Origin of the sequence: Psychromonas sp., from assembly GCF_041586535.1 — a bacterium.
Taxonomy (GTDB): Bacteria; Pseudomonadota; Gammaproteobacteria; order Enterobacterales; family Psychromonadaceae; genus Psychromonas.
On record NZ_JBFGZY010000007.1, the window covers coordinates 1 to 42,489 of the forward strand.

At 40.6% G+C, this 42,489-nt stretch carries 30 protein-coding genes and 1 tRNA gene; 12 read left to right on the forward strand and 19 right to left on the reverse strand.

Annotated elements, in window-relative coordinates:
• The first annotated feature begins 236 nt into the window (after nt 1–236).
• The 3 genes from ABZA00_RS01660 (at nt 237) to ABZA00_RS01670 (ending at nt 3,244) form a co-directional block, all read left to right on the forward strand.
• Entirely contained in the window at nt 237–929 is a 693-nt protein-coding gene (locus ABZA00_RS01660; protein WP_372880404.1) for a hypothetical protein, read from the forward strand.
• 549 nt (nt 930–1,478) lie between these two features.
• Complete coding sequence (locus tag ABZA00_RS01665; RefSeq protein WP_372880405.1) at nt 1,479–2,321, forward strand: SDR family oxidoreductase; 843 nt, start codon at nt 1,479–1,481, stop codon at nt 2,319–2,321.
• 188 nt (nt 2,322–2,509) lie between these two features.
• Entirely contained in the window at nt 2,510–3,244 is a 735-nt protein-coding gene (locus tag ABZA00_RS01670; protein ID WP_372880406.1) for a sulfite exporter TauE/SafE family protein, read from the forward strand.
• A 959-nt stretch (nt 3,245–4,203) separates the two neighbouring features.
• Here the strand turns inward: ABZA00_RS01670 and ABZA00_RS01675 are convergent.
• From ABZA00_RS01675 to ABZA00_RS01700, 6 genes are all read right to left on the reverse strand, one after another.
• A complete protein-coding gene (locus tag ABZA00_RS01675; RefSeq protein WP_372880407.1) occupies nt 4,204–5,463 on the reverse strand; it encodes a Glu/Leu/Phe/Val dehydrogenase in 1,260 nt (419 codons plus the stop codon).
• A 665-nt stretch (nt 5,464–6,128) separates the two neighbouring features.
• Entirely contained in the window at nt 6,129–7,304 is a 1,176-nt protein-coding gene (serC, locus tag ABZA00_RS01680; RefSeq protein WP_372880408.1) for a 3-phosphoserine/phosphohydroxythreonine transaminase, read from the reverse strand.
• A gap of 103 nt (nt 7,305–7,407) precedes the next feature.
• Nucleotides 7,408–7,896 carry a universal stress protein gene (locus ABZA00_RS01685; protein WP_372880409.1) on the reverse strand — a complete coding sequence of 163 codons (489 nt, stop codon included), beginning with the start codon at nt 7,894–7,896 and terminating at the stop codon, nt 7,408–7,410.
• A 67-nt stretch (nt 7,897–7,963) separates the two neighbouring features.
• Nucleotides 7,964–9,307, reverse strand: coding sequence for a TRAP transporter large permease (locus ABZA00_RS01690; protein WP_372880410.1), 1,344 nt, complete (start codon nt 9,305–9,307; stop codon nt 7,964–7,966).
• Nucleotides 9,304–9,900, reverse strand: a complete 597-nt coding sequence (locus ABZA00_RS01695) for a TRAP transporter small permease (RefSeq protein ID WP_372880411.1) — start codon at nt 9,898–9,900, stop codon at nt 9,304–9,306. The genes ABZA00_RS01690 and ABZA00_RS01695 overlap by 4 nt, the downstream gene beginning before the upstream one ends.
• A gap of 108 nt (nt 9,901–10,008) precedes the next feature.
• Nucleotides 10,009–11,010, reverse strand: coding sequence for a TRAP transporter substrate-binding protein (locus ABZA00_RS01700; RefSeq protein ID WP_372880412.1), 1,002 nt, complete (start codon nt 11,008–11,010; stop codon nt 10,009–10,011).
• A gap of 439 nt (nt 11,011–11,449) precedes the next feature.
• Here ABZA00_RS01700 and ABZA00_RS01705 point away from each other — a divergent pair, with 439 nt between their 5' ends.
• The gene (locus ABZA00_RS01705) at nt 11,450–12,949 is read left to right on the forward strand and encodes a PLP-dependent aminotransferase family protein (protein ID WP_372880413.1); all 1,500 of its coding nucleotides are present in this window, start codon (nt 11,450–11,452) and stop codon (nt 12,947–12,949) included.
• Nucleotides 12,950–13,061: 112 nt separating this feature from the next.
• Here ABZA00_RS01705 and ABZA00_RS01710 read toward each other — a convergent pair whose 3' ends face one another.
• Nucleotides 13,062–14,258, reverse strand: a complete 1,197-nt coding sequence (locus tag ABZA00_RS01710; RefSeq protein ID WP_372880414.1) for a DUF481 domain-containing protein — start codon at nt 14,256–14,258, stop codon at nt 13,062–13,064.
• Between the two features lie 1,584 nt (nt 14,259–15,842).
• Here ABZA00_RS01710 and ABZA00_RS01715 point away from each other — a divergent pair.
• The gene (locus ABZA00_RS01715; RefSeq protein ID WP_372880415.1) at nt 15,843–16,388 is read left to right on the forward strand and encodes a D-lyxose/D-mannose family sugar isomerase; all 546 of its coding nucleotides are present in this window, start codon (nt 15,843–15,845) and stop codon (nt 16,386–16,388) included.
• Nucleotides 16,389–16,710: 322 nt separating this feature from the next.
• Here ABZA00_RS01715 and ABZA00_RS01720 read toward each other — a convergent pair whose 3' ends face one another.
• From ABZA00_RS01720 to ABZA00_RS01740, 5 genes are read right to left on the reverse strand one after another with little or no spacing between them, the layout of a single operon-like run.
• Nucleotides 16,711–17,712, reverse strand: coding sequence for a substrate-binding domain-containing protein (locus tag ABZA00_RS01720; protein ID WP_372880416.1), 1,002 nt, complete (start codon nt 17,710–17,712; stop codon nt 16,711–16,713).
• A gap of 59 nt (nt 17,713–17,771) precedes the next feature.
• On the reverse strand, nt 17,772–18,809 hold the full coding sequence (locus ABZA00_RS01725) for an ABC transporter permease (RefSeq protein ID WP_372880417.1): 1,038 nt from the start codon (nt 18,807–18,809) through the stop codon (nt 17,772–17,774).
• A 9-nt stretch (nt 18,810–18,818) separates the two neighbouring features.
• Nucleotides 18,819–20,303: a sugar ABC transporter ATP-binding protein gene (locus tag ABZA00_RS01730; protein ID WP_372880418.1), complete on the reverse strand. Its 1,485-nt coding sequence runs from the start codon at nt 20,301–20,303 to the stop codon at nt 18,819–18,821.
• The gene (xylB, locus tag ABZA00_RS01735) at nt 20,303–21,799 is read right to left on the reverse strand and encodes a xylulokinase (RefSeq protein WP_372880419.1); all 1,497 of its coding nucleotides are present in this window, start codon (nt 21,797–21,799) and stop codon (nt 20,303–20,305) included. Before xylB ends, ABZA00_RS01730 begins: the two co-directional genes overlap by 1 nt.
• Before the next feature lie 3 nt (nt 21,800–21,802).
• Entirely contained in the window at nt 21,803–22,837 is a 1,035-nt protein-coding gene (locus tag ABZA00_RS01740) for an NAD(P)-dependent alcohol dehydrogenase (RefSeq protein WP_372880420.1), read from the reverse strand.
• Between the two features lie 321 nt (nt 22,838–23,158).
• Here ABZA00_RS01740 and ABZA00_RS01745 point away from each other — a divergent pair, with 321 nt between their 5' ends.
• Nucleotides 23,159–24,148, forward strand: a complete 990-nt coding sequence (locus ABZA00_RS01745) for a LacI family DNA-binding transcriptional regulator (RefSeq protein ID WP_372880421.1) — start codon at nt 23,159–23,161, stop codon at nt 24,146–24,148.
• 314 nt (nt 24,149–24,462) lie between these two features.
• On the opposite strand, the gene ABZA00_RS01750 is transcribed toward ABZA00_RS01745, so the two are convergent.
• The gene (locus ABZA00_RS01750; RefSeq protein WP_372880422.1) at nt 24,463–25,287 is read right to left on the reverse strand and encodes an integrase arm-type DNA-binding domain-containing protein; all 825 of its coding nucleotides are present in this window, start codon (nt 25,285–25,287) and stop codon (nt 24,463–24,465) included.
• Between the two features lie 163 nt (nt 25,288–25,450).
• Nucleotides 25,451–25,538: transfer RNA gene (locus ABZA00_RS01755), tRNA-Ser, on the reverse strand.
• Between the two features lie 660 nt (nt 25,539–26,198).
• Between ABZA00_RS01755 and ABZA00_RS01760 the strand changes: the two genes are divergently transcribed.
• Both ABZA00_RS01760 and pyk read left to right on the forward strand, forming a co-directional pair.
• Nucleotides 26,199–27,056, forward strand: coding sequence for a MurR/RpiR family transcriptional regulator (locus tag ABZA00_RS01760; protein ID WP_372880423.1), 858 nt, complete (start codon nt 26,199–26,201; stop codon nt 27,054–27,056).
• A 311-nt stretch (nt 27,057–27,367) separates the two neighbouring features.
• Complete coding sequence (gene pyk / locus ABZA00_RS01765; protein ID WP_372880424.1) at nt 27,368–28,798, forward strand: pyruvate kinase; 1,431 nt, start codon at nt 27,368–27,370, stop codon at nt 28,796–28,798.
• Between the two features lie 91 nt (nt 28,799–28,889).
• Here the strand turns inward: pyk and ABZA00_RS01770 are convergent, their stop codons facing one another.
• The 5 genes from ABZA00_RS01770 to malQ form a co-directional block, all read right to left on the reverse strand.
• Entirely contained in the window at nt 28,890–29,582 is a 693-nt protein-coding gene (locus ABZA00_RS01770) for a DUF4124 domain-containing protein (RefSeq protein ID WP_372880425.1), read from the reverse strand.
• A 72-nt stretch (nt 29,583–29,654) separates the two neighbouring features.
• Nucleotides 29,655–29,936: a YeaC family protein gene (locus ABZA00_RS01775; RefSeq protein WP_372880426.1), complete on the reverse strand. Its 282-nt coding sequence runs from the start codon at nt 29,934–29,936 to the stop codon at nt 29,655–29,657.
• Nucleotides 29,937–30,108: 172 nt separating this feature from the next.
• A complete protein-coding gene (gene glgX / locus ABZA00_RS01780) occupies nt 30,109–32,214 on the reverse strand; it encodes a glycogen debranching protein GlgX (protein ID WP_372880427.1) in 2,106 nt (701 codons plus the stop codon).
• Complete coding sequence (gene glgB / locus ABZA00_RS01785; RefSeq protein WP_372880428.1) at nt 32,215–34,518, reverse strand: 1,4-alpha-glucan branching protein GlgB; 2,304 nt, start codon at nt 34,516–34,518, stop codon at nt 32,215–32,217.
• 34 nt (nt 34,519–34,552) lie between these two features.
• A complete protein-coding gene (malQ, locus tag ABZA00_RS01790; RefSeq protein ID WP_372880429.1) occupies nt 34,553–36,751 on the reverse strand; it encodes a 4-alpha-glucanotransferase in 2,199 nt (732 codons plus the stop codon).
• Between the two features lie 307 nt (nt 36,752–37,058).
• Here malQ and ABZA00_RS01795 point away from each other — a divergent pair, with 307 nt between their 5' ends.
• The 4 genes from ABZA00_RS01795 (at nt 37,059) to ABZA00_RS01810 (ending at nt 42,323) form a co-directional block, all read left to right on the forward strand.
• A complete protein-coding gene (locus ABZA00_RS01795; protein WP_372880430.1) occupies nt 37,059–37,964 on the forward strand; it encodes a D-hexose-6-phosphate mutarotase in 906 nt (301 codons plus the stop codon).
• A gap of 345 nt (nt 37,965–38,309) precedes the next feature.
• On the forward strand, nt 38,310–39,302 hold the full coding sequence (gap, locus tag ABZA00_RS01800) for a type I glyceraldehyde-3-phosphate dehydrogenase (RefSeq protein WP_372880431.1): 993 nt from the start codon (nt 38,310–38,312) through the stop codon (nt 39,300–39,302).
• 733 nt (nt 39,303–40,035) lie between these two features.
• Nucleotides 40,036–41,463 (forward strand): exodeoxyribonuclease I, encoded by a 1,428-nt coding sequence (gene sbcB, locus ABZA00_RS01805; RefSeq protein ID WP_372880432.1) that lies wholly within the window; start codon nt 40,036–40,038, stop codon nt 41,461–41,463.
• A 293-nt stretch (nt 41,464–41,756) separates the two neighbouring features.
• Complete coding sequence (locus ABZA00_RS01810; protein WP_372880433.1) at nt 41,757–42,323, forward strand: hypothetical protein; 567 nt, start codon at nt 41,757–41,759, stop codon at nt 42,321–42,323.
• Nucleotides 42,324–42,489: the final 166 nt, after the last annotated feature.

The window sequence follows — 42,489 nt, forward strand, 5'->3', positions numbered from 1 at the left end:
AGTAGAAAGAGCCAACAAACGCTGCCCGAAGGGTTCGGCTAAAAGCGTTTTACTCTTTGTTGCGAGGTATTTACTTAGAATGACTAAGCTACACACCTCGCGTCGCGATTAAAACGCTTTTATCTCGAACAAAAATTAACCGCGAAAGATCAACAGTCCCTAATCACACAATATTCGCTGTTGAGTTGGTTAAGGCCGCTCCGCAGCATCAAGGTTAAAAGCGGAAGGACAACATTATGGTTACAAAAATCACTGGTAACATTGTTAGTTACAAAGTACAAAATAAAGAAGAGCAGGCTGCACAAGAGCAACAAAAAGCAATCGAATCAAGTGTTGAGCACATGCATGAACTGGTCGAGCGCCCGGAACATCTAATGGGTTCAACCTACAAACTAAAAACGCCGGAGCATATTTCTGAGCACTCCCTGTTTATCACCATCAATGACATCGTATTAAATCCGGGGACAGAGCATGAATTACGCCGCCCGTTTGAGATATTTATCAACTCAAAAAGCCTCGAGCATTACCAGTGGATTGTAGCATTGACCCGCATTATGTCTGCGGTGTTCCGTAAAGGCGGCGATGTGACTTTTCTTGTTGAAGAGCTGCGCTCTGTATTTGATCCAAAAGGTGGTTTTTGGGATCAGGGAAAATACGTACCGTCATTGATCGCCAGTATTGGTGATGTGATTGAACGTCACTTGATTCAGATTGGTTTATTGAAAGTCGATGGTTTGGATGAACATCAGCAAGCCCTGATCGATGCTAAAAAGAAAGAGCTGGCGGGGACAACTACGGCAGAGAGTGCCGGGCAAAGTGGTAGTTTTCCACCTTCAGCCCAACTGTGCAGAAAATGCAACCACAAAGCTGCCATTATGAAAGATGGATGTTTGACTTGTTTGAATTGTGGCGATAGTAAGTGCGGCTAACATTTTATCGGGGCATTGATAAATAAACCCCTGCCCCTCAAAAGGATGTGACACTGAGCATAATCTGATATCTCATTATGCTCAAATAGCAAACTCAGCATAATTTATTACCTCGCTTTCGACAATCTGCAACCCAACCTCATTGGATAGGTTTTCATATCCATTTTTCCTAAGCCTAAATAGCACTTCTTACTATAAGAAACATAATAGTGACACTTTCATTTCTTCTGTGCGTTCAGCATAAGCAGGCGATCACGCAGTAGAAAGCGCGGACAAATGCAGCCCTTCGGGTCCATCTAAAGGCGTCCTGTGTGGTGAGCTCCTGTTAGCCTGACTTTAAGCAATCTCATTACGATAATGCTGGATTACCTGAGTTTTAGCATGGACAACTCAAAACAACAACAAACCTGTAACACATTGATAACATTGCGGATATTACGGGTGACAAGCGGTAATGGTGGTGCCACAATTGCTGACAACTGGCTCTAACTTTATGCAGCCAATATTGCCATAGTATTTCGAATATTCTCCAATTAACAAGGGTATCATATGAGCAATTACGATTTTAATTTAAAGGACAAAGTCGCCATCATTACAGGCGGTGGCGGTGTGCTTACCGGTGTTTTTGCCAAAGCGTTATGTTCGCATGGAGCAAAAGTCGCACTATTTGATATTAACAAAGAAGCTGCTGATAACGTAGCTGCGCAACTGCAGTCCGCTGGAGGCACAGCAAAAGGATACCAGGCAGATGTGCTTTCAAAAGAGAGTTTAACAAACGCTTATGAGCAGGTAAAAAAAGACTTTGGTACCTGTGATATTCTCTTAAATGGTGCAGGTGTTCACCATCCTTTAGCAACAACCGGGCACGATCAGCTTACACAAGAAAATATGTCTGACGGTAGAAGTTTCTTTGATTTGGATCTCGATAAAGTAGAGTGGGTAAACCGTATCGACTTTATGGGAACTTTTATTCCAACTCAGGTTATTTGTAAAGACATGGTAGGTAAAAAAGGCTGTTCAGTTATTAACATATCATCCATGAATGCGATCAGCCCTACAACAACGGTTCCCATTTATTCTGCAGCAAAAGCTGGCGTGAGTAACTTTACAGCCTGGCTCTCTAACTATTTTGCGTTAGTGGATATTCGTGTAAATGCAATTGCACCTGGATTCTTTGTTACAAATCTAAATAAACATATCATGGAAAAAGAGGACGGATCATTAACAGCACGTTCTGAAAGAATTATTGCCGGTACACCAATGTCACGATTTGGCGATCCTGATGAATGTGCAGGTACACTGCTTTATTTAGTCGATCCTAAACTTTCAAGCTTTGTAACTGGGGCAGTAATACCAATTGATGGTGGTTTCAGCTCGTTCTGTGGCGTATAGATAACTCCTGTAATGTGTGAGCAAGGCGAGCTTCGTTTGCGCTTACACATAGATCATACCCTTTAAGCTTAGCTGACAGAATTGCGCTATTTTAGAGTCTCAGCAGAGTTGCCACTCTGCTGTACTGGTCTGTGAGCAGGTTATCTCTATTCTTTAATTTATACATTTCATTTTAATGGTTTACACTCATGTCGATGATTACGGTTGTTATAGCGACTATTATTGCTCTTGGTAGTTTCACTCAAGGGTTAACAGGTTTTGGACTTGCTCTGGTTTCGGTTCCCCTTTTATCCCTCGCAGTGGATGTCAAGATGGCGGTACCTATTGCCGGTATTTTTGGTTGGTTAATCACCTTTCCTGTTGTCTGGAAAATGCGAGAACATGTACAGTGGAAAGTCGCCTTCATTATGTTTATAGGCTCCTTGCCCGGTTCTTATGTCGGTGCGGATTTATTAAAGCGTTTACCTTCTGAAGTTATTCTTATAACGATGGGAATTGTGCTTATTATTTCCAGTTTATATTCTCTGCGGGCACATGCGACTTTATTTAAAAAACCATCTAACCCTATCAGCCTTCTTGTAGGTGCATTTTCTGGTGCCCTTGGTGCGAGCGTTGGGGAGTCAGGTCCACCGGCCATTGCTTATACTTCTATGCTTCCCTGGTCTTCACACCAGACAAAATCTACTATTGTCTTTTTCTTTATGCTGCAGATGATTGGGGCTATCGCCGGGTTTTGGTCTCAGGATCTATTAACTCCAGAGGTATTTCATTATGTGTATACTTCTATTCCGGGGTTTGTTATTGGTCTGGTAACCGGCTTAATTGCTTATTCGCAACTGCATAAGTACAATATTAACTATCACAAAATTATTCATTCCATACTGCTTTTCATCGGCGTATTTCTTATTGTAAAAAATATCTAAGCCTACTGTGTTGCGCCATTGTCACTTCCGGCAATGGCGCATAGCTGCCGTTTTACACAGCATATGATCTTACTGATTTAGCTTGTTTACATGACCTGATAATTGCTTGCGGCGCATAATGCCCCCTACAAATTAGTCCCGATAATAAAGCAGATTAGTATTACCCTGACTCATAGTAAGCACCTCCTCAAGTCAACCGTGCCATCATCGAAGTTAAGCTTCTTTTCAGGCGAAATGCTTTTAGTTCGTAGAATTTACCCGCGTGTTATTGGTGCATGGATTACCTGTAATATAACAGCTGCGTAATTGCTCACTCAGCATAAGGTACGTTTTATGCGTCGTGTAACTTCCTCCTCAAACCCACCCTGCCATCATCGGCATCGAGGTACTGTTCTGGGTGAATGCTTTAGTTGGTTGAAGATATCAGAGAGTTATTGGTGCATGAATGCACCCTACTTTATAAAACCTGCTTAATTGCTCACTCAGCGCAGGGGAGCTTTGTGCGGCATATGATCTTGCCGGTTAGCTTATACCAGTTCCACTAATTATCTATAAAACATCTGATTAATGGATTTGCTATTATTTTATGACGAGGCAGCTGGTTGCGGTGCATGACTTATACCAATTGGATTAATTAAATGATCTGTTTAGGCGTCAGGAAAAATGAATGAAAGCAAGGCATTGATTGCACTACTAGTTGTTCTAATTGCACAAAATTGTATGGAACAATTTTGCACAGCTTTAGCTGGCCACAAAGTGGTGAAGAACAGGACGTTCGGAATCAAATCAATAACAAAGACTAAAACGTAGTTTTATGTCTAGAGCACCATAATAGTTTAACAAGCATAAATGATCAGATAATTAGTCTGGTTGGTATTAGATCATTATACCCGGTTAACTGAATATGTACTCTCAAGTTTGAAAGTACATAATATCTGTTTTATCTGTTTTATCGGTTTTTACGGGAAGATGCCTTTAACATCCTGAGCATGTATCACTTTTCTAATGGCAACAATATACGCAGCCATTCGAAGACTACATGCGGACTTCTCACTCTCTGCTACCACATCAATAAATGCTTTTGACATTTGATTCTCAAGCATTTCATTAACTTTATCTTCATCCCATGTTAATACTTGAATGTTTTGCACCCATTCAAAATAGGACACGATAACACCACCACTGTTTGCAAGTATATCCGGAACAAGGGTTATACCGCGCGCTTCTAAAATCTTGTCCCCGGCTGTTGTTGTAGGCCCGTTAGCCCCTTCTACAATGTAAGAGCATTGTAATTTTTTAGCGACCTCTTCATTAATTTGATTTTCCAATGCAGCAGGAATAAGGATATCGCAATTACATTGCAATAGTTCTTCATTGGTTATATGGGTGATCCCCTGAGCATCGTAATGAACCAAAAGGCTTTGCGGATCTTTCAAGTAATCCATAATCGAAGGTATATCTAATCCATCTTCAGCATATATAGCAGCAGAAACATCGCTGATAGCAACTATTTTAGCGCCTTTTTCATGTAAGATTCGTGCGGCATTACCACCTACATTTCCCACCCCTTGAATCGCGACTTTTTGCCCCTCTGTGGCTTTATTATCTTTTTTAAGGATAAGTTCAGTACTGATCACAACGCCTCGTCCCGTTGCAGCCTCTCTGCCTTTGGAACCGCCTAACTCTAATGGTTTACCCGTTACAACCCCTGGACAAGGTTTGCCTTGCAGCATACTGTAGGTATCTAAAATCCAAGCCATTATTTTCGAGTTGGTATTTACATCTGGAGCCGGTATATCTTTATTAGTGCCAATAATTGGCTCTATTGCATAAGTATAACGACGGGTTAAGCGGCAAAGTTCAGCTTCAGATAACGTTCTTGGATCAACTTGAATTCCGCCTTTTGCACCACCATAAGCGATATCTACCACAGCACATTTTAAAGTCATCCAGGTAGCTAACGCCTTAACTTCATTTAAATCACAATCTTGGTGATACCTGATCCCGCCTTTAAAGGGGCCGCGAATATTCGAATGCTGCACCCTATAGCCCTCAAAAACCTGTACGCTTCCGTCATCCATTTTTACCGGCAGATAGACTGTTAGAGCGCGCTGAGGATTTTTGATAATCTCAAACATATGTTTGTTGATATTACCAATGTTCATTGCTTCACTTAGCACCTCAATCACATTTTCATAAGGGTCATATTTTTTTAACATTTTAAATCCTTTGTATAGAATGTAAATTACACTTGCTTTATTTAAAAAAGTAACTGGCTGTTCAATATGTGACAGGCAATATAAAGATCTACCTGTCCGTCCTAAAGAGTTTCATTACTGGGAAATAGACTTATCAGATTAGAAGAATCTCTTATCTTTTTTTTCGCTCAATTGCGCCTGCAAGACCCAAATGAGTGTTTTTTATTCTTTGAATTGCTCATTTAACCGTTTTGAACTTTTACACTCTTTTGCCAATTTTTAGCGGCTAAAAATACACAACTTATTATCAAAGAATAATTCATGAACCTCTCCCAAGTTAGCCCCAATTCATCTTTTTTTTAGTGCCAGGAAATCCAATATTAATGCACCAAAAAACAAAGGTAGCGTCTTGTTGAGAGGGGTTGATATTTGCTGGTCGTTTTCTACAAGTGATGCGTAAGATAATGATTTAATTGAAAGCAAAGAGAAATAGCGGTGGGCGATCGGTTTGATTACCTGGCATTGACATTACTTATTCAAAAGTAACTACAGCAGGAGACAAGGGAGCATTAACCTCAACAACCCTTTACCTTAATTTGACATTTTTTTGCAAATGTTATCCAATATTTTCGAGCAAATATTGGATAACTTTTCAGAGCCCCGGCAGCGGCGTGCCGGCTACCCTATTATGCGTTTTCGCTGGCGAAACGCTTCATAAAATCAGCAAGTGTGTTTGCTTCTTCTTCACTCACGCCGTTATACAGGCTAGCTCTTAGGTAGTCCCCAAAGCCGAAAGGTGTCAGCGTACGCAGACCAATCATCCCTTTCTCCCAGCTCTCAATCAAGAACTTGTTGGTCAGCGCTTCATCGCCACCTGCGACGTTGAACGGCACGTTCATCCGGCTGCGCAGCGTTTTATTGTCAATAGGGGTGCCATAGAAGCCATTAGAGCTGTCGATAACATCATAAATAGCCTGGGCTTTAGCAATAGAGCGCTTTTCACACTCGGCTACACCACCTTGTTGCTCAAGCCAGTCCATCAGAAAACCAACCACTTCAATATTGAAGGTTGCTGGCGTGTTCCACAGATTTCCGGCGTCACTGTTGGTTGTATAGTTAAACACACCCGGGCACAGAGGAGAGGCATTACCAAGCAGATCTTTACGCACGATGGTCATGGTTAATCCAGGGTGGCCGATATTCTTAGATGCGCAGGCGAAAAGGACGCCAACACCACAACCACGCCAGTCGATAGGCTTGGTCGAGAAATCAGAACTTGCATCAACCACTAACGGGATATGCTTACGTGACTCAGGAAGCTTTGGCAGGCGGTGCAGTTCAATACCATTGACCGTTTCATTAGAGCATAAATAGAGGTATTTACTATCAGGGTCGATATTTGCTTCGGTCAGCTCAGGAAAAGAGGTGTATTTACCCGTTTCAGGATCTTTGGCATCGATAGTCTGTACGCTACAGTATTTACTTGCTTCATCCCGGCCTCTTTCTGACCAGGTGCCGTTGACCACATAGGTCGCAATGTCCGACTGGTCGTGGCAAAGGTTTAGAGGTAAGGCAGCAAACTGCCCGTGCCCGCCACCATGGGTGAAAAGCACTTCGTACTCATCAGGTATCTGCATAACCTTACGCGTAGTGGCAACCGCATGGTCAAGGATTGTCTGAAACTCCGGCGCACGGTGTGATAATGCTAATGATGTAAGCCCTGGCGCGTTGAAAGCTGCTGTAATTCTTTCTTCGACAGCCTTGGGTAGCCCTGTGGGACCGGGACTGAAGTTGATAATTGCTTCTGCTGGTGCGGTAGAGCTAAGAGAGCCGACCAGGGCTGGGTGTATGTTTGTATTCATTTTATTGCTGCTCCAAACTATGCTTTATATGTAAAACCGGACCGATACCAGGCCCGTTAAATTAAGGGGTTAACTATGATTCTGCAGTATATTGAGTCGCTGACTATTTGTGCTTAAGAGGAACGACTAATACAGGAATGCGTGACCGCGCTAATACATTTCTGGCAACACTGCCTAAAAAGGTTTCAACAAACCCTTTTTCATGTGTCCCCATGACAATTAAATCTGCTTCCAGCTCTCTTGATGTCTTTAATATTGCTTCCGTTGGGAAAGACTCAATGATCTTGATTGATTTAACTTTTTCTCTAACGACCAGTTCTTCCGGCTGTACATTAGCCCAGAACTCATCCTGCATCTGTTCAAGCTTTTTTTGTGCCTGCCTTTTGCGTGCTTTTAACATTTCAGCCCGCTTACTATCATCCATCACATAGCTTTCCAGTGCCATTCTTGCATCGCTGGAAAGCTTTTCTACTACGTGTAGAATATGGATTTCAGCCCCGGTTTTTTGGGCTAGATAAGCAGCGTACTTAAAGTACTCTTCCGAGCTTTTTGACAAATCAGTACTAAATAGAATTTTCTTAAATTCAAACATAATAACTATCCTTCTGTATAATAATCTGCTTTATTTGACTAAAGCAGATTATTGAATAACTTAAAGCCTAATAGCCTAATAATTTAGGAAGTGTCAATGCTATCTGAGGTATGTATGCGATGATAATAACTGCGATAGTAGACACCATGGCAAAAGGTAATGCCTTAGCTGTTACTTCTTCTAAAGGTGTATCTGATATGCCGGAGGCGACAAATAAGTTTTCTCCTAGTGGCGGCGTTGAGAAACCAATTGACAGGCTACAAACCATCACGATACCAAAATGAACCGGATCAATTCCTAGCGTATAAGCAACGGGTAAAAGCACCGGGGTTAAAATCATAATCGCCGCCAGGGTTTCCATAAACATGCCGACAAACAGCAAGAAGGCGATGATTAATAACCAGATAAGGTATAGATTATCGGTCAGGCTTAACATGGATTCAGCAACGATTGCGGGAATTTGATTTTCTACCAAAATACGCCCGAATGCAGTTGCGGTAAAAAGAATCAGTAAAACACGACCTGACAACCAGGTTGTTGTTTCTAAAGAGTGTATTAAATCTCTTAACTTTAACTCTTTATGCACAAACACACCGATAAACAGGGTATAAAATATGGCAATAATTGCAGACTCGGTCGGTGTAAACAAACCAGAGTAAATACCGCCTAGTATCACCAGTGGCGCCAAAATTGACCAGATACCGGATTTAGCTGCCTGGCCGATTTGTGCGATTGACCATCCTTCACCGCTGCCTTTATAACCGTAACGTCGACATTGAACATAGTTTAAAGTCATCAAACCGATAGACATCACTAAGCCCGGTAAGAATCCGGCGATAAACATTTTTGGTATGGAAATACTTTGGAATTCACCATGTTTTGCGATTGCATCCATAGGAACTGCCAAGCCTAATGCCGATATACCAAAAATAACCATCGGAATTGAAGGAGGAATTACAATACCTAAACCACCGGATGAAGCGGTAACCGCTGAGGCGTAACCTTTATCGTAACCCCGGTTAACCATTGCCGGGATCATTAGCATGCCAACAGCTGCTGTTGTTGCCGGGCCAGATCCGGAAATTGCGCCGAAGAACATACAAGCTAAGATAGCCGCGGCAGACATACCACCTGTAACAGGGCCGGCAAAACTTTCAGCCAAGGTCACCAGTCGTTTGGATATTCCGGAGGCTTCCATTAATGCCCCTGCTAATATAAACGCAGGTAATGCCATCAGCGGAAATGACCCTACTGAGTTAAAGGCTATTTGTACAAATTTTATTGGGTTTTCATCTAAAAACAGGAAAGAGGCTAAAGCCGCAATACCTAATGACACCATTACTGGCGCACCAAGCAGTAATAAGGCTAAGAAAGAGCCAAATAACACCATGACTATGGATGCTTCACTCATTTGTTATTCTCCGTATCCTTTGTTTGTTTTTTTCCATCTGATTTATTCGTTTCTTGTTCTTCTTCGAATACATCGGTGTTCATCAATTCATTCATTTCTTGCGATTCAGGGTCAATCGTTTCGACTCCCTTAACAAACTTCAGATAATTAACTTGTATGATGCGAATAGTCATCAATGTAAAAGCAATTGGCAGAATCAAGTAAATGTACTTCATCGGAATACCCAGTGTTTGCGACTTCCAAAAAAGGTTCATCCGATTAAAGACAAAGTCATAACTGAGATATATAAAGTAACTGTTAAAAGCAACCCATAACAGATCAGATATAAATTCGAACAGTGTACATACCTTTGCAGGCAGCCATTTGTATTGAAACGTAACGCGGTTATGTGCGGATAGCTTTGCCGCATAACTAGAGCCTAGAAATACAAACCATACAAATAAATACACTGATAATTCTTCACTCCATGTGATGGAGTAACCTAAAATTTCTCGTGATAATATTTGTGCAAATAGAATAGTCACGAACGTTAGTAATAGCGCTCTACATAAATAACTTTCTAAATTATCAAATATTTTTAAAATTATTTTCATAATGTTTACTGTGCACCTTTAAGAGAGCAATACCTTGCTTTTTATACTTTTTTATGTAGCCGGCACTAAAAAAAAGGCTGAGTGGTAACACTCAGCCTGGCAATGATTTTAGATTTCATCTCTACCTAAAGTACGTAGTAATTCATTAATTTTGTCTTTACCACCAACTTGTTCGTAGAATTCAGGCCAAACACCCGCTTGTGCTTTTTTAACCCACTCAGCTTCATCTTCTAACTGATCGATTTGCACGCTATATTTTGCAACCAGCTCTTTTTTGATACCGTCTTCTTTCTCTTTAATCCAGGCAAGGCTGTGTGCAGTTGCTTCTTTACCTGCTTCCAGTATGGCTTTTTGTACATCTGCAGACTGATCCTGGAAAACAGATTCAGAGATGATAAGCGGCTCTAATTGAAACAAGTAATGCGTCTCTGTTAAATATTTCTGGATCTCAGCAAATTTCATTGAATGAATCGCTGCATATGGTGTTTCTTGTCCATCAACAACTTTCTGTTGCAGTGCGGTAAAGGTTTCAGACCAAGCGACAGGCGTTGGATTAATGCCTAGAGACTGATAAGTTTTAATAATCAGATCGCTTTTCGGTACGCGAATAAACAAACCTTCAAGATCTTTTAGGTTTTTAACCGGGCGTTTAGAGTTAGTTAACATTCTGAAACCAGAATAGCTCCAAGCGACAATACGAACATTAGCTTGTTTTAGCACTGTTTCAGTAAGATTTTTTTCAATATCGCTGTTGATGATAGTTTCAGCCTGGTCGATATTTTCAAAAATATATGGAAGTGAAAGGATCCCGATAGATGGGCTAAATGGTGCCAGGTTGTTACTACCGATGATCGACATATCTAACGTTCCCATGGAAACGTCATTTACCGTCGCCTGCTCGGAACCAAGCTGACCGTTAACAAAAATATTTGTTTTGTACTTACTGCCTGTTTTTTCAGCAAGTACATCTGAGAATTTAATAGCTAGTTCTTCTTGAGCACTGCCACCGCCATCGCCCACGGCTATTTTCCATGTTGCCGAAAAAGCGCTTGTTGATAACACCAGGCTGGTTGCCAGTGAAATCGCTTTAATAAATTTCGCTTTATGCATTTTTTCATTACCTCATTGATTATTACAAATTGTCCACATGGTTTAAATTGAATCCCTTCCAGAAAGATATTCAGTGTACGGGTAATCATATCGGCTATTCAGCATAATCCATACTAGTGAAAGTATTCGGCTTAAGAACCAGATTGTTGATATGACGTTACAGCCGTTATTGAAGCTACTTGCTTGCCTTATTTAAGCTACGTGCTTGTAAAAATAAGGAGTAGAGCCAATTTATTTAAATTGTAGTCCACCCTTAACTCTGTATTACAACCACCGAGTTCACAAAAAAACACATCACCTTAACGAAATTTACATGACCTGACTCGAAAATATAAAACATGGCCTACATTTTGCATTATAAATAATAATGATTTCCTGTTGCACAGCTCAAATCAATTAACAAGCAAAATTTAGTCCGAACTTTTCTACGGGAAACATAATGTCCGACCTTTTAATCAATATTGAATTGCATAACAACAGCAGTTACCAGCAGCAAATCCGCGAAAAGCTGGTACAGCTGATTAAGCAGGGCACCTTTGGAGACAAGCCTCTGCCCTCCGGGCGCAAGATGGCAGAGATTATTGGCGTATCAAGAAATACCATCGTATTAGTCTATGAAAGTTTAGTCGATGAGGGATACCTGGTTGCCCGCAAAAGAAGTGGTTTTTTTGTCCATCCGGATTTCCCCAAAGAATCCTGCCCTAGTTTAGTGCATTTTGATCCACCGGGATCTTCCCGTGAACCAAATTGGTGCAAACGGATGAAGCAAAAACCCAGTCAATTTACATCACTGAACAAAGATAAAAACTGGTTTAAATACCCCTACCCATTTATTTACGGGTATATCAATGTTGAAGAGTTTCCCCTTTATCAGTGGCGCGAATGCTCGCGCATAGCAGAGAGCCGCAGCAAACTGCATGAGTGGGTAGAAGGTTATATTGATATGGATGATCCGGAGTTGATCACTCAGATTCGTCAGCAGATTCTGCCTAAGCGCGGCATTGTTGCCCAGGCCGATGAAATCCTTATTACCCTTGGCACTCAGAACTCGCTATTTTTACTCGCCAGTTTATTAGGTGGTGAAAATGTCACCTTTGGCGTGGAAAACCCCGGCTATGGTGAATTTCGCAATATCATCTCCCTCACACAGAGCACGGTAAAACCGCTCGATATTGACTCACAAGGTGTAGTGTTAGGTGAGCAGCTTCAGCATTGCGACTATGTTTGCGTCACTCCCAGCCATCAATATCCAACCACAGTGACGATGACTATCGAAAGACGTAAAGCCTTACTTGAGCAGGCTGTCCGGGATAATTTTGTGTTGATTGAAGACGATTATGAAAGTGAAGTTAATTTTATTGAACAGCCGCTGCCTGCGCTTAAAAGCTTTGAACAACATGGCCGAGTGATCTATACCGGCAGTTTATCCAAGTCACTCACCCCGGGGATACGTATCGGTTATCTGGTGGCGAACAAAACACTGATCACGGAACTGCGAAAATTACGCCATCTGCATTACCGCTATCCGCCTTCAAATAACCAGCGTGTCACCGCTTTATTTATCAGTCAGGGTTATTACGACAGCCATGTGCGGCGTATACGTCGGGCCTATGAGAAGAAGTGGATGCTGATGCAGCAAGGCATTGAATCTTACCTGAAAGGCTGCGAGATCCACGCGACTGCAGGCAGTTTTTGTTTCTGGATAGGATTGCCAGATGGCATTACCAGCCATGCACTGGTCGAACTGGCTGCGCAACACGGGATATTAGTCGAGTCCGGCGATAGTCTTTTTATGCAGGAAAATGCGCCTAAAAATTATATTCGACTTGGATTTTCAGCTATTAACCACGATAAAATTCTACAGGGGTTGACTATTCTGGGAGGACTGATTGAACAACTGCGACTGCGTCAGTCCGGTTGCGATAACCCGCAAACATAAAAAAACCGAAGCGTTTAATAAAATAAAGACGCTTCGGGTTGTTGTCGCACCACCATCCTTTAATAAAAGGATGGCGTGCAACTGTAACTAATCTGTTACAGTTCAAGGAGTCCTATTTCAAGCGATATCTAATGCTCAGATTCAGATTCCTTTCCCATCCATCATTACGTAGCCCATTAATACTGTAGTTAACATTGTCCTCCAAGTCCACCAAGGTAGCCGTTAAACCTAAATTTAACTGATTAGTCAAGTAGTAGTAAAATCCTGAGCTGATCGTATGGGTGGTAATATCCTCAAAACCATCCGCGTCAGTTTCTAAATGAGTGAATGTCCAACCGTTTCGCCAGTCAATAAGATCGGTTAACTCATAGGTTAACGACATATCATTTTCGAAAAAATAGCTGTTGTCGCCATCATCTAAAGTTGCACCCACACTTGCTACGTTAGAGAACTGAGTCGAATTGCCAATCGGGTAATGATATTCAGCGATAGCTTCAAGTAGCGGTTTGCCATTTTCACCATCATAATTTGTAAAAAGAACCCCAACACCGGCACGTACTTCCCAGCCTTTTTTACGCGTTTGAATGGTCTCTCTATCCAATACATCGTATGCCTTTAAGATTGCCCCGGCTCCGAGGTCTCCGCCACCAGCTACCATACCGGAACCTTTCAGCGCATTTTCTATATCCGCAATCCAATACTGTTCGTAATCTTCCTGGCCATATCTTGTACTGTACTCAGCTTCTTTATCAATCACTACCGCGACTTCCTGATATACGGCATCAGACGGGTCACCGGTTAAACTGCCACGCAAACGTAACGCTTCAATGATGCGGATAGCACGCGCCATTGGCGTTACGTTAACAACACGGCCATAACCCAAACCAATAGTCACTTGTGTACGTGGATCCTCTTGTCCTTTTTTTAAACCCACTTCGGCTTTACCGTAATAAAAATTAAGGTTACGGTCCGGAGCAAAATATTTATCTGCACTGACTAAGCCTTCTGCCAGATAATAAGACTTGTCTTCATTACCCGCATCAGGACCACGATCACGTGAGGCCTCACCATCAAAGTTAATTGTTGTATCAAGATCGGAAGAGCTGAACACCTGTTCATAATCAAGAAATAAGTCAAGATTATAACTGGTTTGATCCTGATTACCGCTGTCGAGATTAAACAAACCCTCCACATAAGCGTCTTGATAAGCTGCTGTTGCTTCGTCGTAGTCACTAACCGCAGGCACGGCAAGTGCACTTCCGGTTACAGCCATCATCACAGAAGCTGCTACTATATTAAGTTTTGTCATAGCTTATTCCCCTCGTTATTTATTTTTATAGTTCTTTATTTAATTAATCGGCTTTTATTTCTATTTACAAAATGAACAACCTCATAAATAAAGATAAGCACTAATCAGTATTGCGCAAAGAAAATAAGTGACACAGATCACAGGTTTTAACCTTTTACCAGCAACCGCTTAAGACTCTTAGTACTAAAAGAAAGGAAATGCAATGCAATGCTAGCTCCGTACAGGGTTTGCCTGTTTCCAGAGCTTAGTAAATATCAATAATCCGGTCATTATTGGCTGCTTACCGGTAAAAAAATGAGTTATAACAATTAACGTCAATTTGTAATAATTGAAATATCCGCAGTGTTGAAATATACCCAAACAATGTGATAATGCTTCTCATTTGAAATGAACAAGCCTGTGAGAGCTATGCCAGAAGCTTGTTTTTGGTGCTCATATTTTGTACCTTAAAGTATAATGGGTATAGGAGATGGCAATCAGCTGAGGGCTGAAAAAACCTGACAATTTATATGTGATTACTTAGAATGATCACCTCTTTGTACCTTAGGTATTATTTGCCGATCACCTACTTCCAGGCTAGCCCATTTATCGCTAAAGAAATCACTGAGCTATTGATTGATTTGGCCCGCGAGCAAAAGTGCGCATTGCTAATCGTTAGCCACGATCTTGCTCTAAGCGAAAAGTGTTGAGATATTGTGATTCAGCTTGAGTGTTAACACTTTTTTTTATATACCCATGAGACCTCAAGATGCAAAGTCAGCAAGGTAAATTGTGCCGAGATGTTAGGCATAAAATTGAAGTCTAGTTATTCTACAGAGAGGTTTTATAACAACGCAGGTTGATACAATTTGCCTTGCCCTGCGGGGTGCGGGTTTCCAAGACAATAACCGAAGCTAAGAACTATTGTTGTAAAATGATTTTGGTTTGATATACAGCTTGCTGACATACACCAGTGGCAACCGCTAATTTTTATATTTGAATGATTTTCATCACCGCCATGAATGACGGTGTTTTTCATCTAAATGGATAAAAAATGAATTCATTCCAGGCGGAAGTTGCAGTAACTGGTTGTTCCCTTCACAAAACGTCTAACGCAGAAGTAGCTCATTTTAGCCAGTAAGATTGATCAGCTATTTAGTAGAATTGGTATTATTTAGTCATAATTGTAAGATCCTTTTTCACTGAGGAAAATCGTCTTACAAATTATCTTACATTTTTGCAAGATGCGAGCGGTACTACCCGAACTCTACGGACATAAAAAAACCCGAAATGCCTTTATTATTAAGCGTTTCGGGTTCTTCTCGTACCTGCTCGGTACTAAATGTGGCAGGGGTGGAGAGATTCGAACTCCCAACATACGGATATTGAATCCCAAAAACACAGTTACATCTGTCAGCCTAGAACACTTATCTCATTGTTTCAATTAAACTTGGTATTTATTGGTTGTCTTCGGTTTAGGCAGGTTTACGCCAAATTATTGCTCCATTTCTTCTTAACATCATCGATGATGTTAACTTGACTGCGCACAGTAACCATATGATAATTTAGGTTTTATAACTAAGTATGTACGTGGAGTGTGATGCTATGATTGATAATCTGAATTTGGTTACTGAGTTACTAGATCGTTCAGGTATATTTCTAAAGCTTGATGAAATCGCAAACTTGGAAATGACCGATTTTGGTTTGAATGATTTTGAGCGTATCGGTTTGACGATACATACATACGTCAACACTAATCGATGCTGCGCAAAAGAACTAATAATGCTTCCAAATCAACTTTGTCCAGAACATAAACATCCATCTATTGGGGGGATAGAAGGTAAGGAAGAAACATTTAGATGTAGATTTGGTAAAATTAGTATTTTTATTGATGGTGAAAGAACGACTAATCCATCTGTAGATTTTCCAAAAGAGGAAAAAAACTTTACCGTTTTTAATGAAATAGTATTAAATCCTGGTGATCAGTTAACTCTAGCACCAAATTCAAAACATTGGTTCAAAGCTCATAATGATGGAGCAGTGATATCAGAGTTTTCGACTAACTCTAATGACGATACCGACGTGTTCACCGATACAAGCATCAATCGAGCCAGCATGGTTCAAAAAGCTTCTGTAAATAAATATGTGTAACTATCATGAGTCATAAGTATTCAATCAGTCTGTATGGATATTACCATGATGCGGTTCGGTGGTTTTCGGCAGTTTTTAATTTTAATCGATTGCAGTCGCTCTGGTTCACTCAATAGACTATCTTTTTTTGAAGATTCATCTGACTTGGTATAATTACCATAAAAAAGTGCCAACCTTGATTGGCTTCATCCACAAATTAATCTAGCGTTTTCTCACGTAACTTGCCCTTAGCCATGCTTTACATACACAAATTCAATTACGGTATATTTAAAAGGCCAGAGCAATAAGCATCAGGCCTTTTAAATATCTTAAGACAAAAGCATTATTTACGGGTTTTCAACAGTCCCTCTACGTTTTGTTTATTTACGATTGTCCATGGGATGTCATAACGCTTAGATAGACCATTATTCCAATCTAACTGGCCTGCATATTGGTTCCAAATCGTAGATGATGGCTTATATTCAGTTCCAATAACGTGGCGTAAAGCAACATCAATAGAGCCCTGCATTTGACCATTTGCGTCTTGAAGAATAGATGCCATTTTATCATTTTTAACGGCATAAAGTGCGTCAGTAATACCATCAATACCTGCAATTGCATAATCGTCGACTGTGCCACCGGATCCTTCAATAGCTTCAATTGTGCCAAGCGCCATTTCATCATTCTGACCAATAATTCCGTCGATTTTACCTTGGTGCTTCATCAACCAGTTCTCCATCAGGTTCATGCCTTCAGCACGTGACCAGTTAGCAGTTTTACGCTCTAACACTTTAACCGCACCTTCTGGACATTCACCAATGGCTTTTTCGTTACCTTGACCACGCTGAATTTCACCCGAACCGCCTTTTGGTCCCTCAAGGATAACCACATTACCTTTACAACCAATTTTTTCCATAATGAACTTGCCTTCCAAATAACCACCTTCAACATCATCAGAAACAACTTCTGCGGTCATTTTGTCTGTATTAAGACGAGCATTGGTCACTATTACCGGAATGCCTGCTTCGTTTGCCATATCCACTACGTCAATATTGGCATCGAAATCCATTGGGTTAATAATAATTGCGTCGTGGTCAGTGCGTATTGCCGTTTCAGCCTGATTATTTTGAACTAAGGCATCGTAACGACCATCATACATAGTAATTTTAACATCTCCCGATTTTACCATCGGATGGTCATAAGCAGCTTGCTCCATTAACTGCACAAATTCAGCTTTCATTCCGTACATAAGTACTGCAACTTTAACAGGATCCTTTGCAAATGCAGCTCCTGAAGATAGAACCAACGATGTTCCAATTAACGTACTGATGATTGTTTTTTTCATGTAGGTTTCCTTTACGTTTGTTGTTGAGTTATAGTGGTTTTTAACGCTTATATCTGTAATTAACGCGATTGTTTTCTTGCCGGGTCTAGCATAACTGCGGCGACAATTAATAAACCTTTTATTATTTGTTGGTAATATGATTGCACACCGAGTAAATCTAAGCCGTTGTTCATAACACCAATAATGAGGATACCGAATAAGGTTCCCGTCAGCGTTCCTATACCACCAGCCATTGACGTTCCACCAATGACCACGGCAGCAATTGCATCTAATTCATAGGCAGAGCCAGCACTCGTTTGAGCCGAACCAGTACGCGCAGTAAGAATTAAGCCTGCTATTGCAGCAAGAACACCGCAAAGTGTATAAACAGCAACTTTGACTTTGTGCACATCAATACCAGAGGTTCTTGCTGATTTTTCGTTACCACCAACAGCAAAGACATATCGACCAAATACCGTTTTATTTAGTAATATCCACGAAGCAATAAAAATCGCAGCAAAAATTAGTACAGGTGTCGGTATGCCTAGTACATAACTATTACCAATTACGCGAAAGCTACTATCAAGGGAAGAGACTGGATTACCGTCTGTCGTTAACATAGTCACACCTCGAGCGGCAGAGAGCATCCCCATAGTGACGATAAATGCTTGTAGTCGGAATTTCGAGATGATGTAACCATTTAAAAAACCACATAATGCGCCGATAATAATAGCAACCATTAAAGGCAGTAAAATAGGTGAATCGAAACTGCCTATCGCCATGTTGGACGAACTCGTAACGAACCTTGAGGCCACTATACCTGCCAGAGCAAGTACCGAACCGACTGAAAGGTCAACACCAGCTATGATTATAACGAAGGTCATTCCAATGGCTAAAACCCCATTAATTGATACTTGCCGAAGGACAACAAGAAAATTACCCTTTGTTAAAAAATAATTACTGTCCCAAAGGCCACTTTGGATAGATATTTCCCCAAGAAGTGCAATTGTTAGACAAAGAAATAAGAAAGCAAAAACTATCCCGTATTTGTGAAGAAGTGGCTTTAATATGGAGGTCTGCGGCCCTATCTCTTTTTTTACTGAGAGTGATATGTTCATATTTTCATCCTATGAAGCTAAACTAAGTAATAACTGTTGAGTTGCATCTGACTGTAAAACTTCTTTTACCAACTCACCGTTTTTGAATATTATGATTCGATCACTCATACCAATTATTTCTGGCAATTCAGATGAAACCATTATGATACTTTTGCCTTCTAGTGCTTGTTCCGACATGTATTTATATATCTCTTTCTTTGCCCCAACATCAATGCCTCGAGTAGGCTCATCCAACATGAGTAATTCGGGACAAGTAAGGGACCAACGACCTAATACGACTTTTTGTTGATTACCACCAGAAAGGTTTTGGACTATTTGCTCTTTGTTAGGTGTTTTTACTTTAAATACATCTATCATCGCTTCAATATTCTCACCTTCCATTTGTTTATTGATAAAAAATGAATTGGAAAATTTGTTCAATGACGAGATTGAAATATTAGCGCCAACTGAACTCGTAAGAACTAAACCAGACGATTTCCTATCTTCAGTCACATAGGCTATACCGGACTTTATTGAGTCTCTAGGTTTGTGGTTTTTTAACTCACTACCATTTAAAACGATAGAACCGCAATCAAATGAATCGATGCCGAATATTGCATTTAAGACCTCTGAACGGCCTGAACCTACAAGGCCATAGATCCCCAGTATTTCCCCTCTATGAACATTGAATGAGATATTATTAAATTTCTTAGACGTTAACCCTTTAACTTCTAAAGAAACTGATTCTGTAGGTTGATTAAACTTTGCGAACTCTTGGTCAATTTGTCCGCCAATTATTTGTTCAATGAGTTGTTCACGATTGATATCACGGATTAAACCCTCACCGATATAAGTCCCGTCACGAAATACAGTGTAGTTACTGGCTATTTCGAAGATTTCAGAAAGCCGATGTGATACGTAAACAATACCCTTGCCTTTGTTTGAAAGTGACTTGATAACCTTAAATAGTTTTTTAGAATCTTCTTCACCGATTGCTGATGTAGGTTCATCTAGGAATACAATATTGGCATTTGAATGTGATAGCGCTTTTGCTATCTCTACCAACTGTTGTTCGGCAACACTTAGATGATTAACAATGGCGTCAACCGGAATATCAAATTCAAGTTCATCCATCAATTCTTGCGCTCTTTGGTTGAGCTTTGCAAAGTCAACAAACCCAAATTTCTTTCTGGGTTCCTGACCAAGATAGATATTTTCAGCCACTGTCAGATTCGGTATCATGCTTAACTCTTGCTGAACGATGGTAATACCAGCATCCAGTGCCTCTTTTGCATTGGCAAACGTTTTTTCTTCACCATTTACACAAATTCGACCTTCATCTGGTTGCAGAAACCCCATTACAATACTTAGGAATGTACTTTTACCTGCACCATTACCACCACACAATGCGTGAACTTCACCGGCATGTAATGTAAAATTGATGTTTTTCAGAGCATTCACCTCACCGAATGACTTTTTAACCGATCTCACTGATAATATTGGGATATTGCTCATTAGACCTCCACCATCAATTCAGGATATTGAGAACCTAGCGTTTCGATATAACGTCGATACGCACTGTCATTTAGATCAACATTCTTCGGAATAGGGAGTGTTCTTGAGTTTTCGTCCAGCAAAACTAGCTGTTCTATAATATTGAAATCAATTTCACCACTCAACGCCCAATACGCTTGTATCGCCGCACCCAACGCACCTGCTTCACCATTTTCAGGGCAAATTACTTCAGCATTCATTGTGTCAGCTATGATTTGACGCCATTGTTCTGATTTTGAGCCACCGCCAATCAAACGAATTTGCTCGATACTGATTCCTGCATCACGAAGTAGGTCGAGTCCATAACGAAGTCCATATGTGGCACCTTCAACAACAGCACGGACTAAGTTATCACGGTTGAAGTTGGAAGAGTCCAGGCCGTGAATTGAAGCAGTACCATTTGGTAACGCAGGTACCCGTTCACCATTAAAAAATTGTAGAAATGAAATATTACCAGAACCGATCTTACTGTTTGAAAGTGAGTTATTGAATTCGGTTAGATTCATACTTAAGAGTTCTTGCACCAATGTAGTCGCCGACGTTACATTCATTGTACAAATCAACGGCAGCCAACCATTAGAGCTTGAGCAAAAATTTGCAATACTAGGATGCTTCAATTCGACAGGCTTATCAGAAAATGTATAGATAGTCCCTGAGGTTCCAAGAGACATTGTGATAATGCCATTTTTAACATTACCTGTACCAATTGCTCCCATCATATTGTCGCCACCACCACTGGACACAACGACGTTATCGCGTAAACCCAGCTTAGCTTTTGCTTCGCCCACAACAATTCCAGCTGATTGCTCCGAAGAGTTTAAAGGTGGTAATGAATTAAATAGACGATCAGTTGGGTCAATCAAAGAACAAGTATGATAGTCCCAACAACGGTTACGTACATCAAATAGCCCGGTGCCAGATGCGTCACCGTAATCGGCACTGAATTCACCTGTTAACCAATAGTTTAGATAATCATGTGGGAGCAAAATGTGAGCAAGTTTTGCAAAGTTCTCAGGCTCATGATTTTTCATCCAAAGAATTTTTGAAGCGGTATAGCCTGTTTCTATACGAAGTCCAAGTTTATCAATGGAGCCGCATTCACCACCGATAAGTGCTAGCAACTCAGCATTTTCCGGTGCTGTTTCAGTATCACACCATAATTTTGCGTTACGAATAACATTGCCATCTGAATCAAGAGCAACGAATCCGTGTTGTTGGCCTGATATCCCGATAGCATCAATTTGCTTAGGATCGATATTCGCTTTATCTACAACTTGATGAAAAGCACAGACCATTGCATCAACCCACCAAATGGGGTTCTGTTCACGTTTACCATTAGACCCGGAGATAAGTTCATGTGCCGCAGAGGATTCTGCCAACACACTAGAGTCTGTAGTATCAACCAGAACAACTTTTGTTCCTTGTGTGCCGCAATCGACACCGACTACAATGCTCATAATCTACTCCATTTCAATAATAATTTTCACATCGGAAGGATTAGCTTCAACGGCTCTTCTATAGGCCTCAAGCGAGTCTTCAAACTTATATGTTTTGCTAATTAATGGTCTGACGTTTATCTTTCCAGACGAGATTAGATTGATAGTTTTTGGATACATGTTGGCGTAGCGGAAGATAGTTTTAAAGGTAACTTCTTTAACCTGAGCTGCTACAATATCAAATTTGACTGGTTCGACTGGCATGCCCACTAGTACAACGGTTCCATTTGGAGCAACATGATCACAAATATGTGTGATAACAGGCTCAATACCACAGCACTCAAATATGACATTGACCCCTTGTCCTCCAGTGATCTTACCGACAATATCCGCAACATTTTGCTCTAAACTGTTAACCGTGGTAATTCCATCATATGAACTAACCGTTTTTAGTTTTTCATTTACAACGTCAACAACAATAACTTCAGCACAGCCACTTGCTAAAGCTGATAACGCACACATGACACCAATCGTACCCGCACCATAAACAAGGCCAATGTCACCCGCCTTAATTTGAGCTTTCGTTGCCGCTTGCATACCGATAGCTAATGGTTCAACCATCGCAGCTTCTGCAAACGTCATATGTTCAGGGATCTTAAATGTAAATGCAGCGGGGTGAACGACATAATCAGAACAACAACCATCATATGGTGGTGTAGCCCAAAATTGAACGTCAGGATCAAGATTATAAAAGCCCGCCATTGTTTCACGCGACTGTGGTTGTGGTATGCCTGGTTCCATACACACGCGGTCACCTTCTCTTAGATGCTTAACGTTTGCACCAACAGCAGTCACAATACCCGATGCTTCGTGACCAAGGGTCATTGGCTTCTCAACCACGAAATGACCAATTTTTCCATGAGTCAAATAATGAACATCAGAACCGCAGATCCCTACCGCTTGAATTCTAATCTTTACATCGTTAGCGCCTATAGCTATAGGTTCGGCGACGTCTTTGATTACAAGCTCATTTACCTTTTCTAATACTAATGCTTTCATATTCTTGTTTCCTCATGAAATAAATTGTTATCGATGTCATTTAACGCGAGATAAATATAATATTTTTGCAGCATCTTTTTTGAGCGGTCGATCACAAACCAAGAAGAACAACAACCAACATATTGATTAACAGTAATATTTTTTCTAACAACCACTATTAACACAACAAAATTAAAATGATAGCGATAACCAAAATAACATCATATAATCAACTTAATCATTTTTTATGGGTAAATAATATAACTCAATCTAATTTACTCATATTTATTACAGTCAAAATGTGTTAATGAAGACTATCAAGAAACGCACCGGAATATTGACATGAAAAAAGTAAAGCTATCCGATATAGCAAAAAGAGCAAATGTTACCTCTATTACGGTCTCTCGAGCCCTATCAAACCCAGAGAAGGTAAAGCAAAAGACTCGTGAAAAAATACAAAAACTTGCACAAGAAATGGGCTACATCCCCAACATGATGGCCAAAGGTCTGAAATCAAGTTCAAAAACTATTGGCGTCATAGTACCAACCATAACCAATCCATTTTTCTCGAATGCCGTAAGAGTTATTGTCAATAATGCAAACAAAAGAGGTTATAACTGCTTATTTTTCACATCAGATGAGTCGGCAGAAATTGAGCAAAATGCAGTGAATACATTGCTCAGCTATAATGTTGATGGTGTCATTATTGGTGTCATTTCTGAAGATGAAAATTACGCACCGGAATATTTTAATAAATTAAAATCTTTTCATATTCCAGTAGTTCTATTTGACCGTAACATTGATGTTCCTCATACCTGTGGAGTTTACTTAGACAATGTTGATTCCGGATACAAGTTGGGTAAGGAGATAATGTGTGATGACTATGATGACATTCTTGTTGTTTCGGGGTCATTATATTCTAGAGTCGCCAATGCTCGATTGAATGGTTTGAAAATGGCGTTTTCAGAGAAAGACAAAATGTCGAAATTAGATATAATTTATGCTGATTTCAATGCAGAATTATCTAAAAAATTGGTTGCGGATTTCTTAAAGAAAAAAAAACCGAGTATTATTGTTGGATTAAACAACCAAATAACATTGGGTGCACTTGAAGCCTGTGTATTAAATGGCTACGTACTCAGTGTTGATATGAAATTTTACAGTATAGATGAAATTCAGACATCCAAAAATTTTGGTGTCTCCATACCTTGTATAAAACATGATATAGAAGAGTTAGGATATCAATCAGTAACTCAACTCATTCGTGCCATTGAAGCTGATGAATGTGGAGAACTCTCCGACATAATTATTAGAGGATCAATTGCAAAATGAGTAAGAATAAATTGTAGTCACTGCTCCTGTAAATGGGGTTGTTTTATTGGGCATATTAACCCATAAAAATATTAAACTTTTTGGATAAAGTATTTGCTGTGGCTGGATAAGTTCGCTACAAACTTGTAGGTTTTTAAGGCGCTTGGGCGTAAATGATTTAGTCTATTATGTTCGCAATTGGGATTTTTTGAGCGTATCTGCCACGCTTGAAATCGGGAATTATGTATGGTAAGCCCCGTTTTGCAAGTGAAAACTAAAAATAACGGAGTTGGTTTGCGGCACGCCGGAGGCCTTTAGCGTAAGTAGCAGGAGCACTACCTCTCAATACTGTTAGCAGGAATCACCCAAAGCATATTTTCCAGATCAATATCTTCCCACCTTGCACTTGCTGTTTCATTTGGCCGAGTCATGGTGTGTAACTGCCATTCAATCATACATCTAGTTGTTGACCTTATGCTGGCCATATCAAGTGCATTCATCAATTCGGGTAGCTCGCTGCCCTCAAGTGCAGGGTTATTGGTTGTTTTTACCGTTCTAAATGCATTGCCAATTCCAGCTAAAGGGTTGACTACAATTATTCCTGTGTTAACTGCATAGGTCATGATCTCATTAATACGCTGGCAAATCCTTTTTATGGTGTCGTATTTGCCGTTTGCTTCAAGCGGGCGTAATACCTGTATTACTTTTTGTGCAGTTAACTGGCTGATCGGATAGCCCCCAACTGAGGGAAAAATGTGCCGCGTTAATGATCCCCAAATATCTTTTGCATAGCCTGATGATATATGACTTTTTTTAACGTCAAACCATTTCTCAGCAATTAATTTTAAAGTGTTGGAGTGGGTTTCCATTAAAGCCAACTCACGTGCTTTCTTATCATCAATTGGATCAATACCTTTGGCTAATAGCTTTTTTGCAGAGTAGCGCAGGTCTCTAGCGTCAGCCAATGATACTTCAGGGTATTTACCTAATCCCATTACGGTATACTTTTTGGTGAAAGGTTTTTTATATCTTAACTGCCATGGCCTTGATCCGTTGGGTTTAATTCTAAGCTGTAACCCGCCTCCATCCGCTAGCGTCTGCACTTTATCGCTGGATTTCGCTTGTTCAACTTGTATTGGTGAAAGAGGTTTTATAGCCATAAAAGTAATACCAACTTTATGTATGTGATAGTGGTATTACTTATAGTCTTACTTTTTTGGTAGGATGCAAGCGTATCCGCTCGAACGTATTGGATAAAAAAACCCGAAACGCCTTTATTATTAAGCGGTTCGGGTTCTAGTCGTACCTTGTCGGTACTAAATGTGGCGGTGAGTGAGAGATTCGAACTCTCGGTACGTTGCCGTACACACACTTTCCAGGCGTGCTCCTTCAGCCACTCGGACAACTCACCAGTTGCTTAACTATCTTGTTAAAGCGAGGCGCATGATAATGAACTCTCCTCATAAAATCAACCACTAATGACAATTTAATTAATATTAATTAACAATAGTGCCAAGTTACCGAGATCCTCCCCACTCACGCCCAATAATCCCGGGTAATTTAATAAGTAGGTATTGCGGCAAGATGATCTTGAATACGCTCTTTTGCTTCAAAAAAAACGCTCTGAACTCACTTGCTGTAAAGAAGTCAACAAAATCGGGCGCACATGCACCGCCACTACAGGCAAGAGTAATCCCTGGTTACCGGCAAATTCGCCCATCACCTGACAGAACACTCCCTGACTACCCCGTGAAACTTCACAACTGCCCCTAAAATAATTAATAAGGTAAAAACCCTGTAACCAACCTCTCATTTAATGTAATTATAAAACAGCAATATTGATCTTAAACAAGATTGATTTTGTAATAAAATGACATTCAAAGTCCAGTTACTTATAATGGAGAGAATTTATCGCGTATTAATGTAGTTTTTTTTCAACTTTGAATGTCTACTTTCAACTTAAGGAACATTAACAGTAACATTAGTACCTAAGCCCAAACTATCTTTCCGATAGTAAATCTCGTAATTATTCGCAAGTCTACTTAAAAAATAATTATCTTAGTGGAACGGTATGAAAACTTTAGAGTTAATTCAAAAAAATCTGGATACTTTCAGCAAATCAGAAAGAAAAGTTGCTGAAGTTATTATTGCATCTCCGCAAATCGCTATTCATTCCAGTATTGCGACACTTGCTAAAATGGCGGAAGTAAGCGAGCCAACCGTTAATCGCTTTTGCAGACGCCTTGATACTAAAGGTTTTCCTGACTTCAAACTGCATCTCGCTCAGAGCCTCGCAAACGGCACGCCTTATGTAAATCGCAATGTTAACGAAGATGACGGGCCGGAAGCTTATAGTGCTAAAATATTTGAATCTACAATGGCCTGCTTAGATGTTGCAAAAAACTCGTTAAATAGCGCGTTAGTCAACAAGGCGGTTGATGTATTAACCCAGGCAAATAAGATCTCTTTTTTTGGATTGGGCGCATCTTCAGCGGTTGCCCATGATGCGTTAAATAAATTTTCCCGTTTTAATATTCCCGTCTCCTGCTTCGATGATATTATCATGCAGAAAATGAATTGTATTAATAGCAGTGAAGGTGACGTGATTGTTTTAATATCACACACAGGACGCACTAAGGCGCTGGTAGAAGTTGCTCAACTGGCCCGCGAAAATGATGCCTTTGTTATTGCATTAACACCAGCTCACTCACCGCTTGCACAGCAAAGCAACCTGGTTCTTTCCGCTTCAGTACCGGAAGATACTGATATTTATATGCCCATGGCATCGCGTATTGTGCAGATGGTTGTTATTGATGTGTTAGCAACAGGTTTTACATTACGTCGCGGACCTAAATTTATCGAGCATTTAAAACGCATTAAAAGCGGAATCAGAGAGTCCCGGTTTGATAAAATAAATATCGAACCTTAATCTGACCGAAGCCCCCTACCGGGGCTCAAATAAACCCATAACGAAAACACTAACTATTTAAAATAATCCCTGCTATGCTATTTGCTGATAAAATAACCACAATACGTAAATGGACTTAAATATGATACTTATTACTAATGCAATGGATTGTACTAGTGCTCATACCTTTCATTCAAATACTCCTGCAGACATGATTCCGATTACTCTGGAAAGCTTGTCAAATAGAAATAAAATAGTCTTTTCTCGCATTCAGGCGAGTTAAATTTTTTAACCCGGCATGAAAATCAACTTTACTTTAACAGGAATACATTATGTTACGACGCACCAAAATTGTTACAACTTTAGGACCTGCTACCGATCGCGATAATAATCTGGAAAAAATCATCGCAGCTGGCGCTGATATGGTTCGTATGAATTTTTCCCATGGCGAGCCTGCTGACCATATAAAACGTGCCAACGAAGTACGGGAAATTGCCGCTCGCTTAGGACGAGAAGTGGCCATTATGGGGGACCTGCAGGGACCTAAAATTCGTGTATCTACCTTTAAAGACGGTAAAATTCAATTAGCCGTTGGTGACAAGTTTATATTGGACAGTGATATTGAAAAGGGTCAGGGTGATCAGCAGGCGGTCGGTCTTGATTACAAAACACTGCCGCAGGAAGTAGCGCCTGGTGATGTCCTATTACTTGACGATGGCCGTGTGCAGTTAGTCGTTGACAAGGTTATCGGCAACCAGGTACACACCGCAGTATCCATTGGCGGCCCTTTATCTAACAATAAAGGCATTAACAAAAAAGGCGGCGGTTTATCGGCAGCGGCATTAACGCCGAAAGATAAAAAAGATATCATCACCGCTGCTGAAATCGGCTGTGATTATCTGGCGGTTTCTTTCCCGCGTAATGGTGAAGATATCCACTATGCACGCCGTCTGGCAAAAGAAGCGGGTTGCAACGCTAAAATTGTGGCTAAGGTAGAACGCGCTGAAGCGGTGGAAACTCAGGAAGCCTTAGAGGATATTATCCTTGCCTCTGATGTGGTGATGGTGGCGCGCGGTGATTTGGGCGTGGAAATTGGTGACGCACGTCTGGTGGGTGTACAAAAGAACATGATCCGTACAGCGCGCCGTTTAAACCGTGTGGTTATCACGGCAACACAAATGATGGAATCTATGGTAAGCGCACCGATGCCGACGCGTGCGGAAGTGATGGACGTGGCTAACGCGGTATTAGATGGTACTGATGCAGTCATGTTGTCGGGTGAAACGGCAGCAGGTGCTTATCCTGTCGAAACCGTTAAAGCCATGAGTGAAGTGTGTCTGGGTGCGGAAAAACATCCAAGCATTAACATCTCAAAAAACCGTATGGGTACAATGTTTGACGATCCAACTGAAGCACTGGCGATGACGGCGATGTTTGCAGCTAACCATACTGTTGGTATTAAAGCGATTATTGCGCTGACCGCATCCGGTACAACCCCGTTATTAATGTCACGCCTAAGCTCCGGTTTACCAATTTTTGCACTTTCCAGCAATGTCCAGACATTAAATTACTGTGCCTTATACCGCGGTGTCACACCGGTCAATTTTAATTCGACCACCACGAATAATGCCGTATTTACACGTAATGCAATTGATGCATTAAAAGACCGCGGTTATCTAAAAGAAGGCGATCTGGTACTAATCACTCACGGTGAAGATCATTACGCAGGCTCTACTAATACCTGTAAAATTGCGAAAGTTTAAATCTACAAATGGTTTTAAAAAAGCTTCTCAATGAGAAGCTTTTTTCATAACTTAACCACCAAAAAATCAACACGATAAAACATAATGTTTATCAATAACAGAGAATATTCCTGCACAGACGTACATCTTCCATCAAATAGTTTTTAGCAGTCTGCAATCTGTTTTTTAACTCTTTATTTTCTAAGACTTGCGGTTTTTTTCCGGGATACAGAGTAAATGGCGTTAATTCCCACTTTACAGATACGACATAAATACTATTTTCACCGCGCATGATTTTGTACACCCCCAACTCGCCATTTTGCGTATCACGTCGTGCCGAGCAGCTATATTGCCCATAAAATACGTTATTTGGACTGGGGTTATGAATATCAGCACTATCCAGCCGGCTCTCTTTACAAAGACTTTCAATTGTATCCTTAACCGAAACTGCCATATCCTGAACAGAGAATGAAGGTGCGACATTGCTTAATTTTTGCTGGCTCACTAATGCAGGTCGCGCTTTGCCTTGAAGCCGTACTGGTACATATTCAGCTTCAGCGAAACTGCTTAATTTAAAATCGACAGTTTGCCGCCAGCCTCGCTGCCAGTCCGGATACTCCGGCATAGTAAATTTTTCAATAACACCTGGTTCAGCTTGTTGCCCGGCACTTAATACAGAGCTTTGATCATCACAGGGAATGCTTGAAAATGTTACGGAACCGTCAGTAACACATTGGTAAACTTTTGCCATTGCAGGCTTTGTTAGCAATAACAGAAGGATAGAAGGAAGTACAGTTCTCCACATGAGGCAACAAAGTCCTTATTGATAACAATGTTATGAACACTTTAACAGAAATATTTACAACAATAGAACTAATTATAAATTTATTTTATGCAGGTCGGATAATGCCGAGTCAGAAAACTGGGACTTTAGTACTTTTTTACTCTCCATATGAATTTCACCACTTTGGGCGATTGTAAAATGCTCAGGTTGAGCGTTAAACTGACTTTGATAAGCCATTAGCAATTGCAGCGAATGCGCTTTTTGCTCTTCAGTTAATTTGTTTCCGTCTAACCATTTTCCTGTTTCAACGGCTTGCCGAAGCTGTTGATAAAGTGCAGGTGATATACTTTTCGCATAACCAGTTAGAGTCGCCATGATATTTTCCATTATTTTTAGGTGAGTATATTGATTTCAAATAAATTATCAGGGTTATTGTAACCAAACTTTTCCGACAAAAAACGCGTACACCCCACAAAAAAGCCCTAATAACCAATGTGATAGGGCTTAAAGTTGATTTATTCACATGAGAAGTTAGCGTGTCTCTCCGTCAAGTTAAATGACGAACACACTTTAATAAAAGAACGGATCGCGCGCTAACTTTAGTCTCTTCGGTAACATTTTCCTTTGTATCGGTTAACTCACCCGAGGTACAAGCCGTATCAAGTTTAATTTTCCAGGCCAAACCAACATCTAGCACCGGCAATTTACAACCAATTTGATAACTGGATGAGTTTAATATTAAAAACCAATGCTCTCCGGATTGCTCCGCCTCATGCAGTTCAACACCTATCGCCTGTGAATTATTGGCGTGCCAATCTCGCTCCTCCATAGGATCACCTTCAGGATGATACCATTTAACAAGATCGGAGTTTTCACAACGGCCGATACAGTCATCACTTAATGCCAGGCTGCCAAATAAACGCGATTCTTTACGCAGCTGGATTACCTTACTGGTAAAATCAAACAATTTTTTATTTACGGAACTCAAGTCCCAGTTTAACCAACTTAAAATATTATCCTGGCAATACGCATTATTATTACCCGTCTGGCTATTCCCCATTTCATCACCCGCTAAAAAATGCGGGGTGCCCTGAGAAAGGAATAAGGTGGAAATTAAGTTTCGTTTTTGTTGCTGACGTATCTGATTAATTTTAACATTGTCGGTTTTACCTTCAACGCCATAATTGGCAGATAAGTTATGCCCGTGACCATCCCGGCTTTTTTCACCATTGGCTTCATTATGGCGATGATCATAACTAACAAGATCATCCATTGTAAAACCATCGTGGTAACAAATGTAATTGACACTAGTGCAGATAGCACGATAACGCTTTGCAAATACATCCCGGGAGCCTAACAAGCGCGTAGCCACCTCGCCTAACTGTCCGGTGTCTCCGCGCCAGAAAGAACGTAATGTATCGCGATAACGATCGTTACACTCCAACCAGTCACTTGGAAATCCACCTAAACGGTAGCCGCCAGGGCCAATATCCCACGGCTCAGCGATCAATTTAACCCGACTTAAGACAGGATCCTGAAGCAATGCTTTAAAAAAGGCGCTTTGTTGATTAAAACCATTATTTTCACGTGCCAGGGTCACAGCCAGATCGAAACGGAAACCGTCAACCTGCATCTCCGTTACCCAATAACGTAAAGAATCAAGCATTAACTTTAATGCCCAGGGGTTATTAAGGTTTACCGTATTACCACAGCCGGAATGATTGCTGTAATTTAAATAATTAAGGTGATAATTATCAGAGGCTTTTTCAAAGGTATAATAATTGCGATTGTCAAACCCCTTTAAACTGAGAATTAAACCATCGTTGCCCGCCTCGGCGGTATGGTTATAGACCACATCTAAAATAACCTCGATCCCTTCAGCGTGAAGTTCTCGGACCATGGTTTTAAACTCATCTACGGCATCAAACTGAGCATAACGGTTTTCCGGGGCAAAGAAGTTTATCGGGTTATAGCCCCAGTAATTGGTTAATCCCAGTTTTTGCAGTCTTGGTTCACTGACAAAGCTGAACACCGGCATTATCTGTAAGCTGGTAATACCTAACTTCTTATAATGTTTGATACTTTCCGGATGCGACAAACCAAGATATTTACCACGTTTTTGCAGCGGAATCTTTTTATTAAGCTGGCTGAACCCTTTTACATGTACTTCATAAAGGATTCGCTGATGATCTGCAATATCCGGCTTGCTTACATTTTTCCAGTCAAAACGATTATCAATAACAACAGACTTAGCAACCTCTGTGTCATCGCTATCGCTCTGTGCCTGAGCAAAACTATGCTGGACGCGATTTAAAGCCCGTGCATAGGGATCAATCAATAAATTATTATTATTAAATAAAAGGCCATTTTCCGGCTGGTAATCACCATATACCCGGTAACCGTATAGCTGCCCGGCCTTTACTTTATTGACGAAAATACTCCACAAATACCCCTGTTTTACTTCAAGAGGATAAGTGGCAATTTCTTTTTCATGTTTGTTAAATAAACACAATTCAACACGGTAAGCACCCAGGCTATAAACTGAAAAGTGGCACCCCCCTTCTTCTAAAATTGCACCAAGGGGCAGAAACTGCCCGCGAGATGCAGAGAAAGGATGTTTTTTTTCATCTAACTCTAATAATTTACGTTCCAACTAACTGCCCTTTTTACATAAAAAAACCGTTGATAAGGGGGGTAAATTCAATTTGATTGAATATTCCTTGCCCTGCCACGGTTGACGTTCGGCAGCAAATACACCTAAGTTGTCTCCCATAGGGTAATTGCTGCCCCAATAATATTCGCTATCAGAGTTTAAAATAACCTCATAATCACCTAGCTGATCAACTGCAACCCGATAGCCATCTCTTGGTAATGGCGTAAAGTTAGACAGACAGATTATTTTCTGATCCTGCTGCAGGTTTTTTCTGACAAAAGCGATAACACTTTTTTCACCATCGGAATGGTCTAACCATTCAAACCCTTTATGATCATAATCCGCTTCATAGAATGCGCTGTTATTTTTATAAATTCTATTTAAATCGCTGGTCAGTAATTTTTGACCTTTATGCTTGTCAAATTCAAGCAGGTGCCAATCTAATCCAGTGTTATGGTTCCATTCACTAGTTTGAGCAATTTCCGTGCCCATAAAGTTTAATTTTTTACCCGGATGCGCATACATATACCCCATATAAGCACGTAAATTTGCAGCAGCCTGCCATTCATCACCCGGCATTTTACCCAGCATACTGTTTTTACCGTGCACAACTTCATCATGTGAAATAGGTAAAACGAAGTGTTCATTGTAATGGTAAACCATCGCGAATGTCATTTCATGGTGATGATATTTACGATACATAGGATCGGTTTCAATATAGCTTAGGGTATCATGCATCCATCCCATATTCCATTTGAAACCAAAACCTAAACCACCTTCAAAAGTTGGTTTAGAAACACCGGCAAATGCCGTTGATTCTTCTGCAATGGTCATCGCATTGGGATATTGACGGTAAACTTCTTCATTAAACCATTTTAATAAGCTAATCGCTTCATAATTATGGTTACCGCCATCAAGGTTAGGAACCCACTCACCCTCTTCACGGGAGTAATCCCAGTAAAGCATCGACGCAACGGCATCAACGCGTAAACCATCAATATGAAATTTATCTAACCAGATTAGAGCACTTGCAACAAGGAACTGACGGACATTATCACGACCGAAATCGTAAATGTAGGAGTTCCAGTCAGGATGCCAGCCACGACGCGGATCTTCATATTCATATAAAGGTGTACCGTCAAATCGAGCCAAACCGTGCGGGTCTGACGGGAAATGCGCAGGTACCCAATCGACAATTACGCCTATTCCGGCCTGGTGACACTGGTCAACGAAGTATTTAAGATCATCTGCATCACCAAAACGGCTGGTTGCGGCAAACAGACCAACGGGTTGATATCCCCATGAACCATCAAACGGGAATTCTGAAATTGGCATTACTTCAAGATGCGTATAGCCTAATTCAACCAGATAAGGAATCAGTTCAGCGGCCAGTTCGCGATAGGTCAGCATGCGCTCTTTACCGTTTTCTATTTTACGCTTCCATGAGCCTAGATGAACTTCATAAATACTCATAGCGGAATAACGTTTGTCACCCTTTTGCGATGCACGCCATGCATCGTCATTCCATTGATACTGGTCATGGTCAACAACAATTGAGGAATGCGAAGGATATAGCTCAGCCTGAAAACCAACCGGGTCAGCCTTGTGCGGTAAGCGATTACCTAAGCCGTCTTTCAACTCAAACTTATAAGCACAACCGGCTTTTAAATCAGGAACAAAAATAACCCAGTGACCGCACCAGCTGCGCTGCATCGGCTGACGGCGGCCATCCCAATGATTAAATTCAGTAATAAGACTAACACTTGTTGCATTTGGTGCATAAACAATAAAACGTACACCGGAAATAGCCTGATCACCAGCATAAGTTGTTTTAAGCTGCGCGCCTAAGGTTTTGTAAACATTTTGCGGTGCTTCATGCAGGGTAGAAAGTCCATCAAATGCGATATCATGGAATTGGTAAGGGTCTACAAAACGATGGTTACCACTCTCATAAATGGCATTTAGTTCGTAAGTGAATTTCTCAGTCAAAGTCGGTAATTCAATTTCAAATAAGCCGGAAGGATCTGTCTGCTTAAACTCAGCCTGCGGTTTTTTTTCTGATAAAGCATACAACTCTACTTTTAAAGCTCCCGGTAACCAGGCGCGGATAATAAAACCTTTACCCTTAGGATTTTTTAATAAGCCCAACTGTTCAAAAGGATTGGGTAATCTTGCTGCATTAAGCAGTGAAATTAGAGAAGCATGCTCATCGTGTACAGACTCCTGCTTCTTCACTATCTTTACGGCAGCTTTTTTTACTGGCTTAGCTACTTTTTTTTCTGATTTAGTTACTTTTTTATTCATAGGTTAAGGCCCAACTAGTTAGATTAAAGAACAATTATTTTTTAGGATTGCGCGCTAGCGTTAAGTTAGCGAGCAACGTTTTTATATCTTGGTCGGTGAATATCTGATCAATATTTTTAGACAGTTTACGTCGCCAATTTTTATATTCATTAGAAGTCCCGGGTACATTGACAGGTTTATCCATTTCTAAAAAGTCTTCTAATTGCAGACTTAATAACGCCGAACTCCCCTTCGCCAAATGAATTTGCAGGGCAAAATTTAACGTCTTATCCATTTCGACATGTTTAGCATTACGCGGGAAATCCCCCGGCAAACTGCCCAGCCCATGTAAGCTATCTAATATTTGCTGTTTACAAGCAAGGCGATCAGCTAACAGCTTGTGGAAAACATCCAGATCCGGATATAAGCCTAACTTACGGCCTAAATGCAGGTCATCACAATGCCAGTAACCTTTAATGGTTGGCATATCGTGTGTGGATAATGTTGCCATTGCCTGCTTGATATAATGTTGAGGGGCAATATAGCCGCCGTCTGCCGCCTGCTCATAAAAGAAAACCTTGTACGAATAAACACCGGCATCTTGTAATAAAACATCAATACCCTCAGGTATCGTTCCAAGATCTTCACCGATAACCAGACATTGGTTTCGCACACTTTCCAGAGCTAATAAATTTAGCATGTCCTGAACCGGGTAATAGATGTAAGCCCCTTTTACCGCGGTTGCATTATCCGGTACCCACCACAAACGTAATAAACCCAGCACATGGTCAATACGCAAAGCGCCGCAGTGACGCATATTAGACTGTAATAGATCGATAAAAGGCTGATAAGCAGTTTCCTGTAATTGCGCTGGTGAAATTGGCGGCAACCCCCAGCTTTGTCCCTGAGGACCTAATACATCAGGCGGAGCTCCAACACTGATATGTTCACAATATAGAGAATGGTTCGCCCAAATATCAGAGCTGTTTAAAGCCACTCCGACAGCCAGATCCCGGTATATACCGAGTGTCATGCCCATTGATTTCGCCAGTTGATCTGCTTCTTCCAGCTGTAATTCAGCAATCCATTGTGTATAGCACCAGAACAGCACCTCTTGCTGATTGTCCTGAATCCAGTCTTGAGACGCCTCACTTTGGTAGGATTGAAAAGCGTCAGGCCATACCGGCCAGCCCCAGGAGTTAGGATCTTCGGCAAGGAATTTAAACTGCAGGGCGTCATAAGCAGCATGCTGCTGTAATGATTCGCCTTTTTGTTCAACGTATGTATTTAATGCGGCCAGGCGTATTTTACTTTCGGGGCTGTCATCATTAAGGGTGGCAAATAAGGCTCTTAATATTTCAAGTTTGAGCGCCGTCACCTTTTCATAATCCACCCATTCAGTGGCACGCAGAAGCGCTAACTGTTGTTGAAATTCATCACTGCCGATTTTAGCCTGCAGACTTTTATTACGGATTAATTCATCTACCGTATTTAGATCAATATATAAAATATTTAGCCATTTTCTCGAAGAAGGGCTATATGGGCTGGCATTATCAGGATGGGATGGGGATAAAGCATGAATTGGATTTAACCCGATAAAATCACTGCCATTTTCGGCACTGTTTTTGAGCAGTGTTTTCAGATCACCAAAATCACCAATTCCCCAATTGCTATCACTTTTAACACAGTAAAGCTGTACACTTGTTCCCCAGGTTTTTTTACCCTGCAATATCGTATCGGGTGTATAACAACTTTTTGGGGTAATAATGAAAAACATCGTTGCCAACGCCTCATCATTACCCTGTTCATACAGTGATAAGCTGTGATAACCAAAAGGCAGATCCAGCGTTAGGGGAATTTGGTATAATTGAAATTCCACATCGGAAATTTCTTTGCTGGCAAGCAGCGGGTAGTTTATTGCCGAGTGTGTCTGGCTGATCTCTTGTTTATCTTCCGTGATGATTTTATAAAGTAAGTCATCTGTTACGAAATCAATCGGTAAACAAACCTCCAATGTATAAGTCTTATTTTTTTGAAAAATTGAAACCGGTGGCAACAAAGATAACCAGTGCAGGCTTTCCTGTTCCAGATAATAATCACTTAATGCTTTATCATCATCAGCATCGAAACCCATTTTCTTGATCAGATTTCTAATATTTTCCTCAGAAACTTTAGCAGGGCTCCCCCATGCATCAACAAAATGCGGATCGATTCCTTTTATTTCCATAAACATATTTAAAGCAGAGTTGGTCATATAGCACCTATTTATTTTTTATCGAGCGATCTAACTTATCTATAAAATGAATGATTTCCGTACCCTAATGTGCTCATTATCCCAAGGCGCTAACTATTCAATGCAGTGGATACTACTTGAATTTATACAACTAAACAGAATTCCTGAAAAATTTGTGATTAACATCAAATAAAAACAGGAAATAAATGGAAATTTTTTTTACGTATTTGATATATCTGTTTATTAATTCTCATGTAACATGCGAAAAGTTACATTGTAAAAATAATATCTTACCCCATTATCACATTTCATTACATAGGAGTTTTTCATGCTTGATCACATTTTATTAACCAAAATCAAAACATTATCTAGTGCAGTTAGTATTCAATCAGATCCGACCGGATATGAATTTTTAGTCATTGATCACAATAATTTTGATGCCGCATTTGCCCTTCATGGTGGTCATCTTGTACATTTCCAGTCAAAAGGACAGCAGCCAATAATCTGGACCAGTAAAACCGCCATTTATAATGAGCAAAAGGCAATTCGCGGTGGCGTGCCTGTCTGCTGGCCATGGTTTGGTGCTGCCGATAAATCTTTAGGGGAAAACGTACCTGCTCACGGATTTGCCCGGATTAGCAAATGGGAGCTTGCTTCGGCAGATGAGTCTGAGCAGGGTGTTGAAATTCAACTGCGCCTTACAGATAGTGAAAAAACCCGCACATTATGGCCATTTAAATTTGAGTTACTGTTAAAAGCCACTTTAACTGACCAGGTAAAAATTGAACTGATCAGTAAAAATACCGGTGACACTGCCTTCTCATACTCAGGCGCGTTGCACACTTATTTAAATATCAGTGCACCGGAGTATTGCACTGTATCGGGCTTAAATAACCAATACAGCGATTCATTAGATAAGGGGCAGGCTAAATCAGGCGATACTACACTGCAGATCAACGGACCTATCGATTCGATCTTTCAAAAAGCCCCCGCTGCTGTGGTATTAACAGATAAACAGTTCGCTCGCCAACTTGTGGTGGAGAATTCAGGTAATGACTCCGAGGTTGTCTGGACACCTTGGATAGACGGTGCAAAAGCTTTTGCCGATATGCCTGACGATGGTTACCAAACAATGTTATGTATTGAATCCACTATTACGAACAAACCGGGGGTGACTGTCCAACCGGGAAACAGCCACAGTTTAACCACTTTGATAAAAGCTGTTGCACAGTAAAAATCTAAAAATGACTGTTTTGTATGATCATTGAATGCTTAAAAGATGATCAGTTTATTACTTAACTGGATATTTATTAGAAGATAACAGGTTAAGATCCAAGGAAATTTAACTTAAATTTTTGTTTGGCTTTCTTTTCTGTAGTTTAGCCATTAAAATGATTGCGTAATTTAATTACAAATGATTTTTATAATCACATTGATAAAAAAGAGGCATAATTTGCCCTTTTTTTTATCAAAATTTCTGATTCAAGACAATTAACTTGACCAACATCAAGTTTTTGGTTGCATTGATACATATAATGACACCAGTTTTTCAAATCAAACTATCCAAAAGGATCTAAAAATGACAATTAAAGTAGGTATTAACGGCTTCGGTCGTATCGGCCGTTTCGTATTCCGTGCAGCTTGTGAACGTGCAGACGTTGAAGTTGTTGCAATCAATGACTTAATCGACGTTGATTACATGGCTTACATGCTTAAATATGACTCAACACACGGACGTTTTAACGGTACTGTTGAAGTTAAAGACGGTAACCTAATCGTTAACGGTACTACTGTTCGTGTTACTGCTGTACGTAACCCTGAAGAACTAAAATGGGATGAAGCTGGTGTTGAAGTAGTTGCTGAAGCAACTGGTCTTTTCCTAACTGACGAAACAGCTCGTAAACACATCACAGCTGGCGCTAAAAAAGTTGTTCTTACTGGTCCTTCTGGCGATGTACCAATGTTCGTAAACGGCGTAAACTTCTCTGAATACGCTGGTCAAGATATCGTTTCTAACGCTTCTTGTACTACTAACTGTCTAGCACCTATCGCTAAAGTACTTAACGACAAGTGGGGCATTGAGTCTGGTCTTATGACTACAGTTCATGCAACAACTGCAACTCAAAAAACTGTTGACGGTCCTTCTATGAAAGACTGGCGCGGTGGTCGTGGTGCTTCTCAAAACATCATCCCATCTTCAACTGGTGCTGCTAAAGCAGTAGGTAAAGTAATCCCTGCTCTTGACGGTCTTCTAACTGGTATGGCTTTCCGTGTACCAACTGCTAACGTTTCTGTTGTTGACTTAACTGTTAACCTTAAAACACCAGCTACATACGCTGAAATCTGTGCTGAAATGAAGCGTGCTTCTGAAAATGAATTCGCTGGCGTTCTAGGTTACACTGAAGATGCAGTAGTTTCTCAAGACTTCATCGGTGAAGTTCAAACTTCTGTATTCGATGCTAAAGCTGGTCTATCTCTAACTGACAAATTCGCTAAAGTAGTATCTTGGTACGATAACGAAATCGGTTATTCAAACAAAGTTCTTGACCTAATCGCTCTTATCTCTAAATAAGATTAGTTAGTCAATATTTATTGTAAGCCTGTACTTCGGTACGGGCTTTTTTGTGCCTGTAATTAGTGCAAAGCAAACTCCTGCAGCTAAATTCTGTATCCCGGCACGATAACGAAATCGGGTGCTATACCCCCAGGAAACAAAGTGCTTGACCTAATCGCTGTTATCTCTAAATAAAAAATATTTATCACTCACGATAGTATTCATACTTTGTGGTGCATGGAACGGATCCTGCGAAATAGATCAGATAATAAAGTAAAGCTGATTGGTGACAAACGTTGTATATACCCATGATATTTCAAGATGCAAAGTCAGCAAGGCAAATTGTGCCGAGATGCTAGGCATAAAATTGAAGTATAGTTAATCTACATAGAGATTTTATAACAACGCAGATTGGTACAAGTTGCCTTGCCCTACGGGGCGCTAGCTCAAAAACCAGCTCTGCGTTTCAACAATCGAAAAGGGAATAACCATTACCTCATGCTGCGCCTTGATCTGGTCTCCGAGCTCGTGCCTGACAAAGCATTTTGAAGTAACATGGGTATATATCTGTTGCTTTAAGCAACAAAAAGCCCAGCTGTTAATAGTTGTTTGCTAATTTAACTACTCGCCTACCGCTTGTTTTTTCGCTTTTTTATTCTAACCTGTTGTTTATTTTCTAATTGATTCGCTTTTTTTATTATATATTGCCACACTATACTATTTTAAAATTGTCTCTAATTGGTATTTATAAATGAATCAACCCCCGCAAACGCTTTACTGGCATGATTATGAAACCTTCGGACTCAATCCCGGAGCGGATCGCCCTTCTCAATTTGCAGGTATACGTACCGATCTTGATTTAAATATTATTTCTGACCCCGATGAATGGTTCTGCCGACCTCCTAATGATTATCTGCCGAATCCGGAAGCCTGTTTAATTACAGGAATAACGCCTCAACGCGCTTTACAGAACGGGCTATCCGAAAATGAGTTTATTAACCTTATTAACCAGCAATTCAGTCAGACAAATACCTGTGTAGTAGGTTATAACAATATCCGCTTTGATGACGAGGTAACGCGCTTTACGTTATATCGGAACTTCCGCGACCCTTACCAGCGGGAATGGAAAAATGGTTGCTCACGCTGGGATATTATCGATATGGTCAGAGCGTGTTATGCACTGCGCCCTGAGGGGATAAATTGGCCTGTGGATGAGGATGATACGCCCTCTTTCCGTTTGGAGCTGTTAACAAAAGAAAACGATTTAGCACATACACAGGCGCATGATGCCATGAGTGATGTCTATGCAACCATTGCTATCGCGAAATTAATTAAAGAGACACACCCTAAACTCTATGGCTATTTCTTTGAGCTACGTAAAAAACACAATGTTCTGGCACAGCTAAAACTTGGCAGCCGCACTCCTGTTGTGCATGTTTCAGGGATGTTTCCGGCCATCCAGGGCTGCGCATCCTACGTTATGCCGATGGCAGAGCACCCGACTAATAAAAATGCCGTAATTGTTGTTGATTTAAATAAAGACTTAACTAATTTAGAGAGCCTTTCTGTTGAGCAAATCCGAACATACCTCTATTCACCCGGTTGTGACTTGCCTGACGGTATTGAGCGTCCTGCTATCAAGCTGGTACATATCAATAAATGCCCTATTATTGCACCTGCAAAAACATTATCAGAACAACGCGCAGATCAATTGGGTATTAGTCGTCAGCAATGCCGGCGTTCTCTGGATTTTCTCAATAGTCATCCGGAACTGGCAGAAAAACTGCGGCAGGTTTTTGCTCAGGATCACACTCCCGATAACAACAAATCTGCAGAAGAGATGTTATATAGCGGCGGTTTTTTCTCTACTGAAGACAAGGTTCTGATAGATCAAGTCTGTAATAGTACCTGGGAGCAGTTAAGTGAAAAAGAATTTAATTTTGAAGACGACAGGTTGGCAATTTTGCTTTGGCATTACAGAGCAAGAAATGCACCTGAGTCCTTAAATTCACAAGAGCGAGAGAAATGGACAAGGTACCGCCAGGCTTATTTATTGGAAAACAGTCAAACTTACGTTGAAAAACTTGATGCACTGGCGCTGGAAAATCAGAGCAATCCTACAAAAATGGCATTGTTAAAGCAACTATATGATTACTTGAATTATTTACACTATGAATAACCTCAGGTTAATTATATAATTAGTCATTTTTTACCGTAAAACTTCGCCCTTTAAGGCAGAGATATAATGCAAGGTTTGTTTCTGCATACTATGCTTAGAAAATACCGCAGGGTATGCAGAATGTTAAGTCTTTGGAGTGCGTATCAGACTTATGCCATGAGTTGCGAGAAGCCCGTAAGGCACCCAATGTAGACCTAAACGCGAAAACCAGGCTGACTCCCCGGGCAACGTACGATGAAGCGGAAACCTGAAACCACCGTAAGGATGTCAAAACTAAATAAGGATTTAGGATTGTGATAAGATCTATTTTTATTTTAGCTTCTTTTATTTCCAGTTGTTGTGTCGCTGAACAACTTCCTTCCAACGCATCCCTAGCCCCCTACAAAAAAAATGTTGCTCAAAAGAACGTTAGCGGCAACCAATTTGCTGTTAATATTAGCTCTGCTTACACTATTCCCGAGATAACTTATTTGTACCTGGATACTGTTTTCAGCGATTTTTATCAAAACCTATCCTTCAATACATCCATAACAAGCAGTACTTTTGAAAAAAGTGTGCACTACGAACTTGTTGCAATCCCCCTTATTCCAACGAATAAAGAAGGTTTACAACTGGAACTCTTCGGTCACTTTTCAAATCCCTACTCATACTATTTAAGTAATTTTTCAGCGGATCACCTACTCTATAACTATCGCGCCAATTCTGAAGAATTTGACATATATAACAGTGAGTTATCCTTAGGGACAGGGTTCAGCTTCAATACCAGTCCATACAGTAAATTCAAGATAGTTATTTCCAATAATGCAATTCCTGGATACGGTACAAGTTTTGCCTTATTTGGTTTTGAAACACAGTTCTAATGTTTGCTAACCGCTACACTATTCCTTTTATCCATTTAGATGAAAAACACCGTCATTCATGGCGGTGATGAAAATCATTGATGCGAAGGATTAACGTTACTTAGGTCTATTTTGTTGCTCGATATAAGTCGTCAGGGCATCTAGTGCAGCACCGCCACATGATCCG

What these genes read in the sequence shown, in the direction of transcription:
- ABZA00_RS01670 (WP_372880406.1), top strand. Translation starts at nt 2,510, where the DNA reads ATGTCGATGATTACGGTTGTTATAGCGACTATTATTGCTCTTGGTAGT.
- ABZA00_RS01740 (WP_372880420.1), bottom strand. Translation starts at nt 22,837, where the DNA reads ATGAAAGCATTAGTATTAGAAAAGGTAAATGAGCTTGTAATCAAAGAC.
- ABZA00_RS01795 (WP_372880430.1), top strand. Translation starts at nt 37,059, where the DNA reads ATGCTTGATCACATTTTATTAACCAAAATCAAAACATTATCTAGTGCA.
- ABZA00_RS01660 (WP_372880404.1), top strand. Translation starts at nt 237, where the DNA reads ATGGTTACAAAAATCACTGGTAACATTGTTAGTTACAAAGTACAAAAT.
- ABZA00_RS01745 (WP_372880421.1), top strand. Translation starts at nt 23,159, where the DNA reads ATGAAAAAAGTAAAGCTATCCGATATAGCAAAAAGAGCAAATGTTACC.
- serC (WP_372880408.1), bottom strand. Translation starts at nt 7,304, where the DNA reads ATGAATACAAACATACACCCAGCCCTGGTCGGCTCTCTTAGCTCTACC.
- gap (WP_372880431.1), top strand. Translation starts at nt 38,310, where the DNA reads ATGACAATTAAAGTAGGTATTAACGGCTTCGGTCGTATCGGCCGTTTC.
- ABZA00_RS01715 (WP_372880415.1), top strand. Translation starts at nt 15,843, where the DNA reads ATGATTGATAATCTGAATTTGGTTACTGAGTTACTAGATCGTTCAGGT.
- ABZA00_RS01750 (WP_372880422.1), bottom strand. Translation starts at nt 25,287, where the DNA reads ATGGCTATAAAACCTCTTTCACCAATACAAGTTGAACAAGCGAAATCC.
- ABZA00_RS01705 (WP_372880413.1), top strand. Translation starts at nt 11,450, where the DNA reads ATGTCCGACCTTTTAATCAATATTGAATTGCATAACAACAGCAGTTAC.
- malQ (WP_372880429.1), bottom strand. Translation starts at nt 36,751, where the DNA reads ATGACCAACTCTGCTTTAAATATGTTTATGGAAATAAAAGGAATCGAT.
- xylB (WP_372880419.1), bottom strand. Translation starts at nt 21,799, where the DNA reads ATGAGCATTGTAGTCGGTGTCGATTGCGGCACACAAGGAACAAAAGTT.
- ABZA00_RS01775 (WP_372880426.1), bottom strand. Translation starts at nt 29,936, where the DNA reads ATGGCGACTCTAACTGGTTATGCGAAAAGTATATCACCTGCACTTTAT.
- ABZA00_RS01720 (WP_372880416.1), bottom strand. Translation starts at nt 17,712, where the DNA reads ATGAAAAAAACAATCATCAGTACGTTAATTGGAACATCGTTGGTTCTA.
- ABZA00_RS01695 (WP_372880411.1), bottom strand. Translation starts at nt 9,900, where the DNA reads ATGAAAATAATTTTAAAAATATTTGATAATTTAGAAAGTTATTTATGT.
- ABZA00_RS01690 (WP_372880410.1), bottom strand. Translation starts at nt 9,307, where the DNA reads ATGAGTGAAGCATCCATAGTCATGGTGTTATTTGGCTCTTTCTTAGCC.
- ABZA00_RS01710 (WP_372880414.1), bottom strand. Translation starts at nt 14,258, where the DNA reads ATGACAAAACTTAATATAGTAGCAGCTTCTGTGATGATGGCTGTAACC.
- ABZA00_RS01760 (WP_372880423.1), top strand. Translation starts at nt 26,199, where the DNA reads ATGAAAACTTTAGAGTTAATTCAAAAAAATCTGGATACTTTCAGCAAA.
- pyk (WP_372880424.1), top strand. Translation starts at nt 27,368, where the DNA reads ATGTTACGACGCACCAAAATTGTTACAACTTTAGGACCTGCTACCGAT.
- ABZA00_RS01700 (WP_372880412.1), bottom strand. Translation starts at nt 11,010, where the DNA reads ATGCATAAAGCGAAATTTATTAAAGCGATTTCACTGGCAACCAGCCTG.
- ABZA00_RS01675 (WP_372880407.1), bottom strand. Translation starts at nt 5,463, where the DNA reads ATGTTAAAAAAATATGACCCTTATGAAAATGTGATTGAGGTGCTAAGT.
- ABZA00_RS01725 (WP_372880417.1), bottom strand. Translation starts at nt 18,809, where the DNA reads ATGAACATATCACTCTCAGTAAAAAAAGAGATAGGGCCGCAGACCTCC.
- ABZA00_RS01665 (WP_372880405.1), top strand. Translation starts at nt 1,479, where the DNA reads ATGAGCAATTACGATTTTAATTTAAAGGACAAAGTCGCCATCATTACA.
- ABZA00_RS01770 (WP_372880425.1), bottom strand. Translation starts at nt 29,582, where the DNA reads ATGTGGAGAACTGTACTTCCTTCTATCCTTCTGTTATTGCTAACAAAG.
- ABZA00_RS01730 (WP_372880418.1), bottom strand. Translation starts at nt 20,303, where the DNA reads ATGAGCAATATCCCAATATTATCAGTGAGATCGGTTAAAAAGTCATTC.
- sbcB (WP_372880432.1), top strand. Translation starts at nt 40,036, where the DNA reads ATGAATCAACCCCCGCAAACGCTTTACTGGCATGATTATGAAACCTTC.
- glgB (WP_372880428.1), bottom strand. Translation starts at nt 34,518, where the DNA reads ATGAATAAAAAAGTAACTAAATCAGAAAAAAAAGTAGCTAAGCCAGTA.
- ABZA00_RS01685 (WP_372880409.1), bottom strand. Translation starts at nt 7,896, where the DNA reads ATGTTTGAATTTAAGAAAATTCTATTTAGTACTGATTTGTCAAAAAGC.